The 56,409-nt window shown below is 65.6% G+C and carries 55 protein-coding genes and 1 tRNA gene (2 of these 56 cut by a window edge); 32 read left to right on the forward strand and 24 right to left on the reverse strand.

Annotation, left to right across the window (positions count from 1 at the left end; genetic code table 11):
- On the forward strand, nt 1-576 hold the 3' portion of the coding sequence (locus tag LDN95_RS13330; protein WP_226018177.1) for an OmpA family protein. Its footprint begins 525 nt before the window's first position; 576 of the gene's 1,101 nt are visible here — the last part of the coding sequence; the start codon falls outside the window, past its left edge; it ends in the stop codon at nt 574-576.
- 91 nt (nt 577-667) lie between these two features.
- Entirely contained in the window at nt 668-1,207 is a 540-nt protein-coding gene (locus LDN95_RS13335; protein WP_226018178.1) for a superoxide dismutase family protein, read from the forward strand.
- 24 nt (nt 1,208-1,231) lie between these two features.
- On the opposite strand, the gene LDN95_RS13340 is transcribed toward LDN95_RS13335, so the two are convergent.
- The 8 genes from LDN95_RS13340 to LDN95_RS23240 form a co-directional block, all read right to left on the reverse strand.
- Nucleotides 1,232-2,827: an MFS transporter gene (locus LDN95_RS13340; protein ID WP_226018179.1), complete on the reverse strand. Its 1,596-nt coding sequence runs from the start codon at nt 2,825-2,827 to the stop codon at nt 1,232-1,234.
- Nucleotides 2,799-3,503, reverse strand: coding sequence for a 7-cyano-7-deazaguanine synthase QueC (gene queC / locus LDN95_RS13345; protein WP_226018180.1), 705 nt, complete (start codon nt 3,501-3,503; stop codon nt 2,799-2,801). The genes LDN95_RS13340 and queC overlap by 29 nt, the downstream gene beginning before the upstream one ends.
- A 123-nt stretch (nt 3,504-3,626) precedes the next feature.
- Nucleotides 3,627-4,499, reverse strand: coding sequence for a DUF6454 family protein (locus LDN95_RS13350; protein ID WP_226018181.1), 873 nt, complete (start codon nt 4,497-4,499; stop codon nt 3,627-3,629).
- A gap of 154 nt (nt 4,500-4,653) precedes the next feature.
- On the reverse strand, nt 4,654-4,983 hold the full coding sequence (locus tag LDN95_RS13355) for a hypothetical protein (RefSeq protein WP_226018182.1): 330 nt from the start codon (nt 4,981-4,983) through the stop codon (nt 4,654-4,656).
- A gap of 509 nt (nt 4,984-5,492) precedes the next feature.
- A complete protein-coding gene (locus LDN95_RS13360) occupies nt 5,493-6,407 on the reverse strand; it encodes an Hsp33 family molecular chaperone HslO (RefSeq protein ID WP_226018183.1) in 915 nt (304 codons plus the stop codon).
- Between the two features lie 7 nt (nt 6,408-6,414).
- Nucleotides 6,415-7,341 carry an ornithine carbamoyltransferase gene (argF, locus tag LDN95_RS13365; RefSeq protein ID WP_226018184.1) on the reverse strand — a complete coding sequence of 309 codons (927 nt, stop codon included), beginning with the start codon at nt 7,339-7,341 and terminating at the stop codon, nt 6,415-6,417.
- Nucleotides 7,338-8,531: an aspartate aminotransferase family protein gene (locus LDN95_RS13370; protein WP_226018185.1), complete on the reverse strand. Its 1,194-nt coding sequence runs from the start codon at nt 8,529-8,531 to the stop codon at nt 7,338-7,340. Before LDN95_RS13370 ends, argF begins: the two co-directional genes overlap by 4 nt.
- A 261-nt stretch (nt 8,532-8,792) precedes the next feature.
- Nucleotides 8,793-9,575, reverse strand: a complete 783-nt coding sequence (locus LDN95_RS23240) for a cold-shock protein (protein ID WP_305082585.1) — start codon at nt 9,573-9,575, stop codon at nt 8,793-8,795.
- A 328-nt stretch (nt 9,576-9,903) separates the two neighbouring features.
- Between LDN95_RS23240 and LDN95_RS13385 the strand changes: the two genes are divergently transcribed.
- From LDN95_RS13385 to LDN95_RS13400, 4 genes are read left to right on the forward strand one after another with little or no spacing between them, the layout of a single operon-like run.
- Nucleotides 9,904-10,725, forward strand: a complete 822-nt coding sequence (locus LDN95_RS13385) for a TerC family protein (protein WP_226018186.1) — start codon at nt 9,904-9,906, stop codon at nt 10,723-10,725.
- A gap of 9 nt (nt 10,726-10,734) precedes the next feature.
- A complete protein-coding gene (locus LDN95_RS13390) occupies nt 10,735-11,169 on the forward strand; it encodes a TIGR01244 family sulfur transferase (protein ID WP_226018187.1) in 435 nt (144 codons plus the stop codon).
- Between the two features lie 14 nt (nt 11,170-11,183).
- Nucleotides 11,184-11,672: a hypothetical protein gene (locus LDN95_RS13395; protein ID WP_226018188.1), complete on the forward strand. Its 489-nt coding sequence runs from the start codon at nt 11,184-11,186 to the stop codon at nt 11,670-11,672.
- Nucleotides 11,669-12,592, forward strand: coding sequence for a sterol desaturase family protein (locus LDN95_RS13400; protein WP_226018189.1), 924 nt, complete (start codon nt 11,669-11,671; stop codon nt 12,590-12,592). The genes LDN95_RS13395 and LDN95_RS13400 overlap by 4 nt, the downstream gene beginning before the upstream one ends.
- Before the next feature lie 40 nt (nt 12,593-12,632).
- Here the strand turns inward: LDN95_RS13400 and wecC are convergent, their stop codons facing one another.
- From wecC to LDN95_RS13415, 3 genes are all read right to left on the reverse strand, one after another.
- Entirely contained in the window at nt 12,633-13,946 is a 1,314-nt protein-coding gene (gene wecC / locus LDN95_RS13405; RefSeq protein ID WP_226018190.1) for a UDP-N-acetyl-D-mannosamine dehydrogenase, read from the reverse strand.
- Complete coding sequence (gene wecB, locus LDN95_RS13410; RefSeq protein ID WP_226018191.1) at nt 13,936-15,060, reverse strand: non-hydrolyzing UDP-N-acetylglucosamine 2-epimerase; 1,125 nt, start codon at nt 15,058-15,060, stop codon at nt 13,936-13,938. Before wecB ends, wecC begins: the two co-directional genes overlap by 11 nt.
- A gap of 160 nt (nt 15,061-15,220) precedes the next feature.
- Entirely contained in the window at nt 15,221-16,204 is a 984-nt protein-coding gene (locus tag LDN95_RS13415) for an agmatine deiminase family protein (protein ID WP_226018192.1), read from the reverse strand.
- A 50-nt stretch (nt 16,205-16,254) separates the two neighbouring features.
- On the opposite strand from LDN95_RS13415, the gene LDN95_RS13420 reads away from it, so the two are divergent.
- Entirely contained in the window at nt 16,255-16,836 is a 582-nt protein-coding gene (locus LDN95_RS13420; RefSeq protein ID WP_226018193.1) for a hypothetical protein, read from the forward strand.
- 90 nt (nt 16,837-16,926) lie between these two features.
- On the opposite strand, the gene LDN95_RS13425 is transcribed toward LDN95_RS13420, so the two are convergent.
- The 4 genes from LDN95_RS13425 to LDN95_RS13440 form a co-directional block, all read right to left on the reverse strand.
- Nucleotides 16,927-18,603 carry a M28 family metallopeptidase gene (locus LDN95_RS13425; protein ID WP_226018194.1) on the reverse strand — a complete coding sequence of 559 codons (1,677 nt, stop codon included), beginning with the start codon at nt 18,601-18,603 and terminating at the stop codon, nt 16,927-16,929.
- Between the two features lie 144 nt (nt 18,604-18,747).
- Nucleotides 18,748-19,404 carry a hypothetical protein gene (locus tag LDN95_RS13430; protein WP_226018195.1) on the reverse strand — a complete coding sequence of 219 codons (657 nt, stop codon included), beginning with the start codon at nt 19,402-19,404 and terminating at the stop codon, nt 18,748-18,750.
- A gap of 73 nt (nt 19,405-19,477) precedes the next feature.
- Nucleotides 19,478-20,119 (reverse strand): hypothetical protein, encoded by a 642-nt coding sequence (locus LDN95_RS13435; RefSeq protein WP_226018196.1) that lies wholly within the window; start codon nt 20,117-20,119, stop codon nt 19,478-19,480.
- Between the two features lie 89 nt (nt 20,120-20,208).
- Entirely contained in the window at nt 20,209-21,204 is a 996-nt protein-coding gene (locus LDN95_RS13440) for a sterol desaturase family protein (RefSeq protein WP_226018197.1), read from the reverse strand.
- A 164-nt stretch (nt 21,205-21,368) separates the two neighbouring features.
- On the opposite strand from LDN95_RS13440, the gene LDN95_RS13445 reads away from it, so the two are divergent.
- The 8 genes from LDN95_RS13445 to LDN95_RS13480 all read left to right on the forward strand — a co-directional run bounded on the left by LDN95_RS13445 (nt 21,369) and on the right by LDN95_RS13480 (nt 31,158).
- Nucleotides 21,369-24,119, forward strand: a complete 2,751-nt coding sequence (locus tag LDN95_RS13445; protein ID WP_226018198.1) for a bifunctional [glutamine synthetase] adenylyltransferase/[glutamine synthetase]-adenylyl-L-tyrosine phosphorylase — start codon at nt 21,369-21,371, stop codon at nt 24,117-24,119.
- Nucleotides 24,119-24,583: a peroxiredoxin gene (locus LDN95_RS13450; protein WP_226018199.1), complete on the forward strand. Its 465-nt coding sequence runs from the start codon at nt 24,119-24,121 to the stop codon at nt 24,581-24,583. The genes LDN95_RS13445 and LDN95_RS13450 overlap by 1 nt, the downstream gene beginning before the upstream one ends.
- A gap of 197 nt (nt 24,584-24,780) precedes the next feature.
- Nucleotides 24,781-25,470, forward strand: a complete 690-nt coding sequence (locus LDN95_RS13455) for a toll/interleukin-1 receptor domain-containing protein (RefSeq protein WP_226018200.1) — start codon at nt 24,781-24,783, stop codon at nt 25,468-25,470.
- Between the two features lie 175 nt (nt 25,471-25,645).
- On the forward strand, nt 25,646-26,443 hold the full coding sequence (locus tag LDN95_RS13460; RefSeq protein ID WP_226018201.1) for a ferritin-like domain-containing protein: 798 nt from the start codon (nt 25,646-25,648) through the stop codon (nt 26,441-26,443).
- A gap of 186 nt (nt 26,444-26,629) precedes the next feature.
- Entirely contained in the window at nt 26,630-27,382 is a 753-nt protein-coding gene (locus tag LDN95_RS13465; RefSeq protein ID WP_226018202.1) for a M23 family metallopeptidase, read from the forward strand.
- Nucleotides 27,383-27,778: 396 nt separating this feature from the next.
- Nucleotides 27,779-29,326 carry an acyl-CoA synthetase gene (locus tag LDN95_RS13470; RefSeq protein WP_226018203.1) on the forward strand — a complete coding sequence of 516 codons (1,548 nt, stop codon included), beginning with the start codon at nt 27,779-27,781 and terminating at the stop codon, nt 29,324-29,326.
- Nucleotides 29,327-29,370: 44 nt separating this feature from the next.
- Nucleotides 29,371-30,687, forward strand: coding sequence for a cytochrome P450 (locus LDN95_RS13475; protein WP_226018204.1), 1,317 nt, complete (start codon nt 29,371-29,373; stop codon nt 30,685-30,687).
- Between the two features lie 63 nt (nt 30,688-30,750).
- Entirely contained in the window at nt 30,751-31,158 is a 408-nt protein-coding gene (locus LDN95_RS13480) for a GFA family protein (RefSeq protein ID WP_226018205.1), read from the forward strand.
- 740 nt (nt 31,159-31,898) lie between these two features.
- Here LDN95_RS13480 and galU read toward each other — a convergent pair.
- Nucleotides 31,899-32,786, reverse strand: a complete 888-nt coding sequence (gene galU / locus LDN95_RS13485; protein ID WP_226018206.1) for a UTP--glucose-1-phosphate uridylyltransferase GalU — start codon at nt 32,784-32,786, stop codon at nt 31,899-31,901.
- A gap of 120 nt (nt 32,787-32,906) precedes the next feature.
- On the opposite strand from galU, the gene murA reads away from it, so the two are divergent.
- Entirely contained in the window at nt 32,907-34,190 is a 1,284-nt protein-coding gene (gene murA, locus LDN95_RS13490) for a UDP-N-acetylglucosamine 1-carboxyvinyltransferase (RefSeq protein ID WP_226018207.1), read from the forward strand.
- Nucleotides 34,191-34,253: 63 nt separating this feature from the next.
- Here the strand turns inward: murA and LDN95_RS13495 are convergent, their stop codons facing one another.
- The 4 genes from LDN95_RS13495 to LDN95_RS13510 form a co-directional block, all read right to left on the reverse strand.
- On the reverse strand, nt 34,254-34,556 hold the full coding sequence (locus tag LDN95_RS13495) for a hypothetical protein (RefSeq protein ID WP_226018208.1): 303 nt from the start codon (nt 34,554-34,556) through the stop codon (nt 34,254-34,256).
- 96 nt (nt 34,557-34,652) lie between these two features.
- On the reverse strand, nt 34,653-34,916 hold the full coding sequence (locus LDN95_RS13500) for a ribbon-helix-helix domain-containing protein (RefSeq protein WP_226018209.1): 264 nt from the start codon (nt 34,914-34,916) through the stop codon (nt 34,653-34,655).
- Between the two features lie 188 nt (nt 34,917-35,104).
- The gene (gene phbB / locus LDN95_RS13505) at nt 35,105-35,827 is read right to left on the reverse strand and encodes an acetoacetyl-CoA reductase (protein ID WP_226018210.1); all 723 of its coding nucleotides are present in this window, start codon (nt 35,825-35,827) and stop codon (nt 35,105-35,107) included.
- A 195-nt stretch (nt 35,828-36,022) separates the two neighbouring features.
- On the reverse strand, nt 36,023-36,784 hold the full coding sequence (locus LDN95_RS13510) for a hypothetical protein (RefSeq protein WP_226018211.1): 762 nt from the start codon (nt 36,782-36,784) through the stop codon (nt 36,023-36,025).
- Between the two features lie 605 nt (nt 36,785-37,389).
- Here LDN95_RS13510 and LDN95_RS13515 point away from each other — a divergent pair.
- The 4 genes from LDN95_RS13515 to holA all read left to right on the forward strand — a co-directional run bounded on the left by LDN95_RS13515 (nt 37,390) and on the right by holA (nt 41,963).
- The gene (locus LDN95_RS13515) at nt 37,390-37,806 is read left to right on the forward strand and encodes a DUF3576 domain-containing protein (protein ID WP_370631690.1); all 417 of its coding nucleotides are present in this window, start codon (nt 37,390-37,392) and stop codon (nt 37,804-37,806) included.
- A gap of 84 nt (nt 37,807-37,890) precedes the next feature.
- Nucleotides 37,891-40,428, forward strand: a complete 2,538-nt coding sequence (gene leuS, locus LDN95_RS13520) for a leucine--tRNA ligase (protein ID WP_226018212.1) — start codon at nt 37,891-37,893, stop codon at nt 40,426-40,428.
- A gap of 58 nt (nt 40,429-40,486) precedes the next feature.
- Complete coding sequence (gene lptE, locus LDN95_RS13525) at nt 40,487-40,915, forward strand: LPS assembly lipoprotein LptE (protein WP_226018242.1); 429 nt, start codon at nt 40,487-40,489, stop codon at nt 40,913-40,915.
- 28 nt (nt 40,916-40,943) lie between these two features.
- On the forward strand, nt 40,944-41,963 hold the full coding sequence (gene holA, locus LDN95_RS13530; RefSeq protein ID WP_226018213.1) for a DNA polymerase III subunit delta: 1,020 nt from the start codon (nt 40,944-40,946) through the stop codon (nt 41,961-41,963).
- Nucleotides 41,964-42,200: 237 nt separating this feature from the next.
- On the opposite strand, the gene LDN95_RS13535 is transcribed toward holA, so the two are convergent.
- Nucleotides 42,201-42,274: transfer RNA gene (locus LDN95_RS13535), tRNA-Gln, on the reverse strand.
- Between the two features lie 156 nt (nt 42,275-42,430).
- Between LDN95_RS13535 and LDN95_RS13540 the strand changes: the two genes are divergently transcribed.
- From LDN95_RS13540 to LDN95_RS13555, 4 genes are all read left to right on the forward strand, one after another.
- Complete coding sequence (locus tag LDN95_RS13540; RefSeq protein ID WP_226018214.1) at nt 42,431-43,777, forward strand: Ppx/GppA phosphatase family protein; 1,347 nt, start codon at nt 42,431-42,433, stop codon at nt 43,775-43,777.
- Nucleotides 43,774-44,484, forward strand: a complete 711-nt coding sequence (locus tag LDN95_RS13545; RefSeq protein ID WP_226018215.1) for an RlmE family RNA methyltransferase — start codon at nt 43,774-43,776, stop codon at nt 44,482-44,484. The genes LDN95_RS13540 and LDN95_RS13545 overlap by 4 nt, the downstream gene beginning before the upstream one ends.
- A gap of 90 nt (nt 44,485-44,574) precedes the next feature.
- On the forward strand, nt 44,575-44,811 hold the full coding sequence (locus tag LDN95_RS13550) for a DUF2312 domain-containing protein (protein ID WP_168851257.1): 237 nt from the start codon (nt 44,575-44,577) through the stop codon (nt 44,809-44,811).
- 58 nt (nt 44,812-44,869) lie between these two features.
- Nucleotides 44,870-45,370: an arsinothricin resistance N-acetyltransferase ArsN1 family B gene (locus LDN95_RS13555; RefSeq protein WP_226018216.1), complete on the forward strand. Its 501-nt coding sequence runs from the start codon at nt 44,870-44,872 to the stop codon at nt 45,368-45,370.
- Between the two features lie 18 nt (nt 45,371-45,388).
- Here the strand turns inward: LDN95_RS13555 and LDN95_RS13560 are convergent, their stop codons facing one another.
- Nucleotides 45,389-46,090 carry a type II CAAX prenyl endopeptidase Rce1 family protein gene (locus tag LDN95_RS13560; RefSeq protein WP_226018217.1) on the reverse strand — a complete coding sequence of 234 codons (702 nt, stop codon included), beginning with the start codon at nt 46,088-46,090 and terminating at the stop codon, nt 45,389-45,391.
- Nucleotides 46,091-46,223: 133 nt separating this feature from the next.
- Here LDN95_RS13560 and LDN95_RS13565 point away from each other — a divergent pair, with 133 nt between their 5' ends.
- The 8 genes from LDN95_RS13565 to LDN95_RS13600 all read left to right on the forward strand — a co-directional run bounded on the left by LDN95_RS13565 (nt 46,224) and on the right by LDN95_RS13600 (nt 52,552).
- A complete protein-coding gene (locus LDN95_RS13565; protein ID WP_226018218.1) occupies nt 46,224-46,967 on the forward strand; it encodes a YebC/PmpR family DNA-binding transcriptional regulator in 744 nt (247 codons plus the stop codon).
- Between the two features lie 57 nt (nt 46,968-47,024).
- On the forward strand, nt 47,025-47,375 hold the full coding sequence (locus LDN95_RS13570) for a DUF3147 family protein (RefSeq protein ID WP_226018219.1): 351 nt from the start codon (nt 47,025-47,027) through the stop codon (nt 47,373-47,375).
- A 1-nt stretch (nt 47,376) separates the two neighbouring features.
- On the forward strand, nt 47,377-47,853 hold the full coding sequence (gene ruvC, locus LDN95_RS13575; RefSeq protein ID WP_226018220.1) for a crossover junction endodeoxyribonuclease RuvC: 477 nt from the start codon (nt 47,377-47,379) through the stop codon (nt 47,851-47,853).
- A gap of 42 nt (nt 47,854-47,895) precedes the next feature.
- On the forward strand, nt 47,896-48,450 hold the full coding sequence (locus LDN95_RS13580) for a DUF4337 domain-containing protein (protein ID WP_226018221.1): 555 nt from the start codon (nt 47,896-47,898) through the stop codon (nt 48,448-48,450).
- Nucleotides 48,451-48,519: 69 nt separating this feature from the next.
- Entirely contained in the window at nt 48,520-49,140 is a 621-nt protein-coding gene (ruvA, locus tag LDN95_RS13585; RefSeq protein WP_226018222.1) for a Holliday junction branch migration protein RuvA, read from the forward strand.
- Between the two features lie 56 nt (nt 49,141-49,196).
- Nucleotides 49,197-50,378: an ATP-binding protein gene (locus LDN95_RS13590; RefSeq protein WP_226018223.1), complete on the forward strand. Its 1,182-nt coding sequence runs from the start codon at nt 49,197-49,199 to the stop codon at nt 50,376-50,378.
- A complete protein-coding gene (ruvB, locus tag LDN95_RS13595; protein ID WP_226018224.1) occupies nt 50,375-51,418 on the forward strand; it encodes a Holliday junction branch migration DNA helicase RuvB in 1,044 nt (347 codons plus the stop codon). The genes LDN95_RS13590 and ruvB overlap by 4 nt, the downstream gene beginning before the upstream one ends.
- 285 nt (nt 51,419-51,703) lie before the next feature.
- Nucleotides 51,704-52,552: a PEP-CTERM sorting domain-containing protein gene (locus LDN95_RS13600; protein ID WP_226018225.1), complete on the forward strand. Its 849-nt coding sequence runs from the start codon at nt 51,704-51,706 to the stop codon at nt 52,550-52,552.
- Nucleotides 52,553-52,733: 181 nt separating this feature from the next.
- Here the strand turns inward: LDN95_RS13600 and acnA are convergent, their stop codons facing one another.
- Both acnA and LDN95_RS13610 read right to left on the reverse strand, forming a co-directional pair.
- A complete protein-coding gene (acnA, locus tag LDN95_RS13605; protein ID WP_226018226.1) occupies nt 52,734-55,406 on the reverse strand; it encodes an aconitate hydratase AcnA in 2,673 nt (890 codons plus the stop codon).
- 228 nt (nt 55,407-55,634) lie between these two features.
- Nucleotides 55,635-56,409, reverse strand: the 3' portion of a protein-coding gene (locus LDN95_RS13610) for a DMT family transporter (RefSeq protein WP_226018227.1). The gene runs 119 nt beyond the window's last position; only the last 775 of its 894 coding nucleotides appear in the window; its start codon lies beyond the right edge, outside the window; it ends in the stop codon at nt 55,635-55,637.

The raw sequence follows: 56,409 nt of genomic DNA on the forward strand, positions 1-56,409 counted from the left end.
CTGAAGTATGTCTACTTCAGCACCGAGAAGTTCAAGCTCGACACCGGTTCGGCATGGGGCTCGAACCAGGTCAGCACGCGTTACCAGTCGCACTCGCTGCTGGGTACGCTGACGTACAACTTCGGTGGTGCACCGGCACCGGCACCCGAACCGGCGCCTGAGCCGGCTCCGCCGCCGCCGCCCCCGCCGCCGCCGCCTCCCCCGCCGCCGCCGCCGCCGCCGGTTTGCGAAAAGGGTCCGTACATCGTGTTCTTCGACTGGGATAAGTCGGATATCACGCCGGAAGCTTCGACCATTCTCGACAACGCCATCACGGCTTACGGCAACTGCGCGTCGGTTCCGATCCAGCTCGCTGGTTACGCTGACCGTTCGGGCAAGCCGAAGTACAACGTTGCGCTCTCGCAGCGTCGTAACACTTCGGTCACGACCTACCTGACTGCGCACGGCGTTCCCGCCGCTGCGATCAGCAGCCAGGCCTTTGGTGAGGCCAACCCGCGCGTTCCGACCGCCGACGGCGTTCGCGAACTCCAGAACCGTCGCGTGGAAATCACGTACGGTCCAGGTTCGGGCATGTAATTCAGGATTTATTTATCCTGAGCGAGTGGGGGCCGGAGCAATCCGGCCCCTTTTTCGTTAGTGTGCCAAGAGCAACCAAAAGGAACGGCACATGGTAACGCACCTGAACACGTCAAAGTGGCTTCTGCTTGTCGGCACCGTGCTGGTGACCGGCGCTTGCGCCACTGCTGGCATCGCCCCATCCACGATCGGTCATGCGCAGCTTGTCACGCCCGACGGCCGCGCCGTCGGAGAAGCTGTGCTGCATGACACCAAAGGGCAAGTTAGCGTGACCATCACCGCACATGACCTTGCCGCGGGACCGCATGGGCTGCACCTGCATGCGGTGGGCAAATGCGAAGGGCCTGCCTTCGCCAGTGCCGGGCCGCACCTTAACCCCGGCAATCACCAACACGGTTCACTTAACCCGGCGGGCACCCATCTTGGTGATCTGCCCAATCTGGTTATCGCCGCAGACGGCAAGGGCTCGGTGACATTCAGCTTGCCCGGCAGCCAGTCCGACACCACGGCCGCGCTGTTCGATGCCGATGGCAGCGCAATCGTGGTGCACGCAACGCAAGACGATTACCTTACCGATCCGAGCGGCAACAGCGGCGCCCGGATCGCATGCGGCACAGTCATGCCCGGCTGAGCGCGACAAAAGTCCGGCGCGGGATCAAACCTTGCGCCGGACCAGATCGCGCCACGAAATGTACAGCGCGATCAATGCCAGCGGAATGACCAGCGCCATGCAGCCAAGGCCGAGCCGCTGGCTGCCCAGCGCAATCGACAGCCGCCCGGCCATGTAGGGACCAAGCGCGAGGCCGATGATCGTCGAGCCCAGGAACAGAGATGCGGTAGCTGTCGCCCGCACCCGCGCGGGCACGATGTTGACGATCGTCCCCGACCCGTTGCCGATCGCGGCGCTCAACAAGAACCACAGTGGAAATATGGTGAGGTAGAGAATGGCGAGCGAATCCGTGATCAGCAACAAGCCGAACGGAATCAACGCCAGCGTCGCTGCGCCCATGATCAGCAGTACCCGCCGCGCGTTGTGGCCCGGCCCGGCGATGCGATCGCCCAGCATCCCGCCGAAGATTGCCCCCAAGGCCCCGCCGGCCGCAGCCCCGCCACCAACAAACAGCGCAACTTGTGCAGGCGATGCGCCATAGGCCTGGATCACATAGAGCGGTCCGAACGCCGACATGGCATAGCTCAACATCGTGATCAGGCCGTACCCGACGTTGAGGCCGACGACCGCAGGCGCGCCCCATATCTCTGAAAAGGCATCGGGATCATCCCCGCGCAGCGCGATCACCCACGATGCCACCGCATAGACGCCGATGCCCAGCGCCATCCATTGCACCGGATCGCCCAACAAGGTCGACAACAGCGCGACCGCCCCTGCGACCAGTGCCAGCAAGGCAACGTTGCCGAATAGCGCACGCGGCCCACGCCGGGCGGCTGACGCCAGTGTAAAGGGCGGAACGATTGATCCAAGATCGCGGGCAAACGCGGCAAAAGCTTCACGCGCGGGGGGAATCGCAGCCGAAGGCGATGCCTCGAAGCGGCCGCGCACCGGTTCGCGCAAAGTCCGCACCCACAAAGCCAACAGCAAGCCGGGCGCACCCACCGCAAGGAAAGCCGCCTGCCATCCGGCCAGCCCCAGCGGCGCCGTACCCGGCGCAAAGGCGTGGTTCCACGCGCCTGCCAGAGCGGTCCCGAGCGACAGCGCCACGCCGCCGCCCAGATAGATGCCGGTGGAGAATATCGCCACGGCCGTCGCCCGGCGACGCGGCGGAAAATAGTCGGACAGCAGCGAATAGGCAGTGGGCCCTGCAGTCGCCTCGCCCACGCCGACGCCGATCCTGGCCACGCCAAGTTGCCAGAAATTGAGCGCCATGCCGCACATCATGGTCATTGCCGACCAGGTTGCGAGGCCCAGCGCCAGCAATCCGGTGCGCGACCAGCGATCGGCAAGCTTGCCCAGCGGAATGCCGAACACGGCATAGAACACGCCGAACGCAGTGCCGTACAGAAAGCCGAACTGGCTGTCAGAGATCGCCAGATCGCGCTTGATGTCCACCGCCAGAATGGTGAGCATCTGGCGGTCGATGAAATTCAAGGCATAGACCAGCACCAGCACCGCCAGCGCATACCAGCCATAAGCGTTGCTGACGCCCGGCGTGGTGCCCGCAGTCGACGCCACCGGCGCCGCAATTCGTGTCAGACGGGCAGTGTTGTCACCCTCCGCCTCCGTAAACCGTTCCATCCTCTATCCCCGCTTCTGCGAATCCCGCGCGCCGCAGACGGCAGCTGTCGCATGCGCCGCAGGCACGGCCATCGGGGAGCGGATCGTAGCACGACCAGCTGTCCCCGGGGTCGAGCCCGAGACGCGCCGCCTCGCGCGCGATTTCGCTTTTTTTCAGGTATTGCAGCGGTGCATGCACCGTGACCGTGCCGCCTTCGCTCCCGTATCGGGTGGCGACGCGCGCAAGATTCTGGAAGCCGTCGATGAATTCGGGACGGCAATCGGGGTAGCCGGAATAATCGAGCGCGTTGACGCCGATGAACAGATCCTTCGAGCCCGCTGCTTCTGCCCAGGCAAGCGCGAGCGACAGGAACACCAGATTGCGCGCGGGCACATAAGTGACCGGAATTTCGTCGGTCAGCCCGTCCTTGGGCACGTCGATGGCATCGGTCAGCGCCGAGCCACCGAACAGCCGCAGATCGAGCGGCAGCACCACATGGCGCTCCACCCCGATCCGCGCCGCCACTTTGCGCGCGGCATCCAGTTCCACGCGGTGACGCTGGTTGTAGTCGATGGTCAGCGCGGCGACACGAAAGCCCTGCTCACGCGCCAATGCGGTGCAGACCATCGAATCAAGGCCACCCGAAAGCAGCACTACCGCAAGCGGCTGGGCCGTCTGGCCGGAAAGTTCCGTCATCGCCAAGGCTTACCGGTGCACGCGACGGCTGGCAATGGGCGTCAGGCCGGGAATGGTGGAACCGGACGATCGCGAGCCGCCGCAATGCCGGTCGGCAGCCACGGCCATACCTCAGGCCATGACTCAGACATCGAGCCGGAAATGGAACATGCGGCTCGGCCCGTCCTCGGGAAGGACGAACAGTTCGCGCCCCTCGATCGCCATGCCCTCGCCGGTATAGGGGCCGCCCCGCCCGAATGGCCGGATGGGCCCGATCGCGCCTGTGCGCAAGGTCCGCGCGATCTTCAACGTTGGCCAATCGATCCAGTCGACGGTTCCACTGACCCAGCTGACGTTACCGCCCGCAACCAGTTGGCCGCCGACGAACTTCATGTCCTGAAAATGGGTCTGCGAAGGATTGGGCACCACCTTGACCAGCCGATTGCTGGCCAGATCAAAGACATAGAGCAACTGGCTATCCCAATTGCCCGCAACCAGCGTACGTTCCGAAGCGGCCACGCAGCCCAGATGGTCGGCAACGCTGAATTTGCGGCGTATTTGCAGACTGTCGGCATCGATCTCGACCAGCACCGCCGAACTGTTCGGCTTCAACTCGGCCACGGGCACCCAGATCGAATGCCCGGAAATCGAGATGCCGCCGGGATGATAACGGTCTCCGTCGGTCAGTTCCAACCGCAGCAAAAACTGCCCGGACGCCCGGTCGAACGCGTGGATATAGCCCCTGTGGTTCGTCTGATCGACCGATGTGACCCAAATCCGCCTGTCGTCGAGCGCCAAACCCTGCACATGGAACAGTTCGCCATCAAGCCTGAGCGCGCCGAGGAGGTGTGCATGCTCGATCGGTCCGACCGACTGGCGCGGCGTCGCCGCCACGGAAAGGCACGACACCACCAGAAACAGCGTGGTCAGCCCCGTTCGTATAACCTTGCGGATCATCCGGATCATCTGGTTCTTGCCCCCGCAGAACACTCTTGTCTGCGGGCCCATGACGATCATGTTGGTCAGGACAATTGCACTTCGCGGCAATTGTCGGCTGAATGCAATATTTCATCGGAAATAGTGCAAATCCGCACAATAATACGCATTCATACGCAAGCGACAATCGCCAGCCATAAGATCACCGGCCCCGAAGCTGCTGTTCCGCTCGGGCTCAGCGCGTGCAAGCCCCCACCTTCCGCGCCTCGGCCACAAAGGCAAAGGGCAGTCCGCCCGATACGCCCTGCGTTTCGATCTGGACCAGCCGGGAGCTTTCGAACCGCAGCCGGGTCTGGCCGAAACCGTTGCCGGGGCATTCGTAGTGGATGGTCACCGCGCTGTCGGTGTCTTCGACCACGAATTGGCGGCATTGATCCTTGGCGTGGCGCAACTGGATCAGGCCATGGCCCGAATCGATGCACATCACGGTCCGACCGCCAGCGGTGTCGCGCGGCTGGACCTGCCACTGGCCGATCTCGATCCGGTCAAGCAGGCTGACGTTCATAAGCTGCGCGGGCGCTGGTGCTGCAGGCAGAAGCGCCAGCAGGGCACCGCAAAGCAACCGTCCGACATGCCGCAAACGCCGCTGGGCACCGCTACCGGGTCGGAGTTGAGACTTGATCCACCGCATCGCTGAACAGATCCGTGCATGTGGAACGACCCGATGCCGACCACCGCTGCAACGAATATAAGTATGGCGACCAGTTCTGCCTAGGCGGCGTGGACAGATTCCACGAGGCCACGGCTGGAGTCAAAAGCCGTCAATTCGAGGAGGTGAGGTGAAGGAATATGCCGATATTCCGAGCCGAACTGACGCGGAAGTGGCGGCTTTTGGCCCAGCCCCTGCGGGGTTGCCCTGTAAAGGGCCCCAGCAGCGTTGCTCAGCCTTGAAAGAGGGCCACTCTTCCTGCGGCTTCGCGCCTCGCTGGGGCCCTTTACAGGGCAACCGTGGCCACGCGGAATTTGTCCACGCCGCCTAGACCGCGTGCGCGCTGGGGCCGTGCGAACCGATTATCAATCCATCGCGATGGGAAACTGCCGCGAACAGAACGCGCAGTCGATCTGGATCAGCCCGTCCTCGTCCTTCATGTCAGCGCGGTCTTCGGGGCTGAAGCGCGACAGCAGGGCGGTGTAATGCTCCACCGTGCAGCGGCAGCCGCGGACCAGAGCCGCACCGCGTTCCACCCGCACTTCCTGTTCTTCGTGGAACAGCCGCCAGATGAGGCTTTCGAGCCCGAGCGCGGGATCGAGCAACTCGCTGTCGCGCACCGAACCGCCCATCATCGCGATATGCTGCCAGTGCGGATGGTCGAGCCGCGCGTGCAATCGCTCGCGCCCCTCCTCGCCCTCGGGCAAGTGCTGGAGCAGCAACCCGCTGGCCAGCGAGCTGGCACCTTGTTCGCAATCGATGGCGACACGGATCAGCGTAGGCACTTGTTCGGACTGGAAAAAATAGCTCTCGCACGCCTGCGCGATGCTTTCGCCTTCCAGCGGGACGATGCCCTGATAGCGCTGGTTGGTGCTGGCCATGTCGAAAGTCATCGCCAGATACCCATCGCCGAACAGCGCATGGAGCGAGGGCGTGGGGCCCAGTTCGTCAAGCCGGGCACGGTCGAACCGCACGTGCCCGCGCAACTCGCCCGCGCGATAATCGCACACCAGCAGGTCGATCACGCCGTCCTGCGTCTGCGCCTGCATCGTCAGCTGGCCGTCATCGTCCTTGAGCAGCGAGCCGATCAGTGCGGCGACCACCAGTGCCTCGGCCAGCAGGTTGCGCACCGGGGTGGGATAGGCATGCGCCGACAGAATCAGGTCGAGCACCGGGCCCAGCCGCACCACCCGTCCGCGCGCATCGCGGCCGGGCACGGTGAACTGCAACACCTGATCGAAGCCGGTCTCGTCGGCGGGGGGCGTAATGTCGTGCGCCATGGCTGGTTCAGATCTGCCCCAGCACCCAGCGCAACACCGCCTTTTGCGCATGGATGCGGTTTTCCGCCTCGTCCCACACCACCGAGCGCGGGCCGTCGATCACCGCGTCGGTCACTTCCTCGCCCCGGTGCGCGGGCAGGCAGTGCAGGAACAGCGCATCGGGCTTGGCATGGGCCATGAGCGCCGCGTCCACCTGATACGGCGCCATCGCGGCCAGCTTGGCCTCGGCATGGGCCTGCCCCATCGAAATCCACGTGTCGGTGACGATCACGTCGGCCCCGGCCGCTGCCGCCGCCGCATCGCGCTCAAGCGTAATCCGCGCGCCATCGGCGACCGCGCGCGCGATGAAGCCCGCGTCGCTTTCGTACCCTTGCGGAACGGCGATGCGGACATTGAACTTCATCAGCCCGGCCGCCTCGACGATCGAATTGAGCACGTTGTTGCCATCGCCCAGCCACGCCACCTCAAGGCCAGGCAGCGCCTTGCCGTGTTCGATCACGGTCTGCAGATCGGCCATGATCTGACAGGGATGCGACAGATCGGTCAGCCCGTTGATTACCGGAACGGTGGCGTGATGGGCCAGTTCCTCGATCTTGGCATGATCGTCGGTGCGCAGCATGATCGCGTCGGCCATGCGGCTGAGCACGCGCGCGGTATCGGCAATCGTCTCGCCACGGCCGAGCTGGGTGGTTCCCGAATCGAGCACCACCGCGCTGCCGCCCAACTGGCGCATCGCCACGTCGAACGACACGCGCGTGCGGGTCGATGCCTTTTCGAACACCATCGCCAGCACGTGCCCGGCCAGCGGCGCATCGGCATCGGGCCGGCCCTTGGGCTGGCCGCGCCGTGCCGACTTGCGGTCGATGGCATCGCCCAGCATTGCGGCCACGCCATCGCCGCCCGCGTCGGACAGGCTCAGAAAATGCCGGATCATGGCGCGACCGGCTCGAGCGCGAAGCTGGCAGCTCCGGCCGAAAGCTTGTCCATGAATTCATCGATATGCGAATCGTCGATGACCAGCGGGGGCAACACGCGGACCGTCTGATCGCCCGCCGCCACCGTCAGCAACTGGTGATTGTCGCGCAAGTGCGCCACGAACGCGCGCGGCTCGATCTTCAGCCGCACGCCCAGCATCAACCCGCGCCCGCGCACGAAGTCGAACAAGTCGGGATAGTTGCCGATGAACTGTTCCAGCCGCCCGCGCAGCCGCTCGCCCTTGGCGCGCACATCGGCGAGGAATTCGTCGTTCGCCACCACGTCGAGCACCGCTTCACCCGCCGCCATCGCCAGCGGGTTGCCGCCATAGGTGCTGCCGTGGGTGCCGAACACCATGCCGCGCGCCGCCGATTCGGTGGCAAGGCAGGCGCCGATGGGGAAGCCGCCGCCAATACCCTTGGCGGTGGCCAGAATGTCGGGAACAACGCCATATTGTTCATAGGCATAGAACGTGCCGGTGCGCGCGACGCCGCACTGCACTTCGTCGAATACCAGCATCAGGTCGTGCTCATCGGCCAGCGCGCGCAACCCTTCGAGGAATTCGGGGCTGGCATCGCGGATGCCGCCTTCGCCCTGAATCGGCTCGACCAGGAAACCTGCGGTGTTGGGACCGATCGCGGCCTTGGCGCCTTCCAGATCGTCAAAATCGACGTACTTGAAACCGGGCAGCAGGGGCAGGAAGCCCTTGTGCATCTTTTCCTGATTCGACGCGCTGATCGTGGCCATCGTGCGACCGTGGAAGGCGTTGCGGAAGGTGATCAGCTCGAACTTGTGGTCGTTGCCGGCGTGCTGGTGATAGGCACGCGCGGTCTTGATCGCGCATTCGACCGCCTCGGCACCCGAATTGGTGAAGAACACGGTGTCGGCAAAAGTCAGGTCGACCAGCCGCTGCGCCAGATGTTCACCCTGCGGGCTGCCGTAAAGGTTGGACACATGCATCAGCGCCGCGGCTTGCCGCTGGATCGCGCCGATCAGGTGCTCGTTCGAATGACCCAACAGGTTGACTGCGATGCCGCTGGCAAAGTCGAGATAGCGCGTGCCGTCTTCCCCGATCAGGTGGCAATGTTCGCCTCGCACCGGACGCACGCCGCACCGGGGGTACACGGGCATCAGGGGGGTGATCGACATGGCCTTGCTCCTGCTTGCGGGGATTCGGATTGAATCCCGAACATGATGGTGAACGGTTACCTGTCCGATGGGATGAACGCCCCATGCGGATGAGGGGTTACGGAAATGGTGGGTGGCGCGTGCGCGCCGACAAAACGCAAAATGCCTGAAAATCGAATTCGCAAATCGCAAACGACAAATGGCGGCCCCGGAAGGCCGCCATTTGCACGTGTTGTATCCTGTGCAGCCTTCCGGAACGCGCCGGAAGGAATGCAATAGGGGTCAGCCCTGAACCGGCACCAGGTTGACCGCCGAGTGCTTGCCTCGGCGATCGACTTCAAGGTCGAATTCAAGCTTGTCGCCTTCGTTCAGCTCGCGCATGCCCGAGCGTTCGACGGCGCTGATGTGGACGAACGCGTCAGGCTGGCCGTCATCACGCGTGATGAAGCCGAAGCCCTTCATCGCGTTGAAGAACTTGACCGTTCCCGTCGCCTTCTCACCGGTCAGCTGGCGCTGCGGAGCAGCTGCCTTGGCCGCCACGGCGATCACGTCACCGACAACCTGCAGGTCAGCGGCCGACACCTTGCCACCGCGATCCACGAGGTTGAATTCGAGCTGCTGACCTTCGGCCAGACCTTCGAGGCCGGCGCGTTCCACGGCGCTGATGTGGACGAACACGTCCTCACCACCGTCTTCGCGCTGGATGAAGCCGAAGCCCTTCTGCGAATTGAAGAACTTGACGACACCCTTGCCAGTGCCGACGACCTGGGCGGGCATGCCGCCGCCGCCGCCACCGCCGCCGCGCGGGCCGCCGAAGCCGCCACCACCGCCGCCGCCGAAGCCGCCGCTGCGCGGGCCGCCGAAGCCGCCACCGCCAGCACGATCGCCGCCGCCAAAGCCGCCGCGATCACCGCCGCCGAAGCCGCCACGACCACCACCGCCAAAGCCGCCGCCGAAACCGCCGCCGCCACCGCCGCCGCCGTAGGGGTCAAAACCACCCCCCTCGTCGCCGAAACCGTCACGCTTGTCGCGTCCGCGACCCCGCCGCCCTCTGTCAAAACCCATAAAAACCAATAGACCTTCGTTCCGCTCCTGCCTTGACGGGTACCGCAGACCGGACGCGGAAGCCGGCGGCACGACCAGGATCACGAACCGGAATCTAACCGGCCTTCTCCTATGCACCCTGTCTTATAGACGACAAACTCACCAAGTGCGAATGGAATCGTCAGTTCGACCGGCTGCCACAGTATTTGCCCGCAACTGTTGCAATCTTGCCGCCAGATGAACGGCCGGGTGAACACACTGCACCAGCCGCTTGGTCGGCAGGGTTTATGCCGCCGGAACGGGGGTAGCGGGCCTTGCCCTTCCCCGCCGCATTGGGCAAAGCATCGGCATGGACATTCTTGCTCTCCTTGCCGACCCGGCCGCGTGGGCCGCACTGGTCACGCTGGTGCTGCTCGAAATCGTGCTGGGCATCGACAATCTGGTGTTCATCGCCATTCTTTCCAACAAGCTGCCCGCCCATCAACAGGGGCGCGCGCGGCGAATCGGTCTGCTGCTGGCGTTGGGACTGCGGCTTGGCCTGCTGACGCTGATCGGCTGGATCGTGACGCTGCAGGCCCCGCTGATCGACCTCGGCCTGTCAGGCGCGCCTGATCCGCATGGCAACCCCTTGTTCGAGACAGCCTTTTCCGGCCGCGACCTGATCCTGATCGCAGGCGGGCTGTTCCTGTTGTGGAAAGCGACCAAGGAAATCCACCACGCCATCGACCCTGAACCCAGCGGCGAACTGCTCGACCACAAAGGCCACGATGCTCCCTCAGGTATGGGTGCCGGTGCCGTGGTGGCCGGTTTCGGGGCGACGATCGCGCAGATCATCGCGCTCGACCTGGTGTTCTCGATCGATTCGATCCTGACCGCCGTGGGCATGACCGATCATATCCCGATCATGATCGCCGCGGTGATCCTCACCGTGGGGATGATGATGCTGGCGGCCGATCCGCTGGCCAAATTCATCGAGAAGAACCCGACGCTGGTGATGCTGGCGCTGGCGTTCCTGGTGATGATCGGGTTCGTGCTGCTGGCCGACGGCTTTGGCGTGCACATTCCCAAGGGCTATATCTACGCCGCGATGGGCTTTTCGGTATTCGTCGAACTGCTCAACATCATCGGCCGCAACCGCCGCGCCCGCGAGCGCGCCGCCAAGGAAAGCTGACACCGCGCCATGTTCCGCAAGATCACCGATTCGCTTTATGCCGCGCCGCAGATCACCGTGGCCGAGGTGGCCGAGGCCCACGCGCTCGGCGTCGGGCTGATCGTCAACAACCGCCCCGAAGGCGAATCGGCAGACCAGACGCCGGGTGACGAAATCGCCGCCGCCGCCGCCGCGCATGGCATCGCCTATGTCGCGATCCCGGTGACGCATGCCGGGTTCTCGATCGCGCAAGTCGAAGCGCTTGAGGCCGCTCTGGCCGGGGCGGGCGACGCACCGGTGCTGGCCTATTGCCGCTCGGGCACGCGCTCCACGCTGCTATGGGCACTGACGACGGCCAAAGCCGGCGGCAACCCGGATGAGATCGCCGCGCGCGCCTCCGCCGCCGGATATGACGTTTCGCCGATCCGCCCGCAGCTCGACATCCTGTCCGCACAGGCCGGCTGAGGGCGACCCGTTCCGTGACCAAGGTCGATCTTCTGGCGTTGCTGGCCCGCCCCGAAGTAGCATTGGCGCTGCGGGCGCTGGTTTCGCTCGTGTCGATCCTCGGGCTTTATGGACTGGCCCGCGCGCTGAAACTTGGCGGCGACGTGCGCTTGCGCGACGAGGCGCACGCCCGCGCGCTGGCCGATGCCGCGATCTGCGGGTTCGAGCCGGTCGATGTGGCGCTCGACCGCGCCCGCATCGGTGCGCTGCTGCGCGACGCGGATGGCCGCGTCCTGCTGATTCGCCGCCACGGCAGCCACTTTGCCGCGCGGCTGATTGACGATCACGAGGGCGTCCGGCTGGATCGCCAGTTCCTTACCCTGTCGACCGGGGATCGCCATTTCGGCACCGTGACGCTCGAACTGGGGCCCGAGGCGCAAGCCTGGGCCGCCAGCTTGCGTCGTCTGGGTCAGAACCCCACGGTTGACACTGCGGCGCCCTTTGGCGGAGAAGCCGTAGCATGAGCCTGTTGCCACCGCCTGCCCCGGCGCCACTGATCGCCAGCTTCGACGTGCTGCCTTACGCGGTTCCGGCCTTCGTGCTGCTGATCGTGGCCGAGATGGTGTGGGCCGCACGCCGCGCGCCCGAAAAGTACGAACCGGCCGACACCATCACCAGTCTGGCGATGGGACTTGGCAGCACGATCATTGGCGCGGCGGTGGCCGGGCTGATCTGGTTGAGCGCGACCTGGCTGTACGATCACCGCATCTATACCCTGCCCAACCTGTGGTGGGTGTGGGTCGCCGCCTTCGTGCTCGACGATTTCAACTACTACTGGTTCCACCGCAGCGCGCACCGGGTGCGCTGGTTCTGGGCGAGCCACGTCAACCACCATTCGAGCCAGCACTACAACCTGTCGACCGCGCTGCGGCAGACGTGGACGGGCTTTTTCTCGCTGTCGTTCGCGTTCCACATCTGGCCCGCGCTGATCGGTTTCCCCCCGGCGATGCTGCTGGCGGTGGCCGGGATCAACCTGGTCTATCAGTTCTGGATCCACACCGAGGCGGTGGGCCGGATGCCCGCATGGTTCGAGGCGGTGTTCAACACCCCGTCGCATCACCGCGTCCACCACGCCACCAACCCGCGCTATCTCGATCGCAACCACGCCGGGGTGTTCATCATCTGGGACCGCCTGTTCGGCACCTACCAGCCCGAGCGCGACGATGATCCGGTGCACTATGGCATCGTGCGCCAGTTGGGCAGCTTCGCGCTGCTGCACACCGCGTTCCACGAATGGATCGCCATCGCCAAGGACATGTGGCGCGCACCCTGGCGCTACAAGCTGGGCTACCTGCTGCGTCCGCCCGGCTGGAGCCACGACGCCAGCCGCGACACCTCCGACACCATCCGCGAACGCTGGCTGGAGCGCGTCGACGCGGGTTGAAGCCTTCCCCGTCCCTTGATGGGCAGGGGAAAAGCAAGCCTCAACTCGCCAGACGCAGCGCCGCGGTCAGCGTTTCGGGCGGCTGGTCGGGCCAGATGCCGCGCGTGTCGTAGACGATCTTGCCGGTGCGTTCGGCCAACGGCACGACCTTGAACACATCATGGTCGACCAGAACGATCAGCACATCGCAGGTTTCCAGCGCGGTATCGATGTCGATCAGCGTGGCGCCTGTGTCGGTGAATTCAACCGGAAGTTCAGCCGCATAAGGTTCGACCACATGGACCCGGTCGCCAAACCGGCGCGCCAGCCGCGCGGCGACGAAGCGTGCCGGGCTTTCGCGGAAATCGTCGATATTGGCCTTGAACGCCAGACCAAGGCAGGCGATCCGCGCGCCCGGATGCGCGGCGGTATGCGCCTCGATCAGCGTGGTCGCGTGGTCGATGACGTGGCGCATCTTCTGATCGTTGACGCCGCGCGCGGTGCGGATCAGCGGCGTATCATCGGGCGCGCCGTGGACGATGAACCACGGGTCCACCGCGATGCAGTGCCCGCCCACGCCCGGACCGGGCTGCAGGATGTTGACGCGCGGGTGGCGGTTGGCAAGGCGGATCACCTCCCACACGTCCAGCCCCATGTGGTCGGCCACCATCGACAGCTCGTTGGCAAAGGCGATGTTGACGTCGCGATAGGCGTTTTCGACCAGCTTGGTCATCTCGGCGCTGCGCGCATCGGTGGTGATGCAGGTGCCGCGCACGAAACGCTTGTAGAACGCCAGCGCCTTGCGCGCGCAACGCGGTGTGATCCCGCCGATCGAGCGGTCGTTGTTGGTCAGCTCTTCCAGAATGCGCCCCGGCAGCACGCGCTCGGGGCAATAGGCGATCGACACGTCGGGGGTTTCGCGCGTGAGCCCGGGAAACTTGAGGTCGGGCCGCAGGCCGGCCATCAGGTCGCGCATCTGCTCGGTGGTGCCGACGGGCGATGTTGATTCGAGGATCACCGTGTCCCCGGCCTTGAGCACGCCCGCCACTTCGGTGGCGGCGGCCAGCACATACGAAATGTCGGGGGTGTGGTGCCCGTCCTTGGCAAAAGGCGTGGGCACCGCGATCACGAACACGTCGGACGGCTCGATCTGGGTAGAGGCGCGCAGCAATCCGCGCTGCACCACGCCATGGACCAGCCCGTCGAGATCGACTTCCTCGATGTGGATTTCGCCACGGTTGATCGTGTCGACCACGCTCTGCGTCACGTCGAGCCCGAGCACGGGGCTGCCGCTGCGCGCGATCACGGCGGCGGTCGGCAGACCGATGTAGCCCAGCCCCACCACACAGACTTGCGGCTTGATGTCACCCTGCATTGTGCAACAACTCCGTAATGCGCGCTGCGGCGTGGCCATCGCCGAAAGGATTGTGTGCGCGAGCCATAGCCGAATACGCGGCTTTATCATCGAGCAGCGTGAATATTTCGGTAACGATACGCTCCTTGTCGGTTCCGACAAGCCGCGCGGTACCCGCTTCCACCCCTTCGGGGCGCTCGGTCGTCTCGCGCATTACCAGCACTGGCTTGCCCAGCGCGGGCGCCTCTTCCTGCACACCGCCGCTGTCGGTCAGCATGATTTCGGACAGCGCGATCAGCCGGGCGAAGTGCGGATAATCGAGCGGCTCGATCAGCGCGACGTTGGCGAGCCCCGCCAGCGCCTCGTCCATCACCGCGTGCACGTTGGGGTTGGGATGAACCGGAAACACCAGCGCCACGTCGGGCCGCGCCTCGGCAATCGTACGGATGGCCTGCGCGATCGCTTCCAGCCCGCCGCCGAAGTTCTCGCGCCGGTGACTGGTCACGCCGATGATCCGCTTTCCGGCAAAGCGGCGCTCGATTTCGGCAAGGCCGCTGGCCAGTGCCGGTTCGGCGGCAATCCGCGCGGTCACCCATTGCAGCGCGTCGATCACGGTGTTGCCGGTGACGTGGATGGTGGCCGGTGCGACGTTCTCGGCGCGCAGCGCGGCGGCGCTCGTCTCGGTCGGCGCGAAGTGCAGCGCGGCGATGGTGCCGATGATCTTGCGGTTCACCTCTTCGGGCCAGGGGTGATAGATGTTGTGGCTGCGCAACCCCGCCTCGACATGCGCGACGCGGATCTTGCGGTAATAGGCGGCCAGCGCGCCCGCCATGGCGGTGGCGGTATCGCCCTGCACCACCACCCAGTCGGGCTTTTCGGCGTCCATCACCCGGCCAAGCCCGGTCAGCAGCGCGGCGGTAAGCCCATCGAGCGTCTGGTCGGGCCGCATCAGGTCAAGATCGTGGTCGGGCACGATTCCGGCAATCGCCAAGACCTGATCCAGCATGCCCCGGTGCTGCGCCGAGACGCACGTCACCACGCGAAACCGCCCATCCGCCTTGAGCGCATGAACCACCGGGAACATCTTTATCGCCTCGGGCCGCGTGCCGAAGACCACCAATACCGTCTGAGCCATGAGCCAAGCCTTTAGCACGAGAGCGTTAAGGGGGGGATAAAGCGGCAAGTATCAGGGTGCATCGACAATTTGTAAGGCCATCAATTTCGTTGATGCAGGCCCCGTTGTTCGTCATCCCGGATCAGGTTCGCAGGGTCGTAACAACAAGGAAGTCCCCCCCTCAGCCCGCCATCTGCTGGCTGGAGCAGTGGAAGCCGCCGCCGCCTTTCAGCACGGCGTCGGCCATCAGGCCCACGGTCTGGCGGTCGGGGAACAGCGCGGCGATGGCGGCAACGCCCTCGGCATCGTGCTCCGTCCCGAAGACCGGGACCACCACCAGGTGCGTGGTGATCACGAAGTTCATGTAGCTGGCGGGCTGGATCGTGCCGTCCCATTCCACCCGGCCGGGCGAGGGCACCGTCAACACTTCCACCCCGGCGGCGCGGGCGCGCGCGGCGGCGTCGGCATAGATGGCGGCGTTGGGGTCGTCCGCCCCGGTCGCCACCGGCAGCGCCAGCCGGTTGGCGCCGACAAAGCGGGCAAGGTTGTCGACATGACCGTCGGTGTGGTCGTTGATCAGGCCATCGCCCAGCCACAGCACCCGATCGAAGCCCAGATCGCGTGCCAGCCGCGCTTCCAGATCGGCGCGGGTCAGGTGCGGGTTGCGGTTGGGGTTGAGCAGGCACTGCTCGGTGGTGACGACAAGGCCGGTGCCGTCGGTATCGAGCGCCCCGCCTTCCAGAATCCAGTCGCCGCGTGTGGCGGCAAGCCCGGCATCGGCGGCCAGTGTCGCGCCGATCTCGGTATCGCCGGGCATCAGGTACTTCTCGCCCCAGCCGTTGAAGCCGAACAGCCGCGCGGCGCGCTGGCCCGCCGCATCGCGCACCACCAGCGGCCCGGTATCGCGCAGCCAGACATCGCCATACGTCCGCTCGACCAGCTCCACTTTGGAGCAAACCAGCGACGCGGCGCGCGCGGCATTGGCGGCATCGCGCACCACCAGCTTCACCGGCTGGCCGCTGTCGGCAACGGCGCTGGCGAAAGCGGCGATCTGTTCCTGCGCGCGGTCGATAAAGCCCGACCATTCCTCGACAATATGTGGAAATCCGATCCAAATCCACTCTTGCGGGTGCCATTCGGGCGGCAAGCGAAATGCGGGTGTCACTATTGGCTCCTATCGGCAGGCGGTCGCATAAGTCAGAACAAGGAATATCGGTGAGCGTCTACCAGCCTCTGTCCCGTTACCTCAAGGCGCGGGAGCAAGATAGCTGGAGAACCAGCTTTGCCGAAGTCGAGCGGGTGCTCGACCGCCCGCTGCCGCGCAGCGCGTTCGAACACCGCCCATGGTGGGCCAACCAGCGCGCCGGCAGACGCAGTCAGGCGCAGGCCTGGCTGGACGCGGGGTGGGAGATGACCAGCGTCGACCTTGTCCGCAAGACCGTGACTTTCACCCGCGTCGGTGCGCCAGCCGCCGAGAACGCCGAACCGGCATCGCTGTTGCAGCGGCTGGTGCGCAAGACCGCCACTCTGGGTCGCCTGATCGCGCCCTCCGAACTGCCCGAGGACACCACCATGCCATTCACGCCCCAGCAAGCCGAAGCCGAACCCGTAACCGCCGACGAAACGAGCCTGGCCGCGGTGCCGCTGGAGGCGCCCGAAACCTCGGACCTGCCGCACCTCAGCGCCGAGCCCGCTACGGCTGAGGACCGCGACAGTCTTGGCCGCAAGGCGCTGATGACGATGATCCAGCGCGAAGCCTTGCTGGTGAAGGCGCACATGGGCAACTGGGGCGTCTGAACCCTGAGCGGCTGGCGCAAACCCTCTCCCGCCGGGGGAGGGTTTGGCTGCACGCCCCACCCCCCCGCGCCCGGTGCGGGGTCTGTTCGCTTACTTGCCCGCGCTCAGGCTCTTGTCGCGAATGGCGCGGAATTCGTCGCCCGCGTGCCAGTTGGGCCATGCCTTGCCATCCGACAGCGCGCGGCCGAGGCGGTAGTACAGGCCGGTTTCCTGCGCGATGCCGCTGAAGTCCCAGCTTGCCGAATATTCGTCGCTGGGCTGGTGATAGCGGTGTTCGGTATAGTCCTCCGAGGCCGCCTGCCCGGCTGCCTTGCCGCCCTTGACCAGATCGGTGCCGCGCCCGACCGCGAACATCGGCACGCCGCGCTTGGCCAGACTGAAGTGGTCCGAACGGTAGTAATGCCCGCGCTCGCTGTGATCCTCGGGCGATTCATACAGGCCAAGCTGCTTTTCCACGCGGTGCAGGATCGCGGTGAGTTCGGACTTGTCGCCCCCGGTCACTTCGACATCGCGCGCCGGGCCGACCGGGGCGAGCGCATCCATGTTGACCCCGCCGACGGTCTTGTTGAGCGGAAACACCGGGTTGCGCGCATAGTATTCGCTGCCCAGCAGGCCCGATTCCTCCAGCGTCACCGCCAGAAACACCTGGCTGCGGCGGGCCGGGCCAGCGCGGCGGTTCATGTCGGCCAGCGCCGCCAGCACGGCCACGCCGGTGGCATTGTCGACCGCACCGTTGCAGATGCCGTCCCCCTTGGCGTCGGGCTTGCAATGGCCAAGGTGATCCCAGTGCCCGGTGTAGAGCACGTATTCGTTGGGCGCGACTTTGCCCGGCTGGATGCCGATCACGTTGTGCGACGTGGCGCGGGCGATGCTGCTGTCGAAACCGACGCTGGCCTTCAGCCCCAGCGGCACCGGCTTGAAGCCCTTTTGCCCCGCGGCCTTGACCAGCGCGGCAAAGTCCTGACCCGCAGCCTTGAAGATCTGTTCGGCCACGCCCTTTTGCACCCAGCCGTTGGCCACGGTCTGGTCGGCGCCGTCGTTGGGGGTGGCGACGAAGTGCTGCTCGCCCGACCAGCTCGATTCGACCACGTTCCAGCCATAGGCGGCCGGGAAAGTATCGTGGACGATGATCGCCGCCGTCGCGCCCTGCCGCGCGGCTTCCTCGAACTTGTAGGTCCAGCGGCCGTAATAGGTCATGCGACGGCCCTTGAAGAGGCCGTCCTCGGATTCCTGCGCATAGTCGGGATCGTTGACGAGGATGACCGCCGTCTTGCCCTTCATGTCGAGCCCGGCATAGTCGTTCCAGCCCAGTTCGGGCGCGTTGATGCCATAGCCGACGAACACCAGATCGCTGTCCTTGATCTCGGTATGCGGCACCACGCGATAGCTGCCCGCGACGAAATCGGTGCCATGCGCAAAGCTGAGCGGCGCGCCGCTGCCGCCCGAAATCGTCAGCGGGGTGAAATTGTGCGCGGCCAGCGTTACCGTCGGCACGTCCTGCAGCCACCTGCCGTTGTTGCCGGGCTTCAGCCCCGCCGCCTTGAACCGGGCGATGATGGTGTCGAGCGTCTTTTGCTCGACCGCACTGCCGGGGCCCCGCCCTTCATAGGCATCGCTCGACAGGGTCCGCGTCACTTCGCGCAGCAGCGCCTGATTGGGCGCCGGGATCGCCGGTGCCGCGGCAAGACTTGCCGACGAAACGAGGCCGATGGCCGCAATGCTGCCGAGAAAGGCCGCAAGCGATTGGCGAGCGCGAGAATGAGTCATGGATAAACCCTTGTCCAGAAACGAAAGCCGGGCGGATACCGCGCCCATTGGCCAAGGCTTGTGGCAGAGCGCGCGCGGAGCGGCAAGATAGTGGGAGGGTGCGTGCGGGTGGTTGCAGCCGCAAAGCTGACGGAAAGGCAGAATTTACTTCCGCAACAACTCCATTGTGTTGCGATCATAAGCCCGTCCTTCCAGTTTGGACCTCTGGCCCTTGAGAAGACGCTGCACCCCCAAAACGAAGGCGATCAACGGCACGCAAACCTGAAACAAGTGACTTGCCAGATCATCTGCACTCCTCAAATCTGGAAACAATACCGTCACGGCCGCAACGAGAAATGAAGCGAGCCAGCCGAACAAGAGAATTTCCAGAAAGCGCTCGTTGACCCGACTTACCGAAAAGCTCAATCCATCTTTGACCAAGACCGTCTTGTGAAGGTTTCCTTCGACTTTTCCTTCAAGAAAATCGATGTGGGCTTCCCAATTTTCTTGCCAAAATTTCGAACCCTTGGCAGTTAATAGACCGGTTAGCGCAGCAAGAGCCCCAAGTACTGCCACAATTAAAACCACTGGTGGATTGAATTGTCCATCTTTTGCAGTGATCGCGAGAGCACCGAACGACACTATTTGAAATCCCCAGAAATATTGTGATCGCGTCCAGTAATTTTCGATCTCGAATTTCCTGAGTTCATGGGCTCGTGCGAACGCCGCCTTGTGCCCATCGTTTGCTGCTACGACTGGAATCTCCAATCGCTTAAAATAGCGCTGATCAAGTTCTTGCTGTGAAAGTGGTTCCCGGGTCATTCCCTATGCTAAACCAATGGCAGGAAAAGGACCAGATCGAACTAAAGATCACAAGCTCACGGCTTAGCGCCGCCTACTCCCCCGCCAGTGTCTTCCTGAACAGGCGGCGGATCAGGCGGTCTTCGAGGATGCGGCCGATGAGGTAGAGCGCGGCGAAGATGCCGGCGAAGACGTAGGCGGGGGTGGTCGCAGGCTTCTTGCCGTGCTTGCCCGAACCGCCTTTGCCGCCGTCTTCGTCGTCCTTGTCGGGCTTTTCGGGGGCGGGCGCGCCCAGCGCCTTGTCGATCGGGTTGAGCTGGACAACCTCGTCCTTTTTGTCCGCCTTCTTGGTCTTTTCCGCCTTTTCGGTCGGCGCATTCTTGTGCGGGTCGAACACGATGGTCAATTGCGCGATGCCAAGGAACAGCAGCGGTGCCAGAAAGCAGAACAGCAAGGCCCGGCTGATCAGGTGATAGCGCAGCACCGCGCCGTCCGCTCCGGCCTCGATCCGCAGCGTGCCGCCATCGAACACCGACATCTTGTCCTGCGCGGCCTGATCCTTCTTGGTGAAGGTCAACTCCTGCGCGGCACCATCGAGACTTGCGCGCTCATAGCTGGTGCCCGGCTGGCCGAACAGGGGCGCAAGCCGGTCCAGCGCATCGTCCCCCGATTGCGCGGGAGCGAGTGGCAGGGTGCCGCGCACGTGCCAGATCCAGTCGATGAGGCGCAAGTTCACGGAAGTTCCCTGAGGTGCCGAATGACGCTGAGGCGATTGACGCTGGCGGTCAGGCGAAAACGGGCCGCCGGCAAGCGATGCAGATGCGCTCACTCGGCGGGAACCGCTGCGGGGTCATCGAAACGCGGCCTGCCGAAGCGCTCTTTCAGCGTCTTCCAGCCTTCGGTGAAGGGATACGTCATCTGCTCGCGGATCGACATGCGGCGCCCGCCTTCCATGCCCAGCAGTTCGGCCTCGCCATCGATGCAGGTGCCGAACATGCGGTCGATGAAGATGAACGATCCGGCATAGTTGCTGCGCGTCGCCTCGAAGTCCTGCGAATGGTGCAGGCTGTGATGCTCGGTGGTGTTGAACAAAAAGCGCCACCACCTGGGCGAATTGAAGCGGACGTTGATGTGCTGATAGGTGCCGATGGCCATGCCAAAGGCGCCTGCCAACAGGAACGCGCGCGGCACGAAATCGAAGAACCCGCCGATGCCCAGCCCGATCAGGAACAGTTCCACCGGATTGCCGACCGCGCCCTTGTTGATGTTCAACTGGGTGATGTAGTGGTGCACCGAATGCGGCAACCACAGCGGGTACCAGTTGTGCATCCCGCGATGCATCCAGTACTGTCCGAAATCGAAGATGAACGCGATCAGGAACGCCTGCACCAGCAGCGGCAAGCCGGTGAACCAGTTGGCCTTGTCCCAGTGCAGCTTGTCCTGAATGGCCTCGACCATCACGTCGCTGCCGATATAGCCATCGACCAGCCGCAACAGCGTGTAGCTGATCCCGACATAGAACAAGTCGGTGGCCAGTTCCTTCCACGTCAGCCGCCAGCTTTCATGGCGCGGGTTGACCCATTCGAGCCCGAGCAACAGCACCTTGAAGCCGATGCCGATGCCGATCGCGGTCGATGCCTTGGCGATGGAGTTGGGCGCATAGTACCAGAACGCCAGCAGCGCGAACAATGCAACCGGCTGAAACCACGTGAAAAACGCGCGCTTCACCGGGCCGCCTTCGACGCGGGGAATATTCTCCCAGCCGATCGTGACCGGCGCTTGCGTGCCGATCAGCCGCTTGCCGACGCGAATTCCGTCCATCTTGTCCCCGCGATCCAAAGCTCAAATTTTGTCATGGGCGAAATCGCGCCGCAGGGTCATACGTCAACAGACGTAGATCGGCTGACAAACGTCCCCGCCGCCTGGAAAAAAACACCGCAATCCCGCCGCTTGATCGCCCCCGCCCAAAGGGGCAAGCTGGGCGGATGACCGACTGGACCCACGCGCTGCACCGCGCCCGCACCCACGCGCCGTTCCTGTGCCGCGCGCTGGATCGGCGGCCAGACCTTGGCGAATTGCTGGCGGCGGGGGATTCGAATGCCGCGCTGGAACAGGCCCTGCGCAGCGGGGACGGGGTGGACGATATCGGCGTGGCGCTGCGGCGCGAGCGGCTGGCGCTCAGCCTCGTGCTGGCCATCGGCGATCTGGCCGGGGCCTTCGACCTTGCCGCGGTGACAGGCGCGCTGTCCGCGCTGGCCGACCGCGCGCTCGATGCCGCTATCGCCGCCGCCATCCGCCGCCGCGTGCCCGATGCCGCGTGGGAAGACGGCGCATCGGGATTTGCCGCCATCGCGCTGGGCAAGCACGGTGCGCGCGAGTTGAACTATTCGTCCGATATCGACCCGATCCTGCTCTACGATCCCGACCGCCTGCCCCGGCGAGAGCGCGACGATCCGGGCGAGGCGGCCGACCGGGTGGCGCGCGCGGTGGTCGAAATCCTCAGCCGCGTGACCGATGAAGGCCACGTCTTTCGCGTCGATCTGCGGTTGCGCCCGGCCTCCGAGATCAGCCCGCTGGCGCTGTCGTTCGACGCGGCGATCGGCCATTACGAATCGAGCGCGCTGCCGTGGGAGCGCGCCGCCTATATTCGCGCGCGCGCTGCGGCAGGCGACGTTTCGGCGGGCAGCGCCTTTCTCGACACGATCCGCCCGTTCGTATGGCGGCGCAGTCTCGACTTCGGCGCGATCGACGAGATCGGGCGGCTCGCCCGGCGCATCCGCGACCACTACGCCGGCGGGCAAGCGGTCGGGCCGGGCTATGACCTCAAGCGCGGGCGCGGCGGCATCCGCGAGGTCGAATTCTTCGCCCAGACGCACCAGTTGATCCATGGCGGGCGCAACCCGGCGCTGCGGCTGCGCGGCACCCGCGCCGCGCTCGATGCACTCAGCACGGCGGGGATCATCGATGCCGACGATGCGAAGGTGCTGGGCGAAAGCTATGACCGGCTGCGCACGCTGGAGCACCGGTTGCAGATGGTCGCCGACCAGCAGACTCACAGCCTGCCGACCAGCCCCGCCGCGCTGGACAACGTGGCGGCGCTGGAGGGCTTGGCCAACGGCGGCGCGCTGGTCGACGAACTGGCGGCGATTTCCGAACGCGTCGGCACGCGGTTCGACGCGCTGATCGCGGCCTATGAACCCAGCGGCGCGGTGGCCGTCGTGGCCATTCCCGATCAGGAGGACGCCGCGCCTGAAACCGCGCCCGAGAGCACACCCTTGGCGCAGGAACTGGCCGCGCTGGGCTTTGCCGATGCCGATGCGCTGGCCACGCGGATCGCGGCCTGGGGCAATGGCCAGTACCGCGCGCTGCGCAGCGAGGCGGCGCGCGCCGCCTTTGCCCGCTGCCGCCCGGCGCTGCTGCGCGCGCTGGCCGCCGCACCCGATCCGGCGCGCGCCTTGTTGCGCTGGGAGGGGCTGCTTGCCGGATTGCCCAGCGCGATCAATGTGTTCCGCCTGCTGGAAGCGCGCCCGGCGCTGTTCGGCGTGGTCATGCGCGTGCTCGCCCATGCGCCGGTGCTGGCCGACGAACTGGCCCGCCGCGCCGACTTGCTCGACACACTGATCGACCACAGCGCCTTTGACTTGCCCGGCAGCGTCGCGACCATCGCCGCCACGCTCGCCACGCGCGAAACCGGCGACGATTACCAGCGCCTGCTCGACGCGGTGCGCCGCAAGGTCGGCGAACTGCGCTTCACGCTGGGGGTGCAACTGATCGAACACCGCCGCGATCCGCTGGCCATCGCCGCCGCATTGTCGCGCGTGGCCGAAGCCACGCTGGGCGTGCTGGCCGACGCCGCGGCGCAGGAATTCGCGCGCGTGCATGGCGCCATCCCCGATGGCCGGCTGGTGGTGCTGGGCCTCGGCCGACTGGGCGGCGGCGCGCTGACCCATGCCTCGGACCTCGATCTGATCTATCTGTTCAGCGGCGACCATCTGGCCGAATCCGACGGACCAAGGCCGCTTGGCGGCACGCTCTATTTCAACCGTCTGGCGCAGCGGGTCAGCGCCGCGCTATCGGTGCCGACGGCGGCGGGCGCGCTCTATGAAGTCGACACCCGGCTGCGCCCCTCGGGCACGCAAGGGCCGCTGGCGGTCAGCCTCGACAGCTTTGCCCGCTACCAGCGCGAGGGCGCATGGACGTGGGAGCATATGGCGCTGTGCCGCGCGCGCCCGCTTTATGGCTCCGCGCAGGACCGTGCGGCGCTGACGGCGATCATCGCGCAAGTGCTTCAGGCCCCGCGCGATCCCGCCACCTTGCGCGCCGACGTGCTCAAGATGCGCGGCGACATGGCGCGGCACAAACCGGCCAAGGGCCCGCTCGATGTCAAGCTGGCGCGCGGCGGGCTCGTCGATCTGGAATTCATCGTCCACTACCTGCAACTGCGCGAGCGGGTGGGCGTGGACCCCGACCTTGGCGAGGCTGTCGGCGCGCTCACGCAGGCCGGGCTGCTGCCGCCGGGGCTGCGGGCGGCCTATCACTTGCTGGCGCGGCTGCTGGTGGTGGTGCGGCTGGTTGCCCCCGACGGCGCCTTTCCGCCAGAGGCGAGCCGTGGCATCGTGGCGCAAGCCTGTGGCGCTGCCGACTGGGCCGACCTGCTCGCCGCCATCGCTGCAGCGCGCGCGGCCATCGGCGCGGCATGGCGCCAAGTGTTTGACGAAGAACTGGAGATTGCGTGATGACCGTTTCCCCTGGCGACCCGATCCCCGACATCGCCCTGACCGCGCCCGATGGCAGCACCGTGCGGCCCTCGGACTTTGCCGGAAAGAAGCTCGTCCTGTTCTTCTATCCCAAGGATGACACCCCCGGCTGCACCACCGAGAACAAGGACTTTTCCGCGTTGGCCGACCAGTTCGCCGCCGCCGGAACCGCGCTGCTCGGCATCAGCAAGGATCCGCCGAAAAAGCACCAGAAGTTCATCGACAAATATGCCCTCACCGCCCCGCTCGCCAGCGACGCCGAAGAAGGCGGCTTGTCCGACGCGCTCGGCTTCTGGGCGGAAAAGGCGATGTACGGCAAAACCTACATGGGCATGGTCCGCTCGACCGTGCTGGTCGGCGAAGACGGCCGCATCCTGCGCCTCTGGGACAAAGTAAAAGTCAAAGGCCACGCCGAGGAAGTGCTCGCGGCGGCACGGGGGTAAGCAAAATCCTCCCCCACCAGGGGAGGGGACCGCCGGAACGGCGGTGGCGGGGGCTGGCCGGCGTGGTGCGCGTGACACCATGGGCTAGCCGCCCAATTGACGTTGGGGTCGTCGATAAACTCGATGCCAATTGGCAGTTTTCCCTTTGCCCAACGAGCAATTGATAATATCAATTCGGTATGCGCGCAGCAGAGCGAATGGACCTATTGGAGAAAGTCGGCACTGAATTGCAGCGCCGATACACATTCACCGACATCGATGCATTCTTTGCTGCAGCGAACGTACCGACCGCCAACATCGATGGATGGGGCGGGGCGAACAGTAAACGGGTTTATGCAAAGGCCGTGCTGGCGCGCGTTCCTGAGGAAATCCTCCTCCGTGTGGCTAGTGAACTGGATCTCTTGCTTCCCGAGGCGTTCAGCGAGGTCACTCCACCTGCACATTGGCAGGGAACAAAGTCGTTCCGTCTATTCATTTCCCATGTTTCAAAAGACAAGGCGATAGCCACTCGTCTGAAAGGTGCGCTTACCCAATACGATATCGCTGGCTTCGTTGCGCACGAAGACATCCTTCCTACGTTAGTCTGGCAAGACGAGATCGAACGTGGACTTAAGTCTATGGATGCACTGATCGCAATTCATACGGTTGGTTTCAAGGATTCAACCTGGTGCCAGCAGGAGGTAGGATTCGCCCTCGGTCGCGGTACGAAGGTAATCTCGCTTAAGATGACCGAAGACCCGACAGGTTTTATCGGAAAGCACCAAGCACTCCCGCGCCAAAGCCGAACGGCTGAACAAATTGCAGAAGAAGTCGACAGACTGCTCAGCGAGGATCCTCGAACAAAAGTGCGCCTGCTGGAAGCGAAGGTATCGGCCATCCCTTTCTGAATTTTGCTGAAAGCGCAGAATTCGCAAATTTTCGGCGTGGATCGTGCGTGAGGCCGAATCAAATTAAGCTTCACATATTCCCGCGCGGCTTGAACTCATCATCACGACCACCCCCTCCACTAGGGTCACGATCGTCCCACTTGCCTCCCCCGCCCGGCTGCGCCATCCGCGCGTCATGACCGCCACCCCATCCGTATCATCCGCAATCCGCGCCGCCATGCTCACGCCCGAGCCGACGGCCAAGGCGTTTGCGACGCGGGCGGTGGCGCGCGACTGGGCGGCGGGGCGGCTGGCGTTCGCGTTCGATTGCGCGATGCCCGATGTGCCCGCCCGGCCTGATCGGCCCGAGCTGCTGGCACCCAATGCCATGCCCAAGCGCGGGCGCGGCGGGTCGGAGCGGGGACGCACCGCGCTGCTCCACGCGCTGGCGCACATCGAGTTCGTGGCGATCGATCTGGCACTCGATGCCGCCGGGCGCTTTGGCGGCGAACGCGGCCCGCAGTTCGTGTCCGACTGGCTGGGCGTTGCGGCGGACGAGGCGATGCACTTTGCCTTGCTCGCCCGTCGCCTGCGCACGTTGGGCAGCTTCTATGGCGCCATGCCCGCGCACGACGGCTTGTGGGAGGCCGCGACCGAGACCGCACACGACGTGGCAGCGCGGCTGGCGATCGTGCCGATGGTGCTCGAAGCGCGCGGGCTGGACGTGACGCCGGTAACCATCGAACGGTTTGAGGCAGCGGGCGATCACCGCTCGGCGCGCATCCTCCAGCGCATTTTTGACGACGAAATCCGCCATGTGCGCTTCGGCACATCGCACTTCGTCGCGCTCTGCGAAGAACGCGGCGAATCACCGCCCGCCATGTGGAAAACACTGGTCCGCAGGCATTTCAGGGGGGCTGTTAAGCCACCGTTCAACGACTCGGCGCGGGCCATGGCCGGTCTGTCGTACGATTTCCTTGCAGGGGTTGCTTGATCGCAACACCTCGGAATACCCCTACGTCGTCAGATCGGCGGGGGGTTCCGTTCAATCTCGACACGGCCGGTGATGACCTTTTCAATGGGTCATCACGGGTTGCGCAACGGGGTAAAGCCGTTCGCGAACAGGTTGCCGAAACAGGCATCCGGCGCGAAGGGACAACACAAGGTTGATCGGGTCGTAATGCTGCATCACCAGTTTCTTCGTTCCGCGCTCGGCGCCACGCTCGCCGCAGCCATCTGCATCATCGCCACCCCGGCCAGCGCCAACAGCGCCGCATCTGCCGACATCGCCGCGCCGCTGCGCGCTGCCGAAGCCGCCCGCAACGGTGTTTCCGCCCCCGAACACGACAACGAATTCAGCATGCTGTTCGCCAGCTGGAAGTCGCTCGATGGCGGCGTTCTGGGCGCCAACGCCTGGGGCAGCAGCGCTGCCGGCAATGGCGAAGTGTCGATCCCGATGCTCGTGCCCGTCACCAGCAACCGCGGCACCAGCAGCAACTTCGGCATGCGCATCCACCCGGTGCTCGGCGGTTACCGCGCGCACAAGGGCGTCGATCTGCCCGCAACCACCGGCACCCCGATCCACGCCACGGCTGACGGCACCGTTGCCCGCGCCGACTGGTTCGGCGGCTATGGCCTTTATGTCCAGCTTGAACATGGCGCCAACCTGCAGACCCGTTATGGCCACATGTCGCGCATCGCCGTGGCTGAGGGTCAGCGCGTGCACAAGGGTGACGTGATCGGCTACGTCGGTTCGACCGGCCGCTCCACCGGCGCGCATCTGCACTATGAAGTGCGCATCGCGGGCGAAGCGGTGAACCCGGTGCCCTACATGCAGGTGGCGCAGGACATGGCGCAAACCTCCAGTCTGGCCGCAGTTTCCACCGACGGCGTCAGCAATACGCGTCTCGCCAGCCTTGACGGCGTGCGCTGATCGATTAAGCTGCCGTTCACACCAAAGCCGGAGCGCGCAAAGCACGCACGGTTCCATATGCATCTTGGAGAGGATGCGGAAAAAGGCGGCGGCAATGCCGCCTTTTTCTTGCCCGCCCTGTTCTTGCCCGCCAGTTTTCTTGCCCCCGGTCTTAAGACCGCAGCGCTATTCGGTCGCGGGTGCTTGTCGAATTGGCCCGGCATTCAGGGTGACGCACGCCTGATCGCGCGCTTTTGGTGATGTGCCGTCTCCCGCCACCATGATCCGGCCCGGAAATGCCACGTTCCGTCAATTCTCGCGGGCATTTTTGGCAAGTCGTGCTGCGAATCCTGTTGCATGATTTAATCGGGCAATTAAACTCTCGCCCCAAGCGGTCCAGCCGCAAGGACAGAGAGGATGCCGATGTCACAGTTCCACCCCCACTTCCATGCGCAGACCAACCCCGACAAGCCCGCCGTGATCATGGGGCTGTCAGGCGAAGTCGTGACGTATGGCGAGCTTGACGCCAGCAGCAACCGCGTGGCGCAACTGCTGCGCGCGCGCGGGATCGGTGTGGGCGACACGGTGGCGCTGTGCTTCGACAACACCGCCACGTTCTTTTCGCTGTGCTGGGGCGCGCAGCGCGCGGGCGTCGTCTACGTGGCGATCTCCAGCCGCCTGACCGCCCCCGAAATCGCCTACATCGCGCAGGACAGCGGCGCCAAGCTACTGATCAGCACGCAGAAACTGGCCGCCGTGCTTGACGAAGTGGCCGCGCTCGCCCCCGCGTTGCCGCAATTGCGGCTCGATGGCGCGGGCGATCAGTGCCTCAAGACCGCGCTCGCCGCGCATCCCGCACATCCCGTGGCCGACGAGCGCGCCGGGGTCGACATGCTCTATTCCAGCGGTACCACCGGCAAGCCCAAGGGCGTGCGCGTGCCGCTGCCCGAAGTGCCCGACATCGGCGCCTCCAACGGCTTGATGGAACTGGCCGCGGCGGCCTTCGGGTTCAGTTCGGACAGCATCTATCTCTCGCCCGCGCCGCTCTATCACGCGGCGCCGCTGCGCTGGTCGATGACCGTGCACCGGCTCGGCGGCACCGTGGTCTGCATGGAAAAGTTCGACCCGGAAACCGCGCTCGAACTGATCGAGCGTCACAAGGTGACGTGCAGCCAATGGGTGCCGACGCACTTCGTCCGCATGCTCAAACTGCCCGAGGATGTGCGCACCAAGTACGACCTGTCCACGCTGAAATGCGCGGTTCACGCCGCCGCGCCGTGCCCGGTTCCGGTCAAGCACGCGATGATCGACTGGTGGGGCCCGGTGCTGATGGAATACTACGCCGGGACCGAGGGCAACGGCTTCACCTTCATTTCCAGCCCCGAATGGCTGCAACGCCCCGGCTCGGTCGGGCGCACGCTGCTCGGCATCCTGCACATCTGCGACGAAAACGGCGATGAAGTACCTGCGCGCACCGAAGGGCAGGTATTCTTCGAAAGCGAGCACGTCTTCACCTATCACAACGACCCTGAAAAGACACGCGATGCCACCAACAAGCATGGCTGGACCAGTCTGGGCGATGTGGGTTGGGTGGATGAGGACGGTTACTTGTTCCTGACCGACCGCAAAAGCTTCATGATCATTTCAGGCGGGGTCAACATTTATCCGCAAGAGATCGAGAACTTGCTCGTCACCCATCCCAAGGTGGCGGACGTGGCAGTAATCGGTGCGCCCGATCCCGACATGGGGGAAAAGGTCGTCGCGGTGATCCAGCCCGCCGTTCTGGCCGATGCCGGTCCCGCGCTGGCCGAAGAGCTGGCGGCATGGCTCGCGCCCCAGCTCAGCCGGGTCAAGATGCCGCGCCAGATCGACTTCCGCGAAGAACTGCCGCGCGAACCCACCGGCAAGCTGTTCAAGCGGTTGCTGCGCGATGAGTACAAGGCCGCCGCCGCTGCGGCTGCCTGAGCGTAGCACGCGCCACCCCCTTCCTCCCCAGGAGCGAGCCCCCAATGGCCACCACCACTGCAACCAGCGGCACCGAACGCGTTGTTCCAACCGAAATCGCCGCCGCCGTCATCGATCCGGCTTCTTATGCCGCGTGGGATCCGCTGCTCGACCAGTTCGACACCTTGCGCGATTCGGGCCTCAGCGTGGCCAAGGCGATCGCGCCCGACGATAGCCACGAACCATATTGGCTGGTATCCAGCTTTGACGCGGTGATGGCCGCGAGCAAGGACAACCAGACCTTCCTCAACAGTCCCAAGAGCGCGGTGTTCGCGCTGCGCAGCGGCGATGCGCTGGCGCGTTCGATCACCGGGGGCAGCCCGCATCTGGTGCAATCGCTGGTCCAGATGGATGCGCCCAAGCATCCGCAACTGCGGCGGCTGACGCAGGACTGGTTCATGCCCAAGAACTTGCGCACGATCGAGGCGCGCACCCGCACGCTGGCCGAACACACCGTCAATCGCCTGCTCGACGCGGGCGGCGAAGGCGATTTCACCAAACTGGTGTCCTCGCCCTATCCGCTCCACGTCGTCATGCAGATCCTTGGCGTGCCCGAGGAGGACGAGGCGCGGATGCTCGTGCTGACCCAGCAGATGTTCGGCGGGCAGGACGAGGAGCTCAACCAGTCGGGCATCAAGGACTTGCCGCCCGAGATGATCGGCCAGATCGTGGCGGGTGCGGTCAAGGATTTCGAGGCCTATTTCGCCGCGCTGGCCGCCGAACGGCGCAAGCATCCGACCGACGACGTGGCCACCGTGATCGCCAACGGCACCATCAACGGCGCCCCGCTGGAGGACCGCGACACCGCCGGATACTACATCATCACCGCCAGCGCGGGGCACGATACCACCAGCGCCTCCACCGCCGGAGCGATGCTCGCCCTGGCCCGCGATCCCGAACAGTTCGCGCGGGTCAAGGCCGACCGCAGCCTGCTGTCGGGCATCGTCGAAGAAGCGATCCGCTGGACCACCCCGGTGCAGCATTTCATGCGTACCGCCGCGCGCGACACCGAACTGGGCGGCCAGAAGATCGCCGAGGGCGACTGGCTGATGCTCAACTATGTCGCCGCCAACCACGACCCCGCACGCTTCCCTGATCCGCGCCGGTTCGATGCCGCGCGCACCGAAACTCGCCATCTGGCGTTCGGCGCGGGCGCGCACCAGTGCCTTGGCCTCCACCTCGCCCGGCTGGAAATGCGCATCCTGTTCGACGTGCTGCTCGACAAGCTGGACAGCGTCGAACTGGCTGGCGAACCCGCACGCGCGAAGTCGACGTTCGTTGGCGGACTCAAGCGCCTGCCGTTGCGGTGGAAGGCGGCCTGAGGCAAGAACCGGGCACCCAGCGAGGGCGAGCGCCCTCGCTGCGTGCCGGGAGTTTGGCGGGCCATGACCGAAGACGTTTTGCGCGGAGAATGCTACTGCCGCGCCGTCGGGTACAGTGTGCCCGACCGCTTTGCCTACGCATTGATCTGCCATTGCCATGACTGCCAGCGCACCACCGGATCGGCGTTCAAGCCCTTCGCCGGGATCGCCGCCGACGCCGTGAGCGTGGTGCGCGGGGCCGAACACGTCAGGCGGCTGGGCGATGCGGCGAATCACAACGCCTTTTGCGGCCAGTGCGGCTCGCAACTGTGGGCGATCGTGCGCGACGGCGCCTTTGCCCACGTCACGCTCGGCACCCTGACCAGCCCGCCGACGATCCGCCCGAGCGCGCACATTTTCGTGCGCAGCCAGGCGCCATGGCACGTGATCGCCGACGATTTGCCGCGCTATGAGGAATTTCCCGAGGGCTGAACCGGCCGTTACGGCGATGACACGTGCCACCTTGACAAAATGAACCATATGGGTTATTCGCGGCCCATGGATCGGGTGCGGGGCCAAGGCCGGCTTCGCCCTGGCATCTCCGGCATGGCGGGCCAACCGCCATCCGGCGCGACCGGTGCGGGCGCGGGGTCAACGACAGGGGCGGTACCTCCCAGTCCTGGCCGGGCGACAACTGCGCCAGCGTAAGGGTTTGTGGACGCAGCGTGCGATACTTGCGCTGCCATCTGCCGGGCCGTAAGCGAGCCGCCGCCCGGCGGACGTGCCGTTTGCCCTTCTTCACAGGCCGAGCCGGGTTCGTCTGGAGCCATCCACCCCGGCCATTCGCCACAGAGCATGGCCCCCGCCCCGATGCCGTAAAGGCAAGCCCCGCGCCTCTCTCCGCAGGCGCCGCACCGGTCGCGCGATTCACCCGTTTGGTTCACCTGTCCTGATTTTGCGGGAGAGGTGCGTATTGATTCCACCCCGACCGCGTGCGCGCGGCCGGGTTTTTTTCGTGGGCGCGGGGTGTGGCCGCCACCCCCCTCCGCCACCCCCCTCAGTCAGCCTGCGGCTGCCACCTCGCCCAGAGGGGGAGAGTCTTGCAGCCAAGCGCGACTTGCTCCTCCCCCGTTCGGGGGAGGTTGGGTGGGGGTGCGCGGCGCTTGGAGGAGAGATCGTACGCCCTCCCCCAACCCCTCCCCACCGGGGAGGGGAGATACAAGGGTGCGCGCTTATTCCGCCAGCAGGCGGCGCATGATCGCGCGCACGTCGTCGGCCATGTCTTCGCGTTCGAGCGCCATCGCCAGCGTCGCTTCGACAAAGCCGGCCTTGCTGCCGCAGTCAAAGCGGCGGCCCTTGAAGGTGACGGCGTGGAAGGCCTGTTCGCCGATCATGCGGGCCATCGCGTCGGTCAACTGGATCTCGCCGCCCGCGCCCTTGCCCTGCGTTTCCAGCGTGCGCATCACTTCGGGCTGAAGGATGTAGCGGCCCGAGATGATCAGGTTGCTGGGCGCTTCGGCGACCTTGGGCTTTTCGACAAGGCCGGTCACTTCGGTCAGGGTGTCCGAAATCCGCGCGCCCGGCGCGATCACGCCATAGCTCGACACTTCGTCCTGCGGCACTTCGAGCACCGAGATCAGGTTGCCGCCGACTTCGTTGTAAGCCTCGACCATCTGCTTGAGGCAACCCGGCTTGCCGACCATCATTTCGTCGGGCAGCAGGATGGCGAAGGGTTCTTCGCCGACCACCGCGCGCGCGCACCACACCGCATGGCCAAGCCCGCCGGGGAACTGCTGGCGCACCGTCACCAGATTGCCCGGCGTGATGCGGGTCGGATCGAGCACCGACAAGTCCTTGCCGCGCGACGACATCGTCGCTTCGAGTTCGAACGCGGTGTCGAAATGTTCGACGATCGCGGTCTTGCCGCGCCCGGTGACGAAGATCAGCTCCTCGATCCCCGCCTCGCGCGCTTCATCGACCGCGTACTGGATCAACGGACGGTCGACGATCGGCAGCAGCTCCTTGGGCACCGCCTTGGTCGCGGGAAGAAATCGGGTGCCCTGTCCCGCAACGGGAAACACGGCCTTGCGAATGGGCTTGCGCTGAGCAGTCGTCGTCATGAGTGTGCTTGTTCCCGATCTGTGTTGCAGTGGCGTTATGGCCGCTGAATTCCAATGCGCAACGGCCCTTTTGCCGCTGCAATATTGCGTGTCGGTTGAAACCCGGTAAACCGCTGGCCAATGGACAAGATAATCATTCGCGGCGGAAAGCGTCTTTCCGGCACCGTTCCCGTCTCTGGCGCCAAGAATGCGGCGCTGACCCTGCTCCCTTGCGCGTTGTTGACCGACGAGCCGCTGACGCTGCGCAACCTGCCGCGGCTGGCCGACATCGACGGTTTCCAGCACCTGATGAACCAGTTCGGCATCTCGACCGCGATCGCGGGCGCGCGGCCGGAAGATTTCGGCCGGGTAATGACGCTGCAGGCGACGCGCCTGACCAGCACGGTCGCGCCCTATGATCTGGTGCGCAAGATGCGCGCCTCGATCCTGGTGCTCGGCCCCCTGCTCGCCCGTGCGGGTGAGGCGACCGTCTCGCTGCCCGGCGGCTGCGCCATCGGCAACCGCCCGATCGACCTGCACCTCAAAGTGCTGGAAGCGCTCGGCGCGCGAATCGAGCTGGCGGCGGGCTACGTCCGCGCGATCGCACCCGATGGCGGCTTGCCCGGCGGGCGCTATGCCTTCCCGATCGTGTCGGTCGGCGCCACCGAGAACGCGCTGATGGCCGCCGTGCTGGCGCGCGGCAAGACCACGCTGCACAACGCCGCGCGCGAACCCGAAATCGTCGACTTGTGCCAGATGCTGGTGGCGATGGGCGCGCAGATCGAAGGGATCGGCGGGTCGGACCTGACCATCCACGGCGTCGACCGGCTGCACGGCGCCACCTACATGGTCATGCCCGACCGGATCGAGGCGGGTTCCTATGCCTGCGCCGCCGCGATCACCGGGGGCGAAGTGACGCTGGCCGGCGCGCGGATCGAGGAAATGGAAGCCACCGTGCAGGCGCTGCGCGATGCCGGGCTGCATGTCGAACCGGTCAAGGGCGGCATCCACGTCGCCGCCGATGGCCCGCTGCGCCCGGTCACGATCTCGACCGCGCCCTATCCCGGCTTTGCCACCGACATGCAGGCACAGTTGATGGCGATGCTGTGTCTGGCCAAGGGATCTTCGGTGCTGACCGAAACGATCTTCGAAAACCGCTATATGCACGTGCCCGAACTCAACCGCATGGGCGCGCGGATCGAAACCTCGGGCCGCACCGCGATCGTCCACGGGGTCGAGCAATTGTCGGGCGCGCCGGTGATGGCCACCGACTTGCGCGCTTCGATGAGTCTGGTGATCGCAGGGCTTGCCGCAGAAGGCGAAACCAGCGTCAGCCGTCTCTACCACCTCGATCGGGGTTATGAACGGCTGGAAGAAAAGCTCGCGCTGCTCGGCGCCGATGTCGAGCGCGTCGGCAGCGATTGACGGGCCGAACCGACGGCGGGGTGCACTGCTGGTGAACCCCGCCTGACAGTCAGCGCCCGATCTTTAGCGGCAGCGCTTCTTGGCGGTCATCGTGCGGTCGACCGCGCGCCCGGCAAAGGCGCCTCCGACCGCGCCCGCCGCAATCCCGACCGGCCCGCCGATCAGGCCGTTGCCGATCAGTGCGCCCGCCGCGCCGCCCGCGATCAGCCCGGCCGTACCGCTGGAATGGCGGCAGCGGCGCACGGGCGCGCTGGCATAGTAGCGATGGCGGGCATGGGCCTGCGCCGATCCGGCAAGGCCGGGCAGCACCGCGGAAACCGGCAGCGCGGTGGCAAAAGCGGCAAGCGTGAGCATGGTGCGACGCATCGATGAATCCCCAAAGGTTGTTGTGGTTGTTGGAACTTCGTGTGGCCTCCTATGGAGACCGCTCTACCAGAACCTTGGCTGAACCGGATCGCGGGTTCAGCCCTCGGCATCGGTGGATCGAAGCCCCCGTGCGGCGAACCGAGCCGCCAGCCACAGCCGCAGCGCGCCCGCCAATCCCGGCGGAGTCGGGCTGGCGATGCGCTCCACATCGATCCGCGCCACCAGCGCGTTGATCGGCACGCCTTCATCTTGCGCAGCAGTGCGCAGCAAGTCCCAGAACAGCGGCTCAAGGCTGATCGAGGTCTTGTGCCCGGCGATCTCGACCGAGCGTTTGACCGGCGGGTGATAGGGGGAGATCATGTGCCCGACCCTGCCGCACGGCGCGGAGATGGGCAAGCGCGGTGTCTGCCGGGCTTGGGGTCCACCGCTCCGCTGGCAGGGCTGATGCTGGCCGAGCCGAAGCTGGCCGAGCCGATGCTGGCAGGGCCGATGGCTACCGCTTTGCGGCACCGGCGGGCAGCGCGACGTTTGCTGCCCGCCTGCCATCGTCAGTACATATGCTGGCCGCCGTTGACGCTCATGGTCGAGCCGGTGACGAAGCCTGCTTCTTCGGAAGTGAGGAAGGCGACCGCGCGGGCGATTTCGGCGGCCTGACCCAGCCGTCCGACCGGGATCTTGGCGACGATCTTTTCCAGCACCGGCGCGGGTACGGCGGCCACCATGTCGGTGTCGATATAGCCCGGCGCAATCGCGTTGACGGTAACGCCGAACTTGGCGCCTTCCTGCGCCAGCGCCTTGGTAAAGCCGTGGATGCCCGACTTGGCGGCGGCATAATTGACCTGACCGTACTGACCGGCCTGGCCGTTGATCGAGCCGATGTTGACGATGCGGCCCCAGCCCCGTTCGCGCATACCGGGGAAGGTTGCCTTGGCCAGATTGAAGCACCCGCCAAGGTTGATGCGCATGACCTCGTTCCAGTCGTCGAAGCTCATCCGGTGGAGCACGCCGTCGCGGGTGATGCCGGCGTTGTTGACGACGATGTCGACCGGGCCAAGGTCGGCGGTGATTTGCGTGATCCCGGCGAGCGTGGCTTCATGATCGCCGACGTCCCAGCGATACGTGGGGATGCCGGTTGCTTCGGTGAAGGCCTTGGCCTTCGCCTCGTTCCCCGCATAGTTGGCCACGACCGTACGGCCTTGTGCCTGAAGCGCCAGACTGATGGCTTCCCCGATTCCACGGGTTCCGCCGGTAACCACTGCAACACGCCCCATGCCACTGCCTCCCTCAAGCAATCCTCGGACGCTACGGTAGGGCGGCAAAACGCGGGCGACAAGCAAGACCATCGACCAAAGCGGACGAATAGCATTGCGAAATGGGCCAGACGGCGCAGACGCACGTCAGCACGAGCGCCGAACTGGCGGATTGTTCAGATGAAAAGCGAAAGCAGAGACCGCGAAGGTCGGCGATCAGAAGCGGAACTGGGTTCCGACGTAGACCGCCTGATTGTCCTGCTTGCGATCGGTCAGCGGGTGCAGACGATCGCGGTCCGACGAATAGCGGACCCCGGCAGTGACATCGAGGTTGCGCGTCAGGCGGTAGCTGCCGCCCAGATCGAGCCGGTATTCACCCTGGCTTTCCAGCGTGCGCGGCGCGCGGCCAAGCCGTTCGCGCTCACCCAGTTCGACGCGCGGTGCCAGCGCAAACGAATCGGCGGGCGTGGTCGAGGTAGCGGCAAGACCGGCGGCTTTGCCGAAGCTGCGCAGATCGGGAACGTCGAGCCGCTGGATTTCGCGCGGAAGCCCCGGCGATCCGGCGAAGTTCTGATACCCGCGCGACATGCCAAGGTTGAACACCAGCGGCGCGATTCGTTCCGGCGCGGCGCCCGGCGCGGCGGCGATTCCGCCATGCGCACCGTGAACGTCGATCACGCGGGTGTTGAAGTCGGCGATTCGCACCGCCACCGTCACCGCGCGATCGGGGCGCGTTTCGGTCCCGGCGGGGGTGAAGCGGAACAGGCGGGTGCCGCCCTGAATGCGCGCGGCAAACTGTGCGGCCAGACGCGGATCAACCGAAGCCGGGGTGAACGAGCCAACCCCGCCACGCGCCGCCAGACTGACCGCAGGCGCATGAAAACGGCTGGAAAAAGCGCTGCTGACGGTGGGTGCGACGACCATGCCGAGCGCCACGGCAGCGGCCACCATGGCGGGCGCGCGCAAGCGACGGGCCAAGCCCCTCGATCCGCTCTGATCCGCCTTTGTGCCGCGCATGACGCCGTACCGCCTTTCCATCTGAAACCGATTCGGGCAGCCCCAGCCACGCAAACCTGCGCCGCAAGAGGCTTTCCCACCGATCAATGTATAGGATGCCGATTAACGGAATTCCACCCTGCACAAGGCGGCAGGTCAGTTCCTTTGTACGTGTTGCCGAATATCCACATCGGCCCCGAACGCTGCCCCAGACATGCCTCCCCAGAGATGCCACTCGGGCATTCAGCACGCATTCACCGTCTGGGCCGCTGTGATTGAGCGGCCCGGTCCGGATATTCCGGCCCGTCATTCTGGCCGGCCCGTCATTCTGGCCCCGTCATTCTGGCCCCGTCGTTCAGGCGCCGCAACGCGCTTGCCGCGCGGCGCACGGCGGTGTTAGAGGCAAGTAATGGCTTGCAGGCACCCTGCCTGCAAGCGCTCGCATAATTCCGTTGCGTCACGGTGGCAGCCCCTGCCCCGGAACGCCAGCAAGGACGACCATCGCCGTGACGACTAGCGCTCCCGACCGTGCCCCCCGCGCCCTTTCCCGCGTTTCGCTGCGTGCCGGGCGCGTGCCGTTCGGACGGCTGATTGCCGCGGTGGCCATCGTCGCGCTGGTCGGCGGCTGCGCCCACAAGCGCGCGCGCCCCACGCTGGACCTTGCCGCCAGCAAGGTGACCACGATCGGCGTCAATTCCTATCTGTGGCGCGCCAGCCTCGATACGCTGTCGTTCATGCCGCTGCTGCAGGCCGACAGCAATGGCGGCGTGATCGTCACCGACTGGTACGCCAACCCCAAGAATCCGGGTGAGCGGATCAAGGTGACCGTCTCGATCCTCGATCAGGACTTGCGCGCCGATGCGGTGCGGGTCGCCGCCAGCCGTCAGGTCGCCCAGGGCGCAGGCTGGGTCGATGCGCCGATCCAGGCCGCCACCGTGCAGAAACTGGAAGATATCATCCTGACCAAGGCGCGCGACTTGCGCCGTCAGACCATTCGCGGCTGATCGTGCCCGAGCGGGCCGGTTTAGCATGACCGGCCCTGCTCCACACGGTTGCGCGCCGCGCTGCCTCTCCCTAGAGGTGGCCGCATGACCGCAGACCGTTCCGAACCTACCCGTTTCGACTCTTCTCAGGCCGACACCCGCTGGCAGCGCGTGTGGGATGAACGCCAGTCGTTCCGCGCCGACGATGCCTCGGCCAAGCCGCGCAGCTATATCCTCGAGATGTTCCCCTATCCTTCGGGGCGCGTCCACATCGGCCACGTGCGCAACTACACGATGGGCGACGTGCTCGCCCGCGCCAAGCGGATGCAGGGCCACGAAGTGCTGCACCCGATGGGCTGGGACGCCTTTGGCATGCCCGCCGAAAACGCCGCGATGGAAAAGGGCGTGCACCCCGGCGGCTGGACGCGCGAGAACATCGCCACGATGAAGGCGCAGTTGAAGCGGCTCGGCTTCGCGCTCGACTGGAGCCGCGAGATCGCCACCTGCGAGCCCGACTATTACGGCCACGAACAGGCGCTGTTCCTCGATCTCTATGCCGCCGGCCTTGTCTATCGCCGCGAATCGGCGGTGAACTGGGATCCGGTCGACCAGACCGTGCTGGCCAACGAACAGGTCATCGACGGGCGCGGCTGGCGCAGCGGCGCGCTGGTGGAAAAGCGCAAGCTGAACCAGTGGTTCCTCAAGATCACCGACTTTGCCGACGAGCTGCTCGACGGGCTGAAAACGCTTGACCAGTGGCCCGAGAAGGTCCGGCTGATGCAGGAAAACTGGATCGGCAAATCGCAAGGCATGCAGTTCGGCTTCACGCTGTCGAACGGCGCCTCGCTCGATGTCTATACCACCCGGCCCGACACGATCTTCGGCGCCAGCTTCGTCGCCGTCGCCGCCGATCATCCGGTGGCGCAAGGCGTGGCAGCGGGGAATCCGGCGGCGCAGGACTTCATCGCGCTGTGCAAGCAGGGCGGGACGACCGCGGCCGAGCTGGAAACCGCCGAGAAGCTGGGCTTCGACACTGGCCTCACCGCCGCGCACCCGCTGACGGGCGCGCCGCTGCCGGTCTACATCGCCAACTTCGTGCTGATGGAATACGGCACCGGCGCGATCATGGCGGTGCCCGGCCACGACCAGCGCGACTTTGACTTTGCCACCAAGTACGGACTGCCGATCCTGCGCGTGGTCGCCGCCAGCGCCGACCTTGCCGACGCGCCGTTCGGCGCCGAGGCCGAGGCCGGCGACGGCGTGCTGGTCAATTCGGACTTCTTGAACGGCATGGCCGTCGCCCCGGCCAAGGCCGCGATCATCGCCCGCGCCGAAGCCGAAGGCTGGGGCCAAGGCAAGACGGTGTGGCGCCTGCGCGACTGGGGCGTTTCGCGCCAGCGCTACTGGGGCACGCCGATCCCGTTCGTCCATTGCGAGATCTGCGGCGTGGTGCCGGTGCCCAAGAAGCATTTGCCGGTGGTCCTGCCCGAGGATGTCAGCTTCGACATTCCCGGCAACCCGCTCGACCGGCATCCGACATGGAAGCACGTCGATTGCCCGCAATGCGGCCATCCGGCGCGGCGCGAGACCGACACGCTCGACACGTTCGTCGATTCGAGCTGGTACTTCCTGCGCTTTGCCAGCCAGCCCGCCGACGCCCCGTTCGACCCCGAACAGATCGCGAAATGGCTGCCGGTGGAGCAGTACATCGGCGGCATCGAGCATGCGATCCTGCACTTGCTCTATGCCCGGTTCTGGACCCGCGCGCTCGAACGCATCGGCAAGATCGCGGTCAGGGAACCCTTCGCCAGCCTGTTCACGCAAGGCATGGTGACGCACGAGACGTATGAACGCACCAACCCTGACAACGGTGCGCCGGTGTTCTTCAGCCCCGGCGAGGTCGAACGCACTGGCGAGGGCGCGACGTTGAAGGCGGACGGCGCGGCGGTCACCGTCGGCCGCGTCATCAAGATGTCCAAGTCGAAGAAGAACGTGGTCGACCCGGACGAGATCGTGGCCAAGTACGGCGCCGACGCGGTGCGCTGGTTCATGCTGTCCGACAGCCCGCCCGAACGCGACCTGCCATGGTCGGAGGCTGGGATCGAAGGCTGCGCGCGGTTCGTCCAGCGCTTGTGGCGGCTGTTCGCGCAGTACTCGGTCGAAGCCGAGGGCGAGGACAAGGCGCTCGACCGCAAGGCGCATCAGACCGTGCACGCGGTGGCGCAGGACATCGCCGCGCTGGGCTTCAACAAGGCCGTGGCGCGCATCTATGAACTGACCGGCGCCACCGAAAAGGCCGCGCCATCAGCCTCGCGCTCGGCCGCGATCCGCACGCTGCTGCTGCTGGTCGCACCGATGATGCCGCACTTGGCCGAAGAGGCGTTCGAGCGCTTCGGCGAAGGGCTGGTGGCCGATGCGGCGTGGCCGCCGGTCGATCCGGCGCTGCTGGTCGATGACGAGGTGACGGTCGCGGTGCAGGTCAAGGGCAAGCTGCGCGACACGCTGACCGTGGCCAAGGGCACGCCGCAGGCCGAGCTTGAACAGCTCGCGCTGGCCTCGGACAAAGTGCAGCGCGCGCTCGATGGCGCCACGGTTCGCAAGATCATCGTCGTGCCCGACCGGCTGGTCAACGTCGTTGCGTAAGCGGCTGCTCCTGCTCGCCCCGGCGCTGGCGCTGCTGTCTGGCTGCGGCCTGCATCCGATGTATGCCGGCGGCGGCAAGGGCGAAGTGGCCCGCGCCATCGCGGGGGTCGAAGTCGCCCCGATCGAGGGCAAGTCGGGCTTTCTGGTGCGCAACGCGCTGACCGACCGCTTTGCCGCAGGCGGCAAGGCCGACCCGCGCTACCGGCTCGACGTGCGGCTGGACGAGCGGTTGCAGGGCCTCGGCCTTGTTTCCAGCGATGCGGTGACGCGCGAGCGGCGGACGCTGCGCGCGCGGTTCCAGTTGGTCGATACCGCCAGCGGGGCGATCGTGCTCGATGCCACCGCCACCTCGGATCAGGGCATCGACATCGTGTCGAGCGAATACGCGGTGATCGCGGCCGAACAGACCGCGCTCGAAAACCTGTCGCGCGATCTGGCCGACCAGATCGTCACCCGCGTCGCCGCACGGCTGCGCCAGACGCGCTGACCGGCGCCGTGACACAAGCACAGCTCCGATGAAGGCCACGCAAAGCTCGTTTGCCAGCACGCTCGCCAAGGCGGGGCGCGAGGCCAAAGTGTTCTATTTCTGCGGGCCCGACGAGGCAGGCTGCGCCGACGGCGCCGACAAAGTGGCCGCGCTGTTCCCCGACGCCGAACGCATCGACTTGAACGGCGGCGACCTGAAGCGCGATTCGGTGCGGCTGGCGGACGAGGCGCGCTCGACCTCGCTGTTCGGCGATTCGCGGCTGATCCGCGTGCGCACCGCAGGCGATGAGGCCTATGAGGCGGTCGAGACGCTGCTGGCCAGCCCGGTCGATGGCTGGCCGGTGGTCATCGTGGCGACCTCGGCCACCGACAAATCGCGCATCGCCAAGCTGCTGGCCGACCGCAAGGACGCGCTGGTCACGGTGTTCCACCCGCCCGAACTGCGCGCGGTCAGCGCGGCGGTGCGCAACATGGGCGAGGCGGCGGGCCTGCGTCTGACCGACGATCTGGCCGAACGCATCGCCCGCGCCACCGGGCTCGACACCCGCATGGCGCGCAGCGAGATCGAAAAGCTGGCCCTGTACCTCGACGCCAGTCCGCAGGCGCCGCGCAGCGCAACCGATGCGGCGCTCGATGCGATCGGCGCGGTCAGCGAGGACGACGGCTTTGCCCCGCTGGTCAACGTGGTGCTGTCGGGCGATCTGGATCGGCTGACCGGCGAACTGGCGCGCTTTCGTGAACAGGACATCAACCCGGTGGGGCTGCTGCTGGCGTTCGAGCGGCGCACCGCGCAACTGGCGCAACTGGCCGGACGGCTGGGCCGTCGCAACGATATCAGCGTGTTCCTTGACGGCGAGCGGGCGATCTTCTTCCGCGACAAGCCCGACATCGCCCGTCAGTTGAAGCGCTGGCGAGGCAAGCGGCTGGAACGGCTGGTCGAACGACTGATGGCGCTGCACCGCGCGCTGCTGGGGGATAACCGTCAGGCCGATCTGGTGCTGGCGCAAGGGCTGACCGAAATCGCCCGCGCCGCCGCTGCGGCCCGCTGAACCGGAGATCGCTGGGCCGGGAATTCTACCTGCCCGCAAACGCATAACAGGAGACAACACCCGTCAGCGTTGCCTCCTGTCCCGGCCCGGTTAGGCGCAAGTCCGCAGCAATGCAAGGCGCTTTGTGAAACCCGGTGATTCGCGGTGAGCAGCCCGTTCCCCGCAGCGACACACACGCGCGCAGCGCAGCGCCAAAGGCACGGCCCCTGCCCGCATTCACATCAGATTTTCAGGAAATGGATGCCCCGCGAGGATTCGAACCTCGATAAACGGAATCAGAATCCGGTGTCTTACCATTAGACGACGGGGCAGTGGGTGGCCGCCTCTAGGCGCGCGGAACGGCCGAGTCAACCCGCTGTTCCGGTGTCTTGCGCAGGTCACTTGCCGGGGGGGCACGGCAGCGCTAGTGTCGGCCCCAAGTTCCGCGGCGGTATCTTCCGGCGTGGTGAAAAAGCGACTTGCGATCAATGGCGGATATTCTTCCGCCGACACGGGAACCGGGCAGGCGGTCCGGTCGGAACAAGCGGCGCAGGGCAGCGCCGACCGACGGGCCTTCGGGCAAGCCTGAGCCAGCCCCTGTCGGTATCAGCGTGGGCGCGGTGCAGCCCGCCGAGCGACAACGGCCCCCTCTGGCGCCGCCGCGGACACACGCGGCAAAGGCTCATGGCATCGCTCCTGCCGCGGCAAAGGCGCAGGCCTGCGTCGGCGCGCAGTCGGTCAGTTCACCAAGGATCGACACCCCCCAACCCCAGCGCACAGGCGCGCCCTATCATCGGCAGGCCTATGCCGCGATCGACCTTGGCACCAACAATTGCCGCCTGCTGATCGCGCGACCCTCGGGCGATCATTTCGTGGTGATCGATGCGTTCAGCCGCGTGGTGCGGCTGGGCGAAGGGCTGGCGCAATCGGGCCGCCTGTCGGACGCGGCGATGGACCGCGCGCTTGCCGCGCTGCACATCTGCGCCGACAAGCTGCGCAAGCGCAATGTCCACCTTGCCCGCTCGGTGGCGACCGAGGCCTGCCGCCGTGCCAGCAACGGCGCGGATTTCATCGCCCGCGTCCACCGCGAGACGGGTATCCGGCTGGATATCATCACCGCGCAGGAAGAAGCGCGGCTGGCGGTGCTGGGCTGTCACATCCTGCTGGAGCATGGCGACGGGCTGGCGATGATCTTCGACATCGGCGGCGGCTCGACCGAAATGGTGCTGGTCGATCCGACCGGCGGGGTGCCGCATATCCTCGACTGGCAGTCGGTGCCGTGGGGCGTCGTCTCGCTGACCGAAAGCATCGGCGCGATCGGCGACAGCGCCGAGGCCCGCCTTGCCGCCTATGACGACATGCGCAGCCGCGTGGCGCGCGACTTTGCCGCCTTTGCCGAACGGATCACCCCGCTGCGCGATGACGCGCTGGCGACCGGCGCGATGCGCCTGATGGGCACCAGCGGCACGGTGACGACGCTGGCCAGCCTCTATCTGGAACTGCCGCAATACGATCGCCGCGCGATCGACGGGGTGATCGTGCCGACCGGCGCCATGCGCGATATCAGCCAGCGCCTGTCGCGCCTGTCCTATGCCGAGCGGGTGGCGCTGCCGTGCATCGGGCGCGAACGGTCGGATCTGGTGGTGGCGGGCTGCGCCATTCTGGAGACGATCTTCGACATCTGGCCCGCCCCCCGGCTGGGCATTGCCGACCGGGGTATCCGCGAAGGCATCCTGCGCGGCCTGATGGCCAGCGGCAACACCCCCGAGCGCGGCCCCGCCGCCACCAACGGCACGCCCAACGGCGCCTCCATACAGACAGGAAACCACCGATGAGCCGGTCAGGCAGCGATCCGGGCGAGCGGCTGAAAAACGCCAAGAAGCGCACGGCCTCGTCCGCGCGCTGGCTGTCGCGCCAGATCAACGACCCTTACGTCAAGCAGGCCCGCGCCGAAGGCTGGCGCAGCCGTGCCGCGTTCAAGCTGATCGAGCTGGACGAGAAGTTCGCGCTGTTGCGCGGGCGCAAGCGCGTGGTCGATCTGGGCATCGCGCCGGGCGGGTGGAGCCAGGTGGTGCGCAAACAGGCACCGACCGCCAAGGTCGTGGGCATCGACCTGCTGCCGACCGACCCGATCGAGGGCGTGACCATCTTCGAGATGGACTTCATGGCAGACGAGGCCCCGGCCGCGCTTGAAGGCGCGCTCGACGGGCCGCCCGATCTGGTGCTGTCGGACATGGCGGCCAACACCGTCGGCCACAAGCAGACCGACCACTTGCGCACGATGGGGCTGGTCGAAACCGCGGTGGACTTCGCCATTTCCAGCCTCGCTCCGGGCGGTGCGTTCGTGGCCAAGGTCTTTGCCGGGGGCACCGACACCGTACTGCTGACCCTGCTCAAGCAGAACTTCACCAGCGTGAAGCACGCCAAACCGCCCGCCAGCCGCAAGGATTCGTCCGAATGGTACGTGATCGCGCAAGGCTTCAAGGGCCGCAAGGATGAGGCACTGGCCGCTGGCGACGCTGGCGACGCTGGCGACGACTGAACTTTCCACAGGCTGGGTTTTGCACGAATCGCCTTGCAGCGCCTAAGGCCCCGGCTTTCTTGAAACCCTCTTGCACCGGAGCATTACCCGATGGCCGACTCCGCCGACGACCGCCTGCGCCTGCTGATCGAGCGCATCGAACGCCTTGAAGAAGAAAAGAAGGGCATCGGCGACGACATCAAGGACGTCTACAGCGAAGCCAAGTCGACTGGCTATGACGCCAAGATCATGCGCCAGATCGTCCGCCTGCGGAAGATGAAGCCCGACGATCGCCGCGAAATGGAAGCGGTGCTCGAAACCTACAAGAACGCACTCGGCATCGATTGAGCCGCGTATCGGCCAAAGGCGGATTGGTCAAAGCCTGATTGGCAGGAGGCGGATTGGCATGAGCGGGCAAGCCATCACCATCCGCCCCGCCACTTGCGCTGACGCCGCCGCCTGCGCCGCCATCTATCGGCCGCATGTGACCGAGGGCTGGGTCAGCTTCGAAACCGATCCGCCCGATGCCACCGAAATGGCCCGGCGCATCGCCGACTACAGCGCCAGCCACGCCTGGCTGGTGGCCGAACGCGGCGGCGCATTGGTCGGTTACGCGTATGCCAGCCCCCACCGCACCCGCGCCGCCTATGCCACATCGTGCGACGTGGCTGTCTATGTCGCGGGCGGCCAAACCGGACAGGGCATCGGCAGGGCGCTTTATGCGGCGCTGTTGCCTTTGCTGAAAGAGCGCGGCAGCCACGCCGCCTTTGCCGGGATCGCCCTGCCCAATCCGGGCAGCATCGCGCTGCATCAGGCGATGGGCTTCACCCCGGTCGGCATCTATCGCGAAGTCGGCTGGAAGCTGGGCGCGTTTCGCGATGTCGGCTGGTGGCAGAAGGTGCTCTGAGCGCAGCCTCGCGCGCTTTCACGACGAGGCGAGCGCGAACCCCACCGCCACCGCGTTGGCGATGGCGTGGATCAGCATCGAGGCAGGCAAGCCAATGCGCATCCGCACGAAGCCGAGCACCAACCCGGCCCACAATTGCGGCAGAACCATCGGCAGCAGCGCAAGGCTGATCACCGGATAATTGGTCAGATGCGACAGGCCGAAGGCCAGCGTCGATGCGGCAAAGGCCGCCGGAAACAGCGCCACGAACCAGCCGGGCGGCTCGGTCAGGCCGCGCAGCCACCACCAGCCAAGCGCCGCCACCGGCACCAGCGCCACGAAGCCAAGGCTTGCCGCCGCCTCGTGCCAATGGAGCGAAACCGCCGCCAGCAGCGCTGCGGCCAGCACCCCGCAGGCCAGCAACCACAGCGAGCGGGGACGGCCGGTCAGCCAGCCGCGAAAGGCGATTTCCTCGCCGATCGGCGCCGCGATCACCACCGCCACCAGCAAGACCCCGCGCGGAAACTTGAGGAACGCCTCGGGCTGGGGCAGGCCCAGCGCATGCTGCCAGAACGCCATCAGCGGCAGCAGCACGCCCAGCAGCACCGCCAGATGCAGCGCCAGCAACGCGCTCCAGCGGCGCCACGCACCCGCCTCGCCGAACCCGGCGGGGTGCAGCACTTGCGGGCGCGCCAGCCATGCGGCGAATTCGCGGATCGGGCCGAACATGCCCTTGGACATGCGCCTGCAAAGGTTAAGGCGGGGTAGCGGAAATTGCGGCGGGGCGACTTTGCGCGAAAGATTGCCCGATGGCGCAGGCTGGGCTAGGGCCGCCAGCATTCCCCGCAACGATAACAGCCAAGAAGCAAGACCCATGGCAGGCCATTCCAAATTCAAGAACATCATGCACCGCAAGGGCGCGCAGGACAAAAAGCGCTCGGCGCAGTTCTCCAAGCTCAGCCGCGAAATCACCGTCGCGGCCAAGATGGGCATGCCCGATCCCGACATGAACCCGCGCCTGCGCGCCGCCGTCAACGCGGCCAAGGCGCAGTCGATGCCGAAGGACAATATCCAGCGCGCGATCGACAAGGCGAGCAAGGGCGACGGCGATAACTACGAAGAAGTGCGCTATGAAGGGTATGGCCCGGGCGGCGTCGCGCTCATCGTTGAAGCGCTGACCGACAACCGCAACCGCACCGCCACCAACGTGCGCACCGCCTTTGCCAAGAACGGCGGCAATCTGGGCGCGAGCGGCGCGGTGAGCCACGGGTTCGAACGGCTCGGCCTGATCGAATACCCAGGCAAGGTCGGCGACGAGGAAAAGGTGCTCGAAGCCGCGATCGAGGCCGGTGCCGAGGACGTCGAATCGGACGAAGATTCGCACAGCATCTGGGTCGCGGTCGAAAACCTCCACCCGGTCGCGCGCGAGCTGGAAAAGATCCTGGGCGAAGCCGAAGGGGTGAAGCTGGCGTGGAAGCCCGGTCTCAAGACCACGGTCGATGCCGACACCGCCGCCACGCTGCTCAAGCTGATCGACGTGCTCGACGATGACGACGACGTGCAGACCGTCTGGGGCAATTACGACATCCCTGACGACGTGATGGAAAAGCTGGGTTGATCGCAAATCAGCCTCTTTCGGCCCGGCCCTTCGCGTCGTGGCGTTGAGCGCGGCCTCATGCTGAACCTTGTCGTCAGGGCGCTGGTGTCGGGCCTGATGATTGCGCTGATCGCCGAGATCGGGCGCAAGCTGCCGACGCTGGGGGCTCTGGTGGCCTCGCTGCCGCTGGTCTCGGTGCTGGGGATGATCCTGCTGTGGCACGATCGCCCCGACGCCGAGAACATGGCGATCCACGCCGAGGCAACCTTCTGGTACGTGCTGCCCTCGCTGCCGATGTTCCTGCTGATCCCTGCGCTGCTGCGGCAGGGCGTGCCCTTTGCCGTGGCGCTGGCTGCGGGCTGCGCGCTCACGGTCGCGCTCTATCTGGGCATGATGCACATCGGTCCACGCTTCGGGCTGAAATTGTGACATGATCATTCTGGGCATCGACCCCGGCCTAACCGTCACCGGCTGGGGCGTGGTCGCCAAGTCGGGCAGCCGGTTGAGCCATGTCGCCAACGGGCAGGTGCGCACCGACAACAAGGCGTCGATGGCCGAACGGCTGGTCGAGCTGGACGCCGCGCTCAATGCGGTGATCGGCATCTATGCCCCCGATGCCGGCGCGGTCGAGGAAGTGTTCGTCAACGTCAACCCGCAGTCCACGCTCAAGCTGGGGCAGGCGCGCGGGGTGGCCATGGTCGCGCTCGCCCGCAGCGGCATGCCCGTGGCCGAATACCCGACCAAGATCATCAAGAAGGCGCTGGTCGGCACCGGCAACGCCGAAAAGCTGCAAGTGCAGGCGATGCTCAAGGTGCTGCTGCCCGGCGTGAAGCTGGCGGGCGAGGACGCCGCCGACGCGCTCGCGGTGGCGATCACCCACGCCAACATGCTCGGCAGCCACCGCTGAGCCACCCTTGCCTGCGACCATCGGCTGGCCCACATAGGCCGCATGGAAATGGAAATCAGCGCCGAAGCCAAGGACAAGCGGCTCAACCGCCGGATCGCGATCACCGTGGTGGTACTCTCGGTCTTTACCGGGCTGTGCAACATCAAGGACGGCAACATCGTGCAGGCAATGGAGCAGGCGCAGGCCGGCGCCATCGATACCTGGAACGAATATCAGGCGGCGCGCACCAAGCAGCATCTCGCGGAAAACGCACGGGTTCAGCTCAAGCTGCTGGCCGCTCCGGGCAAGGCCGACGAGGCCATCGCCACGCTTGACCGCGACATCGCGCGCTATCGCACCGAAGCCCCCCTGCTCGCCGCCAAGGCCAAGGACCAGAGCGACACCTACGACCGGCTGAACTTTCACGACGACCAGTTCGACGCCGCCGACGCATCGATCGCCACCGCCATTTCCATCGCCGCAGTAGCCGCGCTCGCCGAGAATGCGTGGCTGCTCTATGCCGCGTGGGTGTTCGGCGCGTTCGGCCTGTTCATGGGCCTCAACGGCTTTCTGGGCGGCAGCTTTCACCCCGATATCATCAGCCGACTGCTCGGCTGAGCACGCTCGAGGCCAGGGCCGACAACGGGGCTTTTCGGCGGAGGCAATCCCTGCCATAGAGAACAAACCATGATCGCCAAGCTTACCGGAACCCTCGACGACTTCGGCCCCGACTGGGCGATCATCGACGTCAATGGCGTCGGCTATCTGGTGCAGGCTTCGGCCAAGACACTGTCGCATCTGGGCATCCGGGGCGACAAGGTGGTGGTCCACACCGAAATGCAGGTCAGCGAAACCGACATGCGGCTGATCGGCTTTGCCAGCTCGGGTGAACGCGCATGGTTCCGCCTGCTCACCGCCGTGCAGGGGGTGGGGTCGAAGGTCGCGCTCGCCATCCTTTCGGCGCTGTCGGTCGAGGAACTGCAGCGCGCCTGCGCGGGCGGAGACAGCGCCATGGTCGCGCGCGCCAACGGCGTCGGGCCCAAGCTCGCCAGCCGCATCGTCAACGAACTGAAGGACAAGGCCGGCGGCATCGCCCCGATCGTCACCGGCCCCGGCGCCGCGCCGATCGAGGGGCTGGGCGCGGTGCCCGAAGGCTCGGTCAGCGCCGATGCCGTCTCCGCCTTGCAGAACCTCGGTTTCAAGCCGGCCACCGCCAGCATCGCGGTTGCCGCCGCAGTCAAGGAACTGGGCGACGATGCGGGATTGAACGACGTGGTCCGCGTGGCGCTGAAGCGGGCGGCGGGGTGAGTTTGAGTAACCTTATTGATCTTATCGTTTTTGAGAGTAAGTTTTGAAAGATCGCTATGGATCCCATCACCAACCCATATGCGCCAGGCGCCGGAAGCCAACCGCCTGAATTGGCTGGCCGCAACGACGTACTGGAACGAACGCGCATCACGTTGGCCCGCGTCAAACAAGGCCGACCCGCAAAGAGTTTCATGCTCGTCGGATTGCGCGGCGTCGGGAAGACCGTTCTCCTTAATCGCATTCAAGAGATTGCCGAAGAAGCCGGCTATCGTGCCGCCCTGGTCGAAACGCCTGAAGGCAAGTCCCTTCCGGAAGTGCTGCTGCCGAGCCTGCGCCGGATCTTGCTGCAATTGGATTCCAAGGAAAAAGTCAACGAAGTAGTCAAACGCTCGCTCATGGTGCTCAAGGGGTTTGCCAATACGCTCAAGATCACGGTTGGTGAGGTTGAAATAGGTTTGGGCATCGATCCGGCACATGGTGTGGCCGATAGTGGGGATTTGGAAGCAGATCTTCCGGACTTGCTTGAAGCGGTTGGCCGCGCTGCCAAGGCCCGTGACACTGCTGTCGCCCTGATAATTGACGAAGTTCAATATGTCGCCGAAGCCGAGTTCAGCGCGCTCATAATGGCGGTACACAGGATTTCGCAGAAACAGCTACCCGTTGTCGTGATCGGCGCCGGGTTACCTCAATTGGTTGGTTTGGCTGGAAAATCAAAATCCTACGCAGAACGGCTGTTCGACTATCCGCAAATTGGCGCTCTTGCACCTACGGATGCACAAGCCGCCCTGATAGAACCAGCGAGGCGTGAGGGCGTGCTCTACGAGCCTGATGCTGTGGACGAAGCTGTACGCGTGACCAACGGCTACCCATATTTCCTGCAGGAATGGGGTTATCATAGCTGGAACGCGGCAATTCATTCGCCGATCACCCGCAATGATGTGGCGCAAGCGACACAGACAGCACTGGCCAGCCTTGACGAAAGCTTCTTCAGGGTACGATTCGACCGACTCACCCCGCGCGAGAAGGCGTATCTTTTCGCCATGGCCGGACTTGGATCGGGCCCCCATCGGTCTGGTGATATCGCCTCCCGATTGAATGTCGCGGTTGAGAGCATTGCGCCGGTACGAAGTTCGTTGATCAAGAAGGGGATGGTTTTTAGCCCTGCTCATGGTGACACAGCGTTCACCGTTCCCATGTTCGACGAATATCTAGCTCGCCAGCAGCACCTCAAACCATGACCGACAACCCCATCCTCTCCTCAGCCCGGCAGCAGGAAGACCCGGACGCGGCGCTGCGGCCCAAGACCTTGCACGAATTCGTCGGGCAGGAAGCCGCGCGCGACAACCTGCGGGTGTTCATCGAAAGCGCCAAGATGCGGCGTGAGGCGATGGACCACGTGCTGTTCTTCGGGCCTCCCGGCCTTGGCAAGACCACGCTGGCGCAGATCATCGCGCGCGAACTGGGGGTGAATTTCCGCGCCACCAGCGGGCCGGTGATCGCCAAGTCGGGCGATCTGGCGGCACTGCTGACCAATCTGGAATCGGGCGATGTGCTGTTCATCGACGAGATCCACCGGCTGAATCCGATCGTCGAGGAAGTGCTCTATCCGGCGATGGAGGACCGCGCGCTCGATCTGATCATCGGCGAAGGGCCGTCCGCCCGCTCGGTGCGGATCGACCTGCCGCCGTTCACGCTGATCGGCGCGACCACCCGGCAGGGGCTGCTGCAAACGCCCTTGCGCGACCGGTTCGGCATTCCGGTGCGCTTGCAGTTCTATACCGTGGCCGAACTGGAGCGCGTGGTGGCACGCGGTGCCAGCCTGATGGGCATCGGCATCGATGCGGGCGGGGCGACCGAAATCGCCCGGCGCGCCCGCGGCACCCCACGCGTGGCCGGGCGGTTGTTGCGGCGCGTGCGCGATTTTGCGCAAGTTGCAGGAGCGGAAACGATCACCCGCGCCATCGCCGACAACGCGCTGACCCGGCTTGAGGTCGATTCGCTGGGGCTGGACCTGCAGGATCGCCGCTACCTGATGATGATCGCCGATATCTACAAGGGCGGCCCGGTCGGCGTCGAAACGCTGGCTGCTGGGCTTTCCGAACCGCGCGACACGATCGAGGAAGTGATCGAGCCTTATCTGATCCAGTTGGGCATGGTCGCGCGCACCGCACGTGGCCGCTGCCTGAACGACCGCGCCTGGCAGCATCTGGGCATGACCCCGCCTTCGGGGCTGCTGCCCGGACTGTTCGACCCCGACGATGCCGCTGGGCCCAGCTAACTTGCTGAACGGATTCGGTTCCAGATCGGGACAAGATTGCCCCGCTGTCCCGTATCGATGCACAAACGCCTGGATCGGCGCACCCGAATAGGGTTAACGGCATTGCCCTGTGCCATGTGATCTGCGTTGATCGCGATGGGCCGGAAGCCAAGGAACCGTCTGTTCATCAGCATCGGTTATGGCAACAACGGTAGGGTAACGAGAGCAAAAGACATGTCGGTTCGGATGGCATTGGCGAAGTTGGCAGCTTGTGCGGCCGGGGGTGCGGTCCTCGGCGGTGGCGCCGTGCACGTCTCTGAGGCGCCTTCGTCGGCCGAAGTCCACCATGTGAAGCCGATCAAGATCAAGCAGGCCAAAGTCGTGAAGATCGCCCGCCGCCCCGCACCACGCGCGGTCAAGCGGGTGCGCCGCATCGTCAAGACCACGATCACCCGCTCTTGCGCCGACCCGCGCCAGATGGCGCTGGCACCGGTGCCCTACATGGCGCCATTGCCGCCGCAGGCGTCGATGGGCGGCGGTGGCGGTGGCGGCCCCGTGGTGATCGGTGGCGGACCGGTCGGCGGCTTTGGCGGCGGCTTCTTCGGTGGGTTCTTCGGCGGCGGTGGCAGCGGCGGCGGTAGCGTCGTCGTGTCCTCGACCAGCACCGGATCGACCTCCACTTCGGGTGGCTCGACATCGGCCTCGGGTGGCTCGACCTCCACCTCGGGCGGTTCCACGTCGACTTCGGGTGGTTCCACCTCGACGTCGGGTGGATCGACGTCATCGTCCACTTCCACCTCGTCGGGCAACATCTCGACCTCGTCGGGCAATGTCACCACGAGCAGTTCGACCTCCTCGTCGACTTCAAGCTCGAGTTCGAGCGGCGCTACCACCAGCGGCATCTTCCCGCCGCCACCGCCCCCGCCGCCAACCAGCAGCACCACGACCACCACAACCACGTCGACCTCGTCGGGCACCACCGGTTCGACCACCAGCGGCGTCTTCCCGCCTCCTCCGCCTCCTCCTCCTCCGCCGCCGCCGACAACCAGCGGCACCGAAGTGCCCGAGCCGTCGATGCTCATGCTGTTCGGCGGGGCCGCAGCCGCGCTGATGGCGCGCCGCCGCTTTGGCAAGAAGGCCGCGCGCACGGCCTGATCGGCTGGCATAGCACGGATTGCCGACCCGCCCGGCGGGCTTCGGCCAGAGGGCGGCTTCGGGGGGAGCCGCCCTTTTTGTGCCTGGGCCCCGAACGACACAAACCGGCCAAAGCAAAAGGGCGACCCCTTGCGGAGCCGCCCCTTCGTTGTGTTGGTGGCGGAAGAAACTCCCGCCGAAATCAGGCCGCCAGCTTGCGCAGCACGTAGTGCAGGATGCCGCCGTTGTTGAAATACTCGATTTCGTTGGCGGTATCGATGCGGCACAGCGCGGTGAAGCTGAAGCTGCTGCCATCCTTGCGAGTGACCTGCACTTCGACGTCCTGACGCGGGGTCAGGCTGCCGACACCGTGGATGGTGAAGGTATCGTCGCCGGTCAGGCCAAGCGACTGGCGGGTGTCGCCGTCCTTGAACTGCAGCGGCAGCACGCCCATGCCGACCAGGTTCGAGCGGTGGATGCGCTCGAAGCTTTCGACGATCACGGTGCGCACGCCCAGCAGGTTGGTGCCCTTGGCCGCCCAGTCGCGGCTGGAGCCGGTGCCGTATTCCTTGCCGGCGATGACCACCGTCGGCACGCCATCGGCCTTGTGCTTCATGGCAACGTCATAGACCGAGCCGACTTCGTCGCCATAGCGCGAGAAGCCGCCCTCGACGCCCGGGACCATCTCGTTCTTGATGCGGATGTTGGCGAACGTGCCGCGCATCATCACGTCGTGGTGGCCACGGCGCGCGCCATAAGAGTTGAAGTCGGCCTTGGCGACCTGATGCTGCAGCAGCCATTCACCGGCCGGGCTGTCGGCCTTGATGTTGCCGGCCGGGCTGATGTGATCGGTGGTGATCGAATCGCCCAGGATCAGCAGCGGCTTGGCATCGATGATGTCGGTCACCGGCGCCGGGGTCATCGACATGCCTTCGAAGTACGGCGGGTTGGCGACATACGTCGATCCGGCGCGCCACTGGTAGGTTTCCGACCCGGTAACGTTGATCGCCTGCCAGTGCTGATCGCCCTTGTAGACGTCGGCGTAGCGGGCCTGGAACATCGGGCGGTCGACCGCGCCGGCCAGCACGGTGGCGACTTCGAGGTTGGTCGGCCAGATATCCTTGAGGAATACGTCCTGCCCGTCCTTGGCCACGCCGATCGGGGTGGTGGTGAAATCGTCGATCACCGTACCCTTGAGCGCATAGGCCACGACCAGCGGCGGGCTGGCGAGGAAGTTGGCGCGCACGTCGGGCGACACGCGGCCTTCGAAGTTGCGGTTGCCCGAGATGACGGCGCTGGCGACCAGACCGTTCTCGTTGATCGCCTTGCTGATCGGTTCGGCCAGCGGACCCGAGTTGCCGATGCAGGTGGTGCAGCCATAGCCGACCAGGTTGAAGCCGATCGCGTCAAGGTGCTCCTGCAAGCCAGCCTTGTTGAGGTAGTCGGTGACGACCTGCGAGCCGGGGGCCAGCGAGGTCTTGACCCAAGGCTTGGGCTTGAGGCCCAGTTCGTTGGCCTTCTTGGCAACCAGACCTGCGGCGATCAGCACGCCGGGGTTGGAGGTGTTGGTGCAGCTGGTGATCGCCGCGATCACCACGTCGCCATCGCCCAGATCGAAATCGCGGCCTTCGACCGCAACGCGGGTCTGCGCCTTCTTGTAGACGCTGGCGAGGTCGGCGTTGAACACGTCGTCCACTTGCGGCAGCGATACGCGGTCCTGCGGACGCTTGGGCCCGGCAAGCGAGGGCACCACGGTCGACAGATCGAGTTCGAGCGTCGAGGTGAAGATCGGCTCGACCGACGGATCGATCCAGAAACCCTGCTCTTTGGCATAGGCTTCGACGAGCGCGATCTGCTCTTCGGTGCGGCCGGTCAGGCGCAGATAGTCGATGGTCTTGTCATCGATGCCGAAAAAGCCGCAAGTCGCGCCGTATTCAGGCGCCATGTTGGCGAGCGTGGCGCGGTCGGCCAGGCTGAGCCCGGCAAGGCCCGGACCGTAGTATTCGACGAAACGGCCAACCACGCCATGCTTGCGCAGCATGTTGGTGGCGGTGAGCACGAGGTCGGTGGCGGTCACGCCTTCCTGCAGATCGCCCACGAACTTGAAGCCGACGACTTCGGGAACCAGCATCGACACCGGCTGGCCGAGCATCGCGGCCTCAGCCTCGATCCCGCCGACGCCCCAGCCCAGCACGCCAAGGCCATTGACCATCGTGGTGTGGCTGTCGGTGCCGACGCAAGTGTCGGGGTAGGCAACCAGCGCGCCCGACTGGTCGGTACTGGTCCACACCGCCTGCGCGATGTTTTCAAGGTTGACCTGGTGGCAGATGCCGGTGCCCGGGGGCACGGCGTAGAAGTTGTTGAGGCTCTTCGAACCCCACTTGAGGAAGTCGTAGCGCTCAAGATTGCGCTGGTATTCGATCTCGACGTTCTGTTCGAACGCCTTGGGCGTGCCGAATTCGTCGACCATCACCGAGTGGTCGATCACCAGATTGACCGGGACCAGCGGATTGATCTTGCTGGTATCGCCGCCCAGCGTCGCGATGGCATCGCGCATCGCGGCCAGATCGACCACGCACGGCACGCCGGTGAAGTCCTGCAACAGCACGCGCGCCGGGCGGTACTGGATCTCGTTCTGCGATTCGGCGGGGTTCTTCTGCCAATCGACCAGCGCCTTGACGTCGTCGGACGAGACGGTGAAGCCGCCGTCCTCGAAGCGCAGCAGGTTTTCGAGCAGTACCTTCATCGAGAAAGGCAGGCGCGAAATGTCGCCGAACTTGGCCGCAGCCTTCTTCAGCGAGTAATAGGCATAGTCCTTGCCGCCAACAGTTAGCGTGCTGCGCGTGCCGAGCGAGTCCTGTCCGACCTGGGTCATGGCTAAGCGTATTCCCTCCTGATGGGCGGGCAGCCCTGCGCCGGCGCGTGGGGGACACGACCCGCTCCACCAGACCATCGGGCGGAAACGGACACGCACGGCGCGGACAGGGCATCCCCTGAATCGCTTGCGCGATGCGCGCTAACGCGCGCCTCGTCAAGGGCGCGAAACGGCTTATCTGCTTGGCTATTCGGTCAAGTTCTGCTGCTGCGAGTCATTATCGAAAAATCATGCTGGATGCGCCTGAGCAGCACGGCGCGTTGCCACCAGGCACCCCGCGACGATCAGCACCACCCCGGCCAGCGTGCGCAGCGTCACCGGTTCGGCAAAGGCGACCCAGCCGACCAGCGCCGCCCAGATGAACGCGGTATATTCCAGCGGCACCAGCACTTGCGCTTCGGCCCGCGCATAAGCCCAGCCCATCAGCATCAACGAGCTTGTGCCAAGGATGGCAGCGGCCACCAGTTCGCCCCACTGCAACGGCGTCGGCCATGGCGCCAGCCAGATCGCCCCGACAGACAGCAGCGCGCAGATGATCAGGCTCTGGAAAAAGGCGATCTCCTCGGGACCGGCGACTTGCGCCTGACGGCGCTGCAGCACGAGGTTCCAGGCATAGAGGACGGCGGAAACAAGGATCGCCACCAGCCCCTTGATCGCCTCGACATGATAGGCGCCGCCGAACTTGCCCGCCGCGATCACCGCGACCCCGCCAAGCGCCAGCACCGACCCGCCGATGGCGCGCGAACCGATCCGCTCGCCCAGCAGTACCGCAGCCAGAAACAACGCGATCAGCGGGGCCAGAAACGACAGCGCAATGCCTTCGGCCAACGGTGTGCGCACGATGCCATAGAAGAATAGTGTGGCCATGCAGCCCGCCACGCTTGAGCGCAGCAGGTGCAATTTCAGGATCGGCCACTCGGGCAAACCGCTAGTGCCTTCGCGACGGCGGCGGCGTTGCCACAGCGGGAACATCAGCACGACCGAGATCAGCGTCCGCCAGAAC

Source organism: Novosphingobium sp. FKTRR1, from assembly GCF_020404405.1.
GTDB lineage: Bacteria > Pseudomonadota > Alphaproteobacteria > Sphingomonadales > Sphingomonadaceae > Novosphingobium.

Bases quoted from the DNA above. Each gene is read 5' to 3' on its own strand.
- LDN95_RS13335 (WP_226018178.1), top strand. From the start codon at position 668: ATGGTAACGCACCTGAACACGTCAAAGTGGCTTCTGCTTGTCGGCACC.
- LDN95_RS13340 (WP_226018179.1), bottom strand. From the start codon at position 2,827: ATGGAACGGTTTACGGAGGCGGAGGGTGACAACACTGCCCGTCTGACA.
- queC (WP_226018180.1), bottom strand. From the start codon at position 3,503: ATGACGGAACTTTCCGGCCAGACGGCCCAGCCGCTTGCGGTAGTGCTG.
- LDN95_RS13350 (WP_226018181.1), bottom strand. From the start codon at position 4,499: ATGATCGTCATGGGCCCGCAGACAAGAGTGTTCTGCGGGGGCAAGAAC.
- LDN95_RS13355 (WP_226018182.1), bottom strand. From the start codon at position 4,983: ATGAACGTCAGCCTGCTTGACCGGATCGAGATCGGCCAGTGGCAGGTC.
- LDN95_RS13360 (WP_226018183.1), bottom strand. From the start codon at position 6,407: ATGGCGCACGACATTACGCCCCCCGCCGACGAGACCGGCTTCGATCAG.
- argF (WP_226018184.1), bottom strand. From the start codon at position 7,341: ATGATCCGGCATTTTCTGAGCCTGTCCGACGCGGGCGGCGATGGCGTG.
- LDN95_RS13370 (WP_226018185.1), bottom strand. From the start codon at position 8,531: ATGTCGATCACCCCCCTGATGCCCGTGTACCCCCGGTGCGGCGTGCGT.
- LDN95_RS23240 (WP_305082585.1), bottom strand. From the start codon at position 9,575: ATGGGTTTTGACAGAGGGCGGCGGGGTCGCGGACGCGACAAGCGTGAC.
- LDN95_RS13385 (WP_226018186.1), top strand. From the start codon at position 9,904: ATGGACATTCTTGCTCTCCTTGCCGACCCGGCCGCGTGGGCCGCACTG.
- LDN95_RS13390 (WP_226018187.1), top strand. From the start codon at position 10,735: ATGTTCCGCAAGATCACCGATTCGCTTTATGCCGCGCCGCAGATCACC.
- LDN95_RS13400 (WP_226018189.1), top strand. From the start codon at position 11,669: ATGAGCCTGTTGCCACCGCCTGCCCCGGCGCCACTGATCGCCAGCTTC.
- wecC (WP_226018190.1), bottom strand. From the start codon at position 13,946: ATGCAGGGTGACATCAAGCCGCAAGTCTGTGTGGTGGGGCTGGGCTAC.
- wecB (WP_226018191.1), bottom strand. From the start codon at position 15,060: ATGGCTCAGACGGTATTGGTGGTCTTCGGCACGCGGCCCGAGGCGATA.
- LDN95_RS13425 (WP_226018194.1), bottom strand. From the start codon at position 18,603: ATGACTCATTCTCGCGCTCGCCAATCGCTTGCGGCCTTTCTCGGCAGC.
- LDN95_RS13430 (WP_226018195.1), bottom strand. From the start codon at position 19,404: ATGACCCGGGAACCACTTTCACAGCAAGAACTTGATCAGCGCTATTTT.
- LDN95_RS13440 (WP_226018197.1), bottom strand. From the start codon at position 21,204: ATGGACGGAATTCGCGTCGGCAAGCGGCTGATCGGCACGCAAGCGCCG.
- LDN95_RS13445 (WP_226018198.1), top strand. From the start codon at position 21,369: ATGACCGACTGGACCCACGCGCTGCACCGCGCCCGCACCCACGCGCCG.
- LDN95_RS13450 (WP_226018199.1), top strand. From the start codon at position 24,119: ATGACCGTTTCCCCTGGCGACCCGATCCCCGACATCGCCCTGACCGCG.
- LDN95_RS13455 (WP_226018200.1), top strand. From the start codon at position 24,781: ATGGACCTATTGGAGAAAGTCGGCACTGAATTGCAGCGCCGATACACA.
- LDN95_RS13460 (WP_226018201.1), top strand. From the start codon at position 25,646: ATGACCGCCACCCCATCCGTATCATCCGCAATCCGCGCCGCCATGCTC.
- LDN95_RS13465 (WP_226018202.1), top strand. From the start codon at position 26,630: ATGCTGCATCACCAGTTTCTTCGTTCCGCGCTCGGCGCCACGCTCGCC.
- LDN95_RS13470 (WP_226018203.1), top strand. From the start codon at position 27,779: ATGCCGATGTCACAGTTCCACCCCCACTTCCATGCGCAGACCAACCCC.
- LDN95_RS13475 (WP_226018204.1), top strand. From the start codon at position 29,371: ATGGCCACCACCACTGCAACCAGCGGCACCGAACGCGTTGTTCCAACC.
- LDN95_RS13480 (WP_226018205.1), top strand. From the start codon at position 30,751: ATGACCGAAGACGTTTTGCGCGGAGAATGCTACTGCCGCGCCGTCGGG.
- galU (WP_226018206.1), bottom strand. From the start codon at position 32,786: ATGACGACGACTGCTCAGCGCAAGCCCATTCGCAAGGCCGTGTTTCCC.
- murA (WP_226018207.1), top strand. From the start codon at position 32,907: ATGGACAAGATAATCATTCGCGGCGGAAAGCGTCTTTCCGGCACCGTT.
- LDN95_RS13495 (WP_226018208.1), bottom strand. From the start codon at position 34,556: ATGCGTCGCACCATGCTCACGCTTGCCGCTTTTGCCACCGCGCTGCCG.
- LDN95_RS13500 (WP_226018209.1), bottom strand. From the start codon at position 34,916: ATGATCTCCCCCTATCACCCGCCGGTCAAACGCTCGGTCGAGATCGCC.
- phbB (WP_226018210.1), bottom strand. From the start codon at position 35,827: ATGGGGCGTGTTGCAGTGGTTACCGGCGGAACCCGTGGAATCGGGGAA.
- leuS (WP_226018212.1), top strand. From the start codon at position 37,891: ATGACCGCAGACCGTTCCGAACCTACCCGTTTCGACTCTTCTCAGGCC.
- lptE (WP_226018242.1), top strand. From the start codon at position 40,487: ATGTATGCCGGCGGCGGCAAGGGCGAAGTGGCCCGCGCCATCGCGGGG.
- holA (WP_226018213.1), top strand. From the start codon at position 40,944: ATGAAGGCCACGCAAAGCTCGTTTGCCAGCACGCTCGCCAAGGCGGGG.
- LDN95_RS13540 (WP_226018214.1), top strand. From the start codon at position 42,431: ATGGCGGATATTCTTCCGCCGACACGGGAACCGGGCAGGCGGTCCGGT.
- LDN95_RS13545 (WP_226018215.1), top strand. From the start codon at position 43,774: ATGAGCCGGTCAGGCAGCGATCCGGGCGAGCGGCTGAAAAACGCCAAG.
- LDN95_RS13550 (WP_168851257.1), top strand. From the start codon at position 44,575: ATGGCCGACTCCGCCGACGACCGCCTGCGCCTGCTGATCGAGCGCATC.
- LDN95_RS13555 (WP_226018216.1), top strand. From the start codon at position 44,870: ATGAGCGGGCAAGCCATCACCATCCGCCCCGCCACTTGCGCTGACGCC.
- LDN95_RS13560 (WP_226018217.1), bottom strand. From the start codon at position 46,090: ATGTCCAAGGGCATGTTCGGCCCGATCCGCGAATTCGCCGCATGGCTG.
- LDN95_RS13565 (WP_226018218.1), top strand. From the start codon at position 46,224: ATGGCAGGCCATTCCAAATTCAAGAACATCATGCACCGCAAGGGCGCG.
- LDN95_RS13570 (WP_226018219.1), top strand. From the start codon at position 47,025: ATGCTGAACCTTGTCGTCAGGGCGCTGGTGTCGGGCCTGATGATTGCG.
- ruvC (WP_226018220.1), top strand. From the start codon at position 47,377: ATGATCATTCTGGGCATCGACCCCGGCCTAACCGTCACCGGCTGGGGC.
- LDN95_RS13580 (WP_226018221.1), top strand. From the start codon at position 47,896: ATGGAAATGGAAATCAGCGCCGAAGCCAAGGACAAGCGGCTCAACCGC.
- ruvA (WP_226018222.1), top strand. From the start codon at position 48,520: ATGATCGCCAAGCTTACCGGAACCCTCGACGACTTCGGCCCCGACTGG.
- LDN95_RS13590 (WP_226018223.1), top strand. From the start codon at position 49,197: ATGGATCCCATCACCAACCCATATGCGCCAGGCGCCGGAAGCCAACCG.
- ruvB (WP_226018224.1), top strand. From the start codon at position 50,375: ATGACCGACAACCCCATCCTCTCCTCAGCCCGGCAGCAGGAAGACCCG.
- acnA (WP_226018226.1), bottom strand. From the start codon at position 55,406: ATGACCCAGGTCGGACAGGACTCGCTCGGCACGCGCAGCACGCTAACT.